This is a genomic window from Rhizobium sp. BK316, from assembly GCF_014193695.1.
GTDB lineage: Bacteria > Pseudomonadota > Alphaproteobacteria > Rhizobiales > Rhizobiaceae > Rhizobium.
This window is the reverse complement of sequence record NZ_JACHZR010000002.1, coordinates 339,376-394,369: the sequence shown is the minus strand read 5'-3', so window position 1 is coordinate 394,369 and position 54,994 is coordinate 339,376. Positions and strand designations below refer to the sequence as shown.

General features: G+C 60.0%; 56 protein-coding genes, 1 tRNA gene and 3 pseudogenes (2 of these 60 running past the window's edge). 31 read left to right on the top strand and 29 right to left on the bottom strand.

What is annotated here, in order from left to right:
• Both FHT87_RS10490 and FHT87_RS10485 read right to left on the bottom strand, forming a co-directional pair.
• Window positions 1-246 carry the 5' portion of a cell surface protein gene (locus tag FHT87_RS10490; RefSeq protein WP_183801602.1) on the bottom strand. 126 nt of this gene lie to the left of the window's left edge, so 246 of the gene's 372 nt are visible here — the first part of the coding sequence; it begins with the start codon at window positions 244-246; its stop codon lies beyond the left edge, outside the window.
• Between the two features lie 200 nt (window positions 247-446).
• Window positions 447-761, bottom strand: coding sequence for a hypothetical protein (locus FHT87_RS10485; RefSeq protein WP_246698099.1), 315 nt, complete (start codon window positions 759-761; stop codon window positions 447-449).
• A gap of 91 nt (window positions 762-852) precedes the next feature.
• Here FHT87_RS10485 and FHT87_RS10480 point away from each other — a divergent pair, with 91 nt between their 5' ends.
• The gene (locus FHT87_RS10480) at window positions 853-1,290 is read left to right on the top strand and encodes a hypothetical protein (protein ID WP_183728068.1); all 438 of its coding nucleotides are present in this window, start codon (window positions 853-855) and stop codon (window positions 1,288-1,290) included.
• On the opposite strand, the gene FHT87_RS10475 is transcribed toward FHT87_RS10480, so the two are convergent.
• Both FHT87_RS10475 and FHT87_RS10470 read right to left on the bottom strand, forming a co-directional pair.
• Complete coding sequence (locus FHT87_RS10475; RefSeq protein WP_183801599.1) at window positions 1,248-3,284, bottom strand: acyltransferase family protein; 2,037 nt, start codon at window positions 3,282-3,284, stop codon at window positions 1,248-1,250. The two genes, FHT87_RS10480 and FHT87_RS10475, sit on opposite strands and share 43 nt — an antisense overlap.
• 54 nt (window positions 3,285-3,338) lie before the next feature.
• Window positions 3,339-3,734 (bottom strand): YkvA family protein, encoded by a 396-nt coding sequence (locus tag FHT87_RS10470; RefSeq protein ID WP_183801596.1) that lies wholly within the window; start codon window positions 3,732-3,734, stop codon window positions 3,339-3,341.
• Between the two features lie 445 nt (window positions 3,735-4,179).
• On the opposite strand from FHT87_RS10470, the pseudogene FHT87_RS31400 reads away from it, so the two are divergent.
• The 3 genes and pseudogenes from FHT87_RS31400 to FHT87_RS31180 form a co-directional block, all read left to right on the top strand.
• A pseudogene (locus FHT87_RS31400) lies at window positions 4,180-4,341 on the top strand (LysR family transcriptional regulator); the annotation flags it as partial.
• Window positions 4,342-4,405: 64 nt separating this feature from the next.
• Window positions 4,406-4,513 (top strand): annotated as a pseudogene (locus FHT87_RS31185) (LysR family transcriptional regulator); the annotation flags it as partial.
• Between the two features lie 50 nt (window positions 4,514-4,563).
• The gene (locus FHT87_RS31180; protein WP_246699599.1) at window positions 4,564-4,851 is read left to right on the top strand and encodes a LysR substrate-binding domain-containing protein; all 288 of its coding nucleotides are present in this window, start codon (window positions 4,564-4,566) and stop codon (window positions 4,849-4,851) included.
• Between the two features lie 239 nt (window positions 4,852-5,090).
• On the opposite strand, the gene FHT87_RS10460 is transcribed toward FHT87_RS31180, so the two are convergent.
• A complete protein-coding gene (locus FHT87_RS10460) occupies window positions 5,091-6,023 on the bottom strand; it encodes a LysR family transcriptional regulator (protein ID WP_183801593.1) in 933 nt (310 codons plus the stop codon).
• Between the two features lie 127 nt (window positions 6,024-6,150).
• Between FHT87_RS10460 and FHT87_RS10455 the strand changes: the two genes are divergently transcribed.
• The 5 genes from FHT87_RS10455 (at window position 6,151) to FHT87_RS10435 (ending at window position 10,102) form a co-directional block, all read left to right on the top strand.
• Window positions 6,151-6,630 (top strand): carboxymuconolactone decarboxylase family protein, encoded by a 480-nt coding sequence (locus FHT87_RS10455; RefSeq protein ID WP_183728060.1) that lies wholly within the window; start codon window positions 6,151-6,153, stop codon window positions 6,628-6,630.
• Between the two features lie 56 nt (window positions 6,631-6,686).
• Window positions 6,687-7,631 carry an MBL fold metallo-hydrolase gene (locus FHT87_RS10450; protein WP_183801591.1) on the top strand — a complete coding sequence of 315 codons (945 nt, stop codon included), beginning with the start codon at window positions 6,687-6,689 and terminating at the stop codon, window positions 7,629-7,631.
• A gap of 134 nt (window positions 7,632-7,765) precedes the next feature.
• Window positions 7,766-8,518, top strand: a complete 753-nt coding sequence (locus FHT87_RS10445; RefSeq protein WP_183801588.1) for an SDR family oxidoreductase — start codon at window positions 7,766-7,768, stop codon at window positions 8,516-8,518.
• A 63-nt stretch (window positions 8,519-8,581) separates the two neighbouring features.
• A complete protein-coding gene (locus FHT87_RS10440; protein ID WP_183801585.1) occupies window positions 8,582-8,998 on the top strand; it encodes a cupin domain-containing protein in 417 nt (138 codons plus the stop codon).
• Window positions 8,999-9,073: 75 nt separating this feature from the next.
• Window positions 9,074-10,102 carry a mechanosensitive ion channel family protein gene (locus tag FHT87_RS10435; RefSeq protein WP_183801582.1) on the top strand — a complete coding sequence of 343 codons (1,029 nt, stop codon included), beginning with the start codon at window positions 9,074-9,076 and terminating at the stop codon, window positions 10,100-10,102.
• Here FHT87_RS10435 and FHT87_RS10430 read toward each other — a convergent pair.
• The 4 genes from FHT87_RS10430 to FHT87_RS10415 all read right to left on the bottom strand — a co-directional run bounded on the left by FHT87_RS10430 (window position 10,085) and on the right by FHT87_RS10415 (window position 14,832).
• A complete protein-coding gene (locus tag FHT87_RS10430) occupies window positions 10,085-10,573 on the bottom strand; it encodes an Rrf2 family transcriptional regulator (protein ID WP_183728051.1) in 489 nt (162 codons plus the stop codon). The genes FHT87_RS10435 and FHT87_RS10430 overlap by 18 nt on opposite strands.
• A 387-nt stretch (window positions 10,574-10,960) precedes the next feature.
• Window positions 10,961-11,037: transfer RNA gene (locus FHT87_RS10425), tRNA-Arg, on the bottom strand.
• 123 nt (window positions 11,038-11,160) lie between these two features.
• Window positions 11,161-12,681: a HAMP domain-containing sensor histidine kinase gene (locus tag FHT87_RS10420; protein ID WP_183801579.1), complete on the bottom strand. Its 1,521-nt coding sequence runs from the start codon at window positions 12,679-12,681 to the stop codon at window positions 11,161-11,163.
• Between the two features lie 153 nt (window positions 12,682-12,834).
• Entirely contained in the window at window positions 12,835-14,832 is a 1,998-nt protein-coding gene (locus FHT87_RS10415) for a methyl-accepting chemotaxis protein (RefSeq protein WP_183801576.1), read from the bottom strand.
• A 453-nt stretch (window positions 14,833-15,285) separates the two neighbouring features.
• Between FHT87_RS10415 and rpmH the strand changes: the two genes are divergently transcribed.
• From rpmH to yihA, 4 genes are all read left to right on the top strand, one after another.
• A complete protein-coding gene (gene rpmH / locus FHT87_RS10410) occupies window positions 15,286-15,420 on the top strand; it encodes a 50S ribosomal protein L34 (protein WP_016552555.1) in 135 nt (44 codons plus the stop codon).
• 22 nt (window positions 15,421-15,442) lie between these two features.
• Window positions 15,443-15,841 carry a ribonuclease P protein component gene (gene rnpA / locus FHT87_RS10405; RefSeq protein ID WP_183728044.1) on the top strand — a complete coding sequence of 133 codons (399 nt, stop codon included), beginning with the start codon at window positions 15,443-15,445 and terminating at the stop codon, window positions 15,839-15,841.
• Window positions 15,841-17,631: a membrane protein insertase YidC gene (gene yidC, locus FHT87_RS10400; RefSeq protein WP_183802659.1), complete on the top strand. Its 1,791-nt coding sequence runs from the start codon at window positions 15,841-15,843 to the stop codon at window positions 17,629-17,631. The genes rnpA and yidC overlap by 1 nt, the downstream gene beginning before the upstream one ends.
• A gap of 233 nt (window positions 17,632-17,864) precedes the next feature.
• Window positions 17,865-18,518, top strand: coding sequence for a ribosome biogenesis GTP-binding protein YihA/YsxC (gene yihA / locus FHT87_RS10395; protein ID WP_183728041.1), 654 nt, complete (start codon window positions 17,865-17,867; stop codon window positions 18,516-18,518).
• 45 nt (window positions 18,519-18,563) lie between these two features.
• Here yihA and FHT87_RS10390 read toward each other — a convergent pair whose 3' ends face one another.
• The 3 genes from FHT87_RS10390 to FHT87_RS10380 all read right to left on the bottom strand — a co-directional run bounded on the left by FHT87_RS10390 (window position 18,564) and on the right by FHT87_RS10380 (window position 20,485).
• Complete coding sequence (locus FHT87_RS10390) at window positions 18,564-19,121, bottom strand: fasciclin domain-containing protein (RefSeq protein ID WP_183801573.1); 558 nt, start codon at window positions 19,119-19,121, stop codon at window positions 18,564-18,566.
• A 111-nt stretch (window positions 19,122-19,232) separates the two neighbouring features.
• On the bottom strand, window positions 19,233-19,952 hold the full coding sequence (locus FHT87_RS10385; RefSeq protein WP_183728036.1) for an anti-sigma factor: 720 nt from the start codon (window positions 19,950-19,952) through the stop codon (window positions 19,233-19,235).
• Window positions 19,949-20,485, bottom strand: a complete 537-nt coding sequence (locus FHT87_RS10380; protein WP_183728033.1) for a sigma-70 family RNA polymerase sigma factor — start codon at window positions 20,483-20,485, stop codon at window positions 19,949-19,951. Before FHT87_RS10380 ends, FHT87_RS10385 begins: the two co-directional genes overlap by 4 nt.
• Window positions 20,486-20,641: 156 nt before the next feature.
• On the opposite strand from FHT87_RS10380, the gene argB reads away from it, so the two are divergent.
• Entirely contained in the window at window positions 20,642-21,529 is an 888-nt protein-coding gene (gene argB / locus FHT87_RS10375) for an acetylglutamate kinase (protein WP_183728030.1), read from the top strand.
• A gap of 1 nt (window position 21,530) precedes the next feature.
• Here argB and FHT87_RS10370 read toward each other — a convergent pair whose 3' ends face one another.
• The gene (locus FHT87_RS10370; protein ID WP_183801571.1) at window positions 21,531-22,304 is read right to left on the bottom strand and encodes an isocitrate lyase/phosphoenolpyruvate mutase family protein; all 774 of its coding nucleotides are present in this window, start codon (window positions 22,302-22,304) and stop codon (window positions 21,531-21,533) included.
• Window positions 22,301-23,371 (bottom strand): trifunctional transcriptional activator/DNA repair protein Ada/methylated-DNA--[protein]-cysteine S-methyltransferase, encoded by a 1,071-nt coding sequence (locus tag FHT87_RS10365; RefSeq protein ID WP_183801568.1) that lies wholly within the window; start codon window positions 23,369-23,371, stop codon window positions 22,301-22,303. Before FHT87_RS10365 ends, FHT87_RS10370 begins: the two co-directional genes overlap by 4 nt.
• 103 nt (window positions 23,372-23,474) lie before the next feature.
• Between FHT87_RS10365 and FHT87_RS10360 the strand changes: the two genes are divergently transcribed.
• Together FHT87_RS10360 and FHT87_RS10355 are read left to right on the top strand one after the other, a co-directional pair.
• Window positions 23,475-24,182 (top strand): pyrimidine 5'-nucleotidase, encoded by a 708-nt coding sequence (locus FHT87_RS10360; protein ID WP_183728021.1) that lies wholly within the window; start codon window positions 23,475-23,477, stop codon window positions 24,180-24,182.
• Between the two features lie 104 nt (window positions 24,183-24,286).
• Window positions 24,287-24,910 carry an EF-hand domain-containing protein gene (locus FHT87_RS10355; protein ID WP_183728018.1) on the top strand — a complete coding sequence of 208 codons (624 nt, stop codon included), beginning with the start codon at window positions 24,287-24,289 and terminating at the stop codon, window positions 24,908-24,910.
• A gap of 109 nt (window positions 24,911-25,019) precedes the next feature.
• On the opposite strand, the gene FHT87_RS10350 is transcribed toward FHT87_RS10355, so the two are convergent.
• Entirely contained in the window at window positions 25,020-25,886 is an 867-nt protein-coding gene (locus FHT87_RS10350; protein ID WP_183728015.1) for an LOG family protein, read from the bottom strand.
• A 195-nt stretch (window positions 25,887-26,081) separates the two neighbouring features.
• On the opposite strand from FHT87_RS10350, the gene dapD reads away from it, so the two are divergent.
• The 3 genes from dapD (at window position 26,082) to FHT87_RS10335 (ending at window position 28,834) form a co-directional block, all read left to right on the top strand.
• Window positions 26,082-26,939, top strand: coding sequence for a 2,3,4,5-tetrahydropyridine-2,6-dicarboxylate N-succinyltransferase (gene dapD / locus FHT87_RS10345; RefSeq protein ID WP_183728012.1), 858 nt, complete (start codon window positions 26,082-26,084; stop codon window positions 26,937-26,939).
• A 102-nt stretch (window positions 26,940-27,041) separates the two neighbouring features.
• On the top strand, window positions 27,042-28,235 hold the full coding sequence (gene dapE, locus FHT87_RS10340) for a succinyl-diaminopimelate desuccinylase (RefSeq protein ID WP_183801564.1): 1,194 nt from the start codon (window positions 27,042-27,044) through the stop codon (window positions 28,233-28,235).
• Window positions 28,236-28,237: 2 nt separating this feature from the next.
• Entirely contained in the window at window positions 28,238-28,834 is a 597-nt protein-coding gene (locus tag FHT87_RS10335; protein ID WP_183801561.1) for a hypothetical protein, read from the top strand.
• Between the two features lie 25 nt (window positions 28,835-28,859).
• Here the strand turns inward: FHT87_RS10335 and FHT87_RS10330 are convergent.
• The 5 genes and pseudogenes from FHT87_RS10330 to FHT87_RS10310 form a co-directional block, all read right to left on the bottom strand.
• Window positions 28,860-28,981 (bottom strand): annotated as a pseudogene (locus FHT87_RS10330) (arsenate reductase (glutaredoxin)); the annotation flags it as partial.
• Window positions 28,959-29,765 carry a tRNA pseudouridine(38-40) synthase TruA gene (gene truA, locus FHT87_RS10325; protein WP_183728004.1) on the bottom strand — a complete coding sequence of 269 codons (807 nt, stop codon included), beginning with the start codon at window positions 29,763-29,765 and terminating at the stop codon, window positions 28,959-28,961. The pseudogene FHT87_RS10330 and the gene truA, both read right to left, overlap by 23 nt.
• Window positions 29,765-30,700: a methionyl-tRNA formyltransferase gene (fmt, locus tag FHT87_RS10320; protein ID WP_183801558.1), complete on the bottom strand. Its 936-nt coding sequence runs from the start codon at window positions 30,698-30,700 to the stop codon at window positions 29,765-29,767. The genes truA and fmt overlap by 1 nt, the downstream gene beginning before the upstream one ends.
• 97 nt (window positions 30,701-30,797) lie before the next feature.
• Window positions 30,798-31,313, bottom strand: coding sequence for a peptide deformylase (gene def / locus FHT87_RS10315; RefSeq protein WP_183727998.1), 516 nt, complete (start codon window positions 31,311-31,313; stop codon window positions 30,798-30,800).
• A 95-nt stretch (window positions 31,314-31,408) separates the two neighbouring features.
• Entirely contained in the window at window positions 31,409-32,908 is a 1,500-nt protein-coding gene (locus FHT87_RS10310) for a globin-coupled sensor protein (protein WP_183801555.1), read from the bottom strand.
• 192 nt (window positions 32,909-33,100) lie between these two features.
• Here FHT87_RS10310 and FHT87_RS10305 point away from each other — a divergent pair, with 192 nt between their 5' ends.
• The 3 genes from FHT87_RS10305 (at window position 33,101) to FHT87_RS10295 (ending at window position 37,849) form a co-directional block, all read left to right on the top strand.
• Window positions 33,101-34,324 (top strand): DNA recombination protein RmuC, encoded by a 1,224-nt coding sequence (locus FHT87_RS10305; RefSeq protein ID WP_183801552.1) that lies wholly within the window; start codon window positions 33,101-33,103, stop codon window positions 34,322-34,324.
• Between the two features lie 44 nt (window positions 34,325-34,368).
• Entirely contained in the window at window positions 34,369-35,268 is a 900-nt protein-coding gene (locus FHT87_RS10300) for a ribokinase (RefSeq protein ID WP_183801550.1), read from the top strand.
• A gap of 241 nt (window positions 35,269-35,509) precedes the next feature.
• A complete protein-coding gene (locus FHT87_RS10295) occupies window positions 35,510-37,849 on the top strand; it encodes a methyl-accepting chemotaxis protein (protein ID WP_183727990.1) in 2,340 nt (779 codons plus the stop codon).
• A 73-nt stretch (window positions 37,850-37,922) separates the two neighbouring features.
• Here the strand turns inward: FHT87_RS10295 and ptsN are convergent, their stop codons facing one another.
• From ptsN to lptC, 6 genes are all read right to left on the bottom strand, one after another.
• Window positions 37,923-38,387 (bottom strand): PTS IIA-like nitrogen regulatory protein PtsN, encoded by a 465-nt coding sequence (ptsN, locus tag FHT87_RS10290; RefSeq protein ID WP_029868958.1) that lies wholly within the window; start codon window positions 38,385-38,387, stop codon window positions 37,923-37,925.
• A 72-nt stretch (window positions 38,388-38,459) separates the two neighbouring features.
• Window positions 38,460-39,041, bottom strand: a complete 582-nt coding sequence (gene raiA / locus FHT87_RS10285; protein WP_183729185.1) for a ribosome-associated translation inhibitor RaiA — start codon at window positions 39,039-39,041, stop codon at window positions 38,460-38,462.
• A gap of 323 nt (window positions 39,042-39,364) precedes the next feature.
• Window positions 39,365-40,912, bottom strand: coding sequence for an RNA polymerase factor sigma-54 (rpoN, locus tag FHT87_RS10280; RefSeq protein ID WP_183801547.1), 1,548 nt, complete (start codon window positions 40,910-40,912; stop codon window positions 39,365-39,367).
• A 156-nt stretch (window positions 40,913-41,068) separates the two neighbouring features.
• Window positions 41,069-41,872, bottom strand: a complete 804-nt coding sequence (lptB, locus tag FHT87_RS10275; protein WP_183801544.1) for an LPS export ABC transporter ATP-binding protein — start codon at window positions 41,870-41,872, stop codon at window positions 41,069-41,071.
• Window positions 41,873-41,888: 16 nt separating this feature from the next.
• Window positions 41,889-42,539: an LptA/OstA family protein gene (locus FHT87_RS10270; RefSeq protein WP_183801541.1), complete on the bottom strand. Its 651-nt coding sequence runs from the start codon at window positions 42,537-42,539 to the stop codon at window positions 41,889-41,891.
• Between the two features lie 13 nt (window positions 42,540-42,552).
• The gene (gene lptC, locus FHT87_RS10265) at window positions 42,553-43,218 is read right to left on the bottom strand and encodes an LPS export ABC transporter periplasmic protein LptC (protein WP_183801537.1); all 666 of its coding nucleotides are present in this window, start codon (window positions 43,216-43,218) and stop codon (window positions 42,553-42,555) included.
• Between the two features lie 219 nt (window positions 43,219-43,437).
• On the opposite strand from lptC, the gene sppA reads away from it, so the two are divergent.
• The 3 genes from sppA (at window position 43,438) to FHT87_RS10250 (ending at window position 45,151) form a co-directional block, all read left to right on the top strand.
• Window positions 43,438-44,388, top strand: coding sequence for a signal peptide peptidase SppA (gene sppA / locus FHT87_RS10260; protein ID WP_183727979.1), 951 nt, complete (start codon window positions 43,438-43,440; stop codon window positions 44,386-44,388).
• A 30-nt stretch (window positions 44,389-44,418) separates the two neighbouring features.
• The gene (locus FHT87_RS10255; protein ID WP_003544934.1) at window positions 44,419-44,718 is read left to right on the top strand and encodes an integration host factor subunit beta; all 300 of its coding nucleotides are present in this window, start codon (window positions 44,419-44,421) and stop codon (window positions 44,716-44,718) included.
• A gap of 100 nt (window positions 44,719-44,818) precedes the next feature.
• Entirely contained in the window at window positions 44,819-45,151 is a 333-nt protein-coding gene (locus FHT87_RS10250; RefSeq protein ID WP_183801534.1) for a LapA family protein, read from the top strand.
• Window positions 45,152-45,157: 6 nt separating this feature from the next.
• Here FHT87_RS10250 and FHT87_RS10245 read toward each other — a convergent pair whose 3' ends face one another.
• Window positions 45,158-45,601: a GNAT family N-acetyltransferase gene (locus tag FHT87_RS10245; RefSeq protein ID WP_183801531.1), complete on the bottom strand. Its 444-nt coding sequence runs from the start codon at window positions 45,599-45,601 to the stop codon at window positions 45,158-45,160.
• A 147-nt stretch (window positions 45,602-45,748) separates the two neighbouring features.
• Window positions 45,749-46,201 carry a carbon monoxide dehydrogenase subunit G gene (locus FHT87_RS10240; RefSeq protein WP_183727973.1) on the bottom strand — a complete coding sequence of 151 codons (453 nt, stop codon included), beginning with the start codon at window positions 46,199-46,201 and terminating at the stop codon, window positions 45,749-45,751.
• Between the two features lie 115 nt (window positions 46,202-46,316).
• Here FHT87_RS10240 and FHT87_RS10235 point away from each other — a divergent pair, with 115 nt between their 5' ends.
• From FHT87_RS10235 to FHT87_RS10210, 6 genes are all read left to right on the top strand, one after another.
• Window positions 46,317-47,414 carry a class I SAM-dependent methyltransferase gene (locus FHT87_RS10235; RefSeq protein WP_183801528.1) on the top strand — a complete coding sequence of 366 codons (1,098 nt, stop codon included), beginning with the start codon at window positions 46,317-46,319 and terminating at the stop codon, window positions 47,412-47,414.
• Window positions 47,411-48,268, top strand: a complete 858-nt coding sequence (locus tag FHT87_RS10230; protein ID WP_183801525.1) for an RNA methyltransferase — start codon at window positions 47,411-47,413, stop codon at window positions 48,266-48,268. Before FHT87_RS10235 ends, FHT87_RS10230 begins: the two co-directional genes overlap by 4 nt.
• Complete coding sequence (gene lspA, locus FHT87_RS10225; RefSeq protein WP_183727967.1) at window positions 48,265-48,771, top strand: signal peptidase II; 507 nt, start codon at window positions 48,265-48,267, stop codon at window positions 48,769-48,771. The genes FHT87_RS10230 and lspA overlap by 4 nt, the downstream gene beginning before the upstream one ends.
• Before the next feature lie 55 nt (window positions 48,772-48,826).
• Window positions 48,827-51,058, top strand: coding sequence for an ATP-binding protein (locus FHT87_RS10220; RefSeq protein ID WP_183801522.1), 2,232 nt, complete (start codon window positions 48,827-48,829; stop codon window positions 51,056-51,058).
• Between the two features lie 109 nt (window positions 51,059-51,167).
• Window positions 51,168-52,043, top strand: a complete 876-nt coding sequence (locus FHT87_RS10215; protein ID WP_183727963.1) for a GNAT family N-acetyltransferase — start codon at window positions 51,168-51,170, stop codon at window positions 52,041-52,043.
• 126 nt (window positions 52,044-52,169) lie between these two features.
• Entirely contained in the window at window positions 52,170-52,805 is a 636-nt protein-coding gene (locus FHT87_RS10210; RefSeq protein WP_183727961.1) for a VOC family protein, read from the top strand.
• Window positions 52,806-52,850: 45 nt separating this feature from the next.
• Here the strand turns inward: FHT87_RS10210 and FHT87_RS10205 are convergent, their stop codons facing one another.
• Window positions 52,851-54,994, bottom strand: partial view of an NADP-dependent malic enzyme gene (locus FHT87_RS10205; RefSeq protein WP_183727959.1) — the 3' portion only. 142 nt of this gene lie beyond the right edge of the window; only the last 2,144 of its 2,286 coding nucleotides appear in the window; its start codon lies beyond the right edge, outside the window; its stop codon occupies window positions 52,851-52,853.

Sequence of the window (54,994 nt, the reverse complement as noted above, 5' to 3'; positions counted from 1 at the left end):
AACGCCGAACGCGGCAAGCGGATACCAGTAGCCGTCGGAGTGACGGCGGGTACCGGGGCGTTCCGTGCGGAATCCATGAAAGCCATGCCAATAGCCGGCATGTGCTTTATATTGCACCATTTCTGCATTCGACGGGACCGGAATCCGGGCCTGTTGAACGGGCGCCGCCAGCGCGGGAGCGGTAAACGAGAGGGCGAGAAGAGCGCTGAGCGCAAAGGCGGACGGGGCTAGATTAAGCATTTTCATGATAAACCCTCCTTACTGGATTTACCTAAGAAAAATGCGTTCTATGCGCGCGAAGTTCCATCATCACACGCGGCTTCCTGCACTTGTGATTGCAGGCGATTTGCCGCGACTGAAAGACACAAAAAATCAAAATTGCGATTTTGCAAAAGCCGCGAGAGTGGCGCCTGCGACAATTCACTAGCTGTGTGAATTCACTGTTCTCAGTTGGCGTACAAAGGACGGTAGCCCTGGCTTGCGACGCAGGAGAGGTATTGCCGATGGGCGGCGCCACTTGCATTGGTTTCCCGCTCCACGGCATCGCGGTGGCCGGTCATCTGCGCACGCAGGTCGTACTGCTTATTCGCCTCGTCATACATTGCGTTGGCATCGGACACACAGAGGCTGTGAGTGACACCAGGCGGATTGACGGGGGAAGCGACCGGTATGAGCACCGGCGCATTGGCACGGTCAACACAGCCGGCAAGGGCGCCCATCATGACAACGAGACCGACCACACCCATAATTCTCGTCTTCATCCGACCTCCGGTCGCTCGCCTACACAATCTATCGCTTCCGCAGATAGACGCCGAAGGTTGCGCGAAACTAGGCATGAGGAGGTCGGATCTCGTGCGCTCCGCGCTCGTTTGGATGGGCTCGCCTGATCCATTGGGTAATTCGGCTAAGATCAGGGAGAACGACCCGGAAAAGGAACGCACCTCGGCCATTGTCTCGGCGCTGCCGACGGGCAAGCCCTGGGCTGCATCTGAAATTGCTAAAATAATAGAGGAAGGGGCCTTCGATCCCGTCGGCAACCGTCGCCATGAAGCTCTGATAGACGCGCTCTCGGAGTTTATCGAACGCGGCCGGCTCAACACCACGCGTTTCAGCGGGTTCCTGCGGAAGAACTGCGGGCGAATCGTCAACGGACAGACCATCGTCAACGCAGGAAAAAACCGCGTCAACGCGGTTCTCTGGCAAATCGACGGCAGTGCGTGCCAGAGCGAAGCAGCCCCGTTCAACGCTCAGATGTTTGCCGCCCCATTGAACGCGGACACGAAAAGATAGCCGAGGCTCTTGGCCGCGGAGGCGGTGATGTGGTCGGCGTCCATGTAAAGCGGCACACCGTTTCGCGATGCGAGGCAATGGTCGTTGTCACAGAAGGCGGCCAGCGGATCGACGATCGCCGCATCGTATTTGGCGGCATATTTCTTCAGCATGGAGCGGGCGAGTGCCTGCCTCTCGGCGATATAGGGCCAGGGCGGCGCAATATCTGTCGAAGTGCCCGCAAGCTTGGCCTTGGCCAGAGCCTCGGGCACGAAGTGACCCATTTCCGGCACGTCCATGACGAGGACAACCTTGACGCCCTCCTGTTTCAATTGAGCCAGGGTGTTATCAAGCGCTGTTGCAACGGGCGTCGAGTAATCCGCCACGCTGGGGGGAATGGAGGCATCGAAATAATCCCCCTGGTTCGGCAATTCGGACTGGTGAACATATTTCGGCCAATAGGCCAGCATGAACACGAGCGGAATATGCTTTTCCCTAATCAGGTCGCGCACCGAGTTGTTGAAAGCCGTGCATCGTCTTGTGTCGCCCTTGGTCGTAAGCGGCACATCATTGAGCGGTGGGCAGGTGGCATGGGCGGCGAACATGCCGCCGAACCCTCTGGCAGCTGCGGCCGTATCGATCGCCGGCGCCATTGCTGCGGCGTGTGAGTCACCCCAGACAAGGAAGTCCGGACCGGTGTCGTCCAGATCGCCCAGAGCGCAGACCTTGCCGCTTTCGATATCGGCATTCGACGGCCCCTTGTGGTCGGACTCGCTGAAGCAGCCATCCTGATAGAAATGGCTCCGGTCGTAGGTTGCCGCATAGATGGCGCGAACATCGGCAGGCAAGCGGCCTGGTGCGCCGCCACTCATGACCACCAGTGTCCCAGCGCCGGACGTGACCCCGACGAGCAGAACCGCTATCGCCGGCAGAAGCCTGCCCTTGAACAAAGCCAGGCTGCCGCGGAACGGCTTTTCGATGAAGCGCCACGAGGCGATCGCAACAAGGATCGATGCCAAAATGACAGTCAGACGCAGCGCGGGAGTCAGCTCGTGGCCCGTGAAATAGCGCGTGAAAACGATGATGGGCCAATGCCAGAGATAGAGCGAATAGGAAATCAGCCCGACGAAGACGAGCGGCCGCAGCGTCAAAAGCCGGCCGACGACGCCATTGCCGGCGCGCGCATGGATGATGCAGGCTGCACCGAGGCAGGGCAGCAATGCGGCAAAGCCCGGAAAGGTCGTTTTTTCGGTGAAGGTGAAGACCGCGATCCCGATTAGGAGGAGGCCGGTTGCCGCCAGAACCTGCCGGCCCATTTTGCTGCGCAGTTCCGGAATGGCCCCCAAACCTAGCACGACGCCGATCAGAAGCTCCCAGACGCGATATTGCGACAGATAAAAGGCTGCCGTCGCATCGCGGTTCAACGCGCCGATGCCGGCGGCGAAGGATGCCGCCAGGATGACAAGTACCAAAGCGATGACCTGTCGCGGCGCGATCCTCTGCAGCAGGATCATGACGAGGGGAAAGCCGATGTAAAACTGCTCTTCGACGGCAAGCGACCAAGTATGCAGCAGCGGCTTCATCTGTGCGCCGATGTCGAAGTAACCTGCCTCCTTGGCAAACTGGATGTTCGACGTGAAGAGGGACGCGGCGCTCATGCTGCGGGCGAAATAGAGAAGTTCCTGTGGCATGAAGGCGAACCATGCAACGACAGCGCAAGTCAGCATCATCGCAAAGAGGGCGGGGAAGATCCGGCGGACGCGTCGCTGATAGAAGCCGAGAAGACCGAACTCGCCTTGTGCCATCTCGCCCGCAATCAGGCTGCACATCAGATAGCCGGAAATGACGAAGAACACATCGACGCCGACAAAACCGCCACCGACGCCAGCCACGCCGGCATGAAAAAGGATGACCGGCAGGATGGCGATCGCCCGTAGCCCATCAATATCGGCCCGGTAGGGGAAATGCTTCGCACCATGTTGAGGAGCAACGAAAACGGGACTTTCTCCCCTCATAAGTAACATTTCAAACCTTTATGGTTGAATGTCGGCAAAGAGCGCGGATGAGAGCTATCCGACGCGATTAAGGTATTTGAACGCGTAGGCACCCAAAAGCAGCGCAACCCCCAGCCATATTGCCATGATCGCTATCAATCCCGCCCGGGTGACGGGCCGCTGTTGCCGGCTGGCAGCCAGCGTCCTGAACTCCGACATCAACGGTGGCGGAATAAGCCGGACTGCCCACAGCACCCCGAGCGGCACGATAATCAGATCGTCGAAGTATCCGAGAATTGGGATAAAATCGGGGATGAGATCGATCGGTGAGAGCGCGTAAGCGGCGACCATGCCGGCGACAAGCTTTGCCGCCAGAGGCGTTTGCTCGTCACGTCCAGCCAACCAAAGTGCAACAACGTCGCGCTTGATGGTCCGCGCCCATTGTTTTGCAATGTCCAGCCATTTTTTCATTGCGTGCCGCCGATGCTCCGTAACCGTATTCAGTCAACTACCCACCTCCGGCACATGAGCTTCGGCGTTGTGCAGTCATCCGGCTCATAGGTTGCTAGGATGCTTAGGATTGTCTCTACCGACGCACGGAAATGTCAGTCACATGTATAACAGTGCAAAAATGACATTTTCTAGAAACCTTGGGCAAGTGCCCCTGCACCCCCTTCAACCTAAGCAGTTCGTCCGGAAAACCAGTGAGACTTTCTAAGACCTCATTTTCTCCCGTCGTCTGTCTCGGACTTAACCCTTCTCGCCGATGGTCGCTGTGATCCTTCACACAGGCGAAAGGCTGCAGGACGTGGTGATCAAGGGTTTCCAACTCTTTGACGCGGGCACGGACACAGCATTCGGGCCGGCGCGTCACCCATAGATAGAGAGGATCCTGCGATGCGACAATTGGCGGCAAATGCGATATACTCTTCCGGAAAACGAGAGAATGCATATGGAGCGACTCGATGACCTCGAGGCCTTCTTGGCCATCGCCGAGAAAGGCAGCCAGACCGCAGCGGCGCGCCACCTGCGCCGGTCGCTGCAGTCCATCAACCGCTCGCTTGCGGCACTGGAGCAGAACGTCGGCGTCGGGCCGGTCGGTTCGCTGCGTGCATCGGCAGTTGGCGGTGCGGATCAGGGATATGGCCGATTCCAGCCTCAAGGCACGGCGTCTCGGCGATCTTCGCGCCGTGGTCTTCGGATCTCCTGCCTACTTTGCCACATATGGCCGTCCCGAACATCCTGACGACCTGATACGACATCAATGCGTTCTGCGCCATGCCGAAGGGTCCGGCGAGACATGGACGTTCCGGATCGGTGGAAAGCCGTGCGGGTGCATGGTCGCTTCGGCAGCGACAGTGCGGCTGCAACACATGCCGCCGTGGCAAGCGGGCTCGGCATCGGGCTCACGCCGCTATGGCAGATCCGCAGCCTCGTTGATGAGGGTACGGTGGAAGTGGTTCTCGAAGACTTCGAGGACAGCAAGATTCCAATTTACGCAGTGTGGCCATCCGGCAAGATACCGCTCGCCAAAACGCGCCTGTTCGTGAATGAGCTGGCCGCCCGGCTGAAGCGCGAGCGGCTGTAAGCCGGCGCTGACTTTCCGGTAAGCTCCAAAGGAAGCCGTTTGAGAAGCTCATAATGCCTGAGGCGCGACTCTGCATAGCTGAGCCTGCCATAAACTACTCCACCCTCGTGCGATACCGTTGCGTGCCAAGCGGCTCTCGCCAAGGTTCCGAAGCCTAGACCCTTTTCGGATACAATTCATTGGGAGAATAATGGCTCATTGGGAGAATAATGGCGCACCGTCTCAGGTGAAGATGAGAACTATGTCTCCTCCATGGCTCTCCAAGGCCCTCCGGATGATGAAGCCATAAACGGATCTTCCTGCATCGCCGCAACGAGATATTCGATAATGGTTCTTACGCGAAGCGGCATGTTGCGCCGCGAGGAGTAGACCAGGTTGATCGGCAGGCGGGCCGGCGGGAAGTCGGGCACTAGATTGACCAATCGCCCGGCGCCGATATCGGGTGTCGCCAGGATGTGGGTGAGGATCGCGATGCCGGCTCCGGCAAGCACGGCGCGGTGCACGGCAACGGCATTATCCAAGACGAGACGCGGCGCGATCCGCACCGCGACTTCATCGGCCCCGTTGGAAAACTGCCAGGAACGACCGCTGCCGCCGCGGCTATAGCAGATACAGTCATGGCGGTTCAGATCCTCGAAGTTTCTCGGCATGCTTCGTTTTTCCAGATAGCTTGGGGATGCGACGAGAAAGGCCGTCGTCCAGCCGATCCTGCGGCATATCAGGCTGGAATCGGCAACAGCGCCGAGGCGCACTTCGAGGTCGATGCCTTCTTCAATCAGATCGGATGGCTCTTCGCGAAACAACAGTTCAACGAAAAGTTCCGGGTGGCGGTCGAGAAGAGTTGCGAACCGGTCGCTCATGTAAAGCCCCAACGGTGCAGGCAGGGAGAGGCGTACCTTGCCAGATGCGGTTCCCTCCGGACCGGCAGACTCGCCGAGTGCTTCCACCGCTTCGATAACCCTGAGCGCCATCGGGATCATCCGTTCGCCTTCGGACGTGAGTGCCAATGCTGTGGTCGAGCGATGCAGAAGACGTGTGTCGAGCTGGGCCTCCAGCGCCGAAACCTGCCGGGAAACCGCAGGCTGCGTCAGCTTGAGATCGATGGCGGCAGCTGAAAACGAGCCCGCCTCGGCAACCCGCAGGAATGTCCGTAACGCGCAAACGATGTCCATAACCGTCCCCTTCGTTCTCGACATAAGCCTTATGTCCGCCACTTGGGTCGAAAGGTCTTTACGCCCGATGCATTACAGATATTATTTATCCTTAAGGATGTCAAATATCCTTAATTGGAGAGAAACCATGACCCTGCGCCTGAACTACGCCCAGAAATCGCCTGAGCTGCTGAAGAAACTTTCGGACCTCAGCATGGCCCTGAAGGACAGCGCCATTGAGCAGAAGATCGAAGATCTCGTGCAAATCCGCGCGTCGCAGATGAACGGCTGCGCCTTCTGCCTAGACATGCATGTCAAGGAAGCCAAAATCCATGGCGAGACCGAACTCAGGCTCTATCACGTTGCCATCTGGCGTGAATCGAACCTTTTCATCCCACGTGAACGCGCGGCCCTCGCCTGGACCGAAGCTGTGACGAAACTGCCGGAAGGCGGCATTCCGGATGAGCTCTACGAGCGTGTACGCGGCCAGTTTTCCGAGAAGGAAATCTCAGACCTGACCTTTTCGATCATGGTCATCAACGCCTGGAACCGCGCCAGCATCGCCTTCAAGACCGTGCCTGGCTCGGCCGACAAGCTCTACGGCCTCGACAAGGCCGGTCTCAACTAGGCTCTTCCCCTGACGGACCATTGAACGACGCACGCCGCAAAGGCGGACGCGAATGAATGCATCTTTTGAAACAGGAGACAGATATGAACCTGAACAACACCCTGGCCCCCGGCGGGTCACGCTCCGAAGAGTTGGTTCCCTCGCGCTATGCGGTGCGGGTGGGCGAGATCGATGTGCTGGTGATCAGCGATGGCGTGCTACCGCTCCCAACCAAGATGTTGGGGCACAATGCCGACCCGACTGAGCGCGCGGCATGGCTGAACGACATGTTCCTGCCGCCGGACGCTTTCGACTGGGCGCTGAACGTGGTCGTGGTGCGTAGCGGCGAGCAGACCATCCTCATCGACGCCGGCCTTGGATTGGACCCGGAGTTGAACTTGCCGCGGGCCGGGCAATTGATCAAGCGACTGGAGGCGGCCGGCATCGATCTTGGATCCGTAACCGACGTAGTACTTACCCACATGCATATGGACCACGTTGGCGGGCTGCTCGTCGACGGGGTGAAGGAGCGGTTGCGTCCAGACCTGCGGATCCATGTGGCCTCAGCCGAGGTCAAATTCTGGGAGACGCCCGATTTCTCTCACGTGTCCATGCCGCCCGGCTTCCCGGACGCGCTTCGAACGGCCGCCAAGCAGTTCACAAAAGTATACGAGAGTCAGCTGGAACTGTTCGATGAAGAGTACGAGGTGGCACCGGGGGTGGTCGTCTCCCGAACCGGCGGCCACACTCCCGGGCACAGCGTGGTCCGCGTGGCATCAGGCAAAGACCGGCTGATGTTCGCTGGCGATGCGGTGTTCGCGGTCGGCTTCGATCACCCCGACTGGTTCAATGGCTTCGAGCACGACCCGGAAGAGGCTGCCCGCGTCCGCGTTCGTCTTTTGCGGGAGCTGGCGGAGACCGGCGAACTTCTGGTGGCCACTCATATGCCGTTCCCCTCGGTTGGCCACGTCGCAGCCGACGGCGACCATTTCCGTTGGGTGCCGGTCTTCTGGGACTACTAACCGCCTGATGGCCAGAGGCGAGCGGGTCACAGCCTTCGGGGCCACGCGCCGGCTCGGCCGGCCCGACACTCGACCAACCATTCAGCAACGAATGAACAACGCGGTGCGCGAAGCAGCCGCAAATGGAGAAATTCATGAAAATTGTCATCATCGGCGGAACCGGCCTTATCGGTTCAAAGACGGCCGAGCGCCTTCGCAGGCAAGGCCATGAAGTCATTGCCGCCGCCCCGAACACCGGCGTCAACACGATCACCGGCGAGGGTCTCGCCGAGGCGCTTACCGGTGCCTCCGTCGTCATCGACCTCGCAAACTCACCCTCCTTCGAGGACAAGGCCGTGCTCGATTTTTTCGAGATATCGGGTCGTAATCTGATGGCGGCGGAAAAGGCGGCCGCCGTGAAACATCATATCGCCCTTTCCATCATCGGCGTCGATCGCCTGCCCGAGAGCGGCTACATGCGCGCCAAGGTCGCCCAGGAAAAGATCATTCGGGGGGCCGGTATTCCCTATACGATCGTCCACTCGACGCAGTTCATGGAATTCCTCGGTGGTATCGCCCAGTCGGGCACGATCGGAAACACCGTGCGTCTATCGCCGGCCTATGTGCAGCCGATCGCCTCTGACGATGTCGCCGACAACGTGGCCGCCGCTGCGACTGCGGCGCCGATCAACGGCGTCATCGAGATCTCCGGTCCGGAACGTGTCCGGCTCAACGAACTCGTTGCCCGTTATCTGAAGGCTATGGGTGATGGGCGCGAAGTCGAGGCGGATACGGAGGCGCGATATTTCGGCGCCCGGCTGGAGGATGGCTCACTCGTTTCCGACAACAATCCGCGCCTCGGCCACATCACTTTCGAGCAGTGGTTCGCAACCTCTGCCCGCAGATGATCGGATATCGGTGCGCCGCCACATGCTCCGCACTGTCCCACCCTCAAGAAAAGGAATTTCGAAATGATCAAGCCAATTCTCGCCCTTGCCATGACTGCTCTCTTGTCCGCAACGGCAGCTGCCAATGATGCCGGCGAAAAAGATGCCAAGGTCACTCTTGTCTACGAGCACGAGTTGCCGAACGTTCCCGGCAAAAGCATGAAAGGTGTTTTGGTCGAATACGGTCCGGGCGGTTTCTCCGACGGCCACACACACCCATCATCCGCCTTCATCTACGCGACAGTCCTCGAAGGAGCGATACGCAGTCAGGTCAACGATGGTCCTGTGAAGGTCTACAAGGCCGGCGAGAGCTTTTCGGAACTGCCGGGCGATCGCCACGGCGTCAGTGAGAATGCAAGTAAGACCGAGCCCGCGAAGCTGCTCGCGGTCTTCGTGGTCGATACTGCCCAGCAGGAACTGACGTTTCCGATCAAGAAATAGATGAACAGGCCGGGCGCCCGATCCGGTGCACGGCCGTTCTTCGACGCGATCAACCGTTATCGGTGATTCCTAACCATGTTTGGCGATGACCACTTCTTGCCGTTCCTGCTGATCAACATCCTGGGGATTGCCGGTATCGTCGTATGGCACGTTCAAGGCAGGAACCGTCCGACGGGACGCCTGATCGCCCAGATCCTGTTCTTCACCGGCATGAGCCTTGAGCTCTACATGGGGGGCATCGCTCCGCATCAGCCCGATGACGTCTACACGCAGGGTTTTGTCGCGCTGCTCTCCAAGTCGGCCAGAATTCTCTGGTGGACCCATCTCGCTTGGACGATCATCGGCTTCCTCCATATCTATGTCCGACTCAACCGTAAGCCGCGGGAAGCCCACCTCATCCTGGATATGGCTGTAGCCGTCGTCTATGTCGGCATGGCGCTGTCGGTCACGGGCTTCGTTTTCGGTATGCCGATCGCCACATTGGTGACGACCTCCGGCATCGTTGCCGTCATCCTGGGTCTGGCTTTACAGAACACACTCGGCGACGTCTTTTCCGGCATCGCACTGACGCTCGGCAAGGCCTATGCCATTGGCGACTGGGTCCAATTGAACGACGGCACCGCGGGTCGTGTCACCGAGACCAACTGGCGCTCAACCAACCTGCTGACCGGCGCCAACAACATCGTCGTGCTGCCAAACAGTATGCTGGCGAGGCAAGGCCTGACCAGCCTCAGCCGCCCCGACGAGACGCATCAGATCGTGTTAACCGTGCGCTTTGCCGCTGGGCAAAGGCCAAGCTTTGTCGAGGAAGCCATGCGGTCCGTGCTGCAAGGCAGCAGCCGTATTGTCAAGGATCCGCCACCGGCCGTCGCCCTGAAGACCATCGACGCGATTGCGATCGAAGTGGAGTTGCAGTTCCGAGTCCCCAGTCTCGCCATAGGAATCTCAGCCAGGAACGAGATCATCGACCTCATCCATGATCAATGCGGAGCAAGCGGTCTTTCGCTGGCTGTGCCTGCCGAAAGCCTCGTGTATGTGCGGGCAACAACCAGCGGCGGGTCTTTCGCTCCGAGTACTGGAGGGCGCTCATCCAGCGCGCTTTAGAACCCACTCGAAAGTATCGTTCCAGATGGCTGGAGGCGTTTCTTGCGACAGTATCTCTCCAAGATCCGCCAGCGTGACGCTGCGCAGTTTCTGGCGCCATGCTTCGTCGGCTTCCCACATGATGCGAGCCACGGCGCAGGGGCTGCTGTCGCAATAGCCCTTCGGGCGGCAGGGGTTGTTAGCGCGGATGTTGGCGCAGACAAAGGTCCGCGCTTTGCCTTCCACCGCCTCCGCGATATCGAGAAAGGTCAATTCCGCCGGCGGTCTTGCGAGGCGATAGCCACCGGATGGGCCGAGGGTCGAATGAACGAGCCCTGCCTGAGACAGGCTCTGCAGTGCCTTGGATAGGTATTCCTTCGGAAGCCCGTGCAATTCTGCCAGCGCCTTGGTCGACAGATAGCGCCCATCGGGCAGGCCAGCGAGAATGGCGCAGCAATGCAGCACCCACTCGACTTGGCTCTTTAAAATCATTGATGCGTTCCGGCGTGGAGAAAATCAGCACATATTATGGATATAAAATATCCCTAAATTTGTCGCATGTAAACATGGGAGGTGGAGCCCTCCGGCTCAGGACATTGATCTGAATGATCTGATCTGACCCCTTCAAACTGGACCAGTTTTGGTTAGAGTTTTCCGCTGCATTTTCCTGGCTGGGAAAGGAACGGAAGACGATGAAGGCATCGCAGTTTTCGGACGCACAGAAGGCGTTCATTCGGAAGCAGGGTGATGAAGGTGGCCGGTTGCTGAGCCCTGCCATCGAGTATCCCACCCTTGTGCGATACCGTTGTGTACTAGGCGGCTCTCGCTAAGACTCTGAAACCCTAGATGTTTTTCAGATTCAATTCATTAGGAGGATAATGGCGCACCCGAAGAGATTCGAACTCCTGACCCCCAGATTCGTAGTCTGGTGCTCTATCCAGCTGAGCTACGGGTGCGCTTGCAGAGGCGGCCGAGCCGCTTGCGTGGGCGGTTCTCTAAAGGGTCTTTTCGGGCAATGCAATAGCAATTCGAAAAAAATCGCGACTTTGATTCCGCAAAGCTCACTTGCGGAAATTGCATCACTTTTCGGCGTGGGACCGGCTGCGGTAATCTTCCAGCGAAACCGGGCGATCCGGAATTTCGATGCGGAACTGCGTGCCGACCGAGGGCTTTTCCACAAGGGCGATGGTGCCGCCATGCGCCAGCACCAGTTCCCGGGCGATAGTGAGGCCAAGACCCGTGCCGCCCGAACGCGCCGAGCCGCGGAAGGCGGCAAAGAGGTTCTGCCGCGCCTTCAGCGGCATACCCGGGCCTGTATCGTCCACCGTAATGCTGACGACGCTGCCGACGCGCTGGGCGGCGACCGTGATGCGCCTGACGATCCCGGCCCTCTCCTCGCCCGGCGAGGTAAGCGCCTGCAGGGCGTTTCGGCAGAGATTGTGAATGATGCGGAACAATTGCTCGCTGTCGGCATCCACTTCCAGATCCGGCCCCATCTGCTCGATGAACTCGACGCCGCTCTGCGGATCGATCGCCAGGATATCCTTCACTTCCTGCACAAGCCCATAAAGGCGGATGCGGCGGCGGCGCGGCGCCGATTCGGTTGCCTTGCCATAAGAGAGGACTTCGGTCGTGTAGCCGACGGCCCGATCGATGGTGCGCAGCAGCTTCGGCGCGAAACTTTTCACCATGGGATCGTCGACATCGACAAGGCGGTCCGACATGAGCTGCGCGGATGCCAGGATGTTGCGCATGTCGTGATTGATCTTCGAGACAGCGAGGCCGAGGGCTGCGAGATTTTTCTGCTGCTTCAGAGTCTTCTGCAGTTCGAGCTGCATCGAGGTCAGGTTGCGCCCCGCAACGGCCAGCTCGTCGCGACCGCCGTCGCCGACGTAGACATGCTGCGGATTTTCGGGATCGGAGGCAAATTGCTGCATGCTGCCCGTCAGCCTGCGGATCGGGCGAATGAGGATGCGGTTGATCGCAAAGAAGATCAGCGTCGCGGTAAAGAACGAAATCAGGATCGACAGAAGCAGCACGTTGCGGGCATAGCCGAACATGGCCTTGCGCAGCGGCCTGTCTTTCATGACGACCTCAACGCCGGTATCGGTCTCGCCGACCGCGCCATAGACGCGGATCATCCGGTTGCCGCCGAAGATCATCGTGTCCAGCGCGTCGCGCATCGCGGTCAATGGCGGGATGTCCGTGAGATCATAGGATTCATCGACCGAGGTCGGCATCCCGCTCATGGCAAGTAGCCGGGAGGTGCCGTCCTTGCGCAGCACGATCGCTTTGGTACCCGTCGCTTCCAGCGTTTCCTTCTGCAACGCGCGCGGCAGTTCCACCGGCTGCAGGCCATCGATGACGATTGCGGCCGCAGCAGCCGTATTCAGCCGATCCTCGAGCCAGCGAATGCGCATGCTTGCAATCGAAGGAAAGAAGATCAGGATTTCCGCCAGCATGATGAAGAAGACGGTGAGCCAGAGCAGCTTGCCCGAAAGGCCGCCGAACTTGCCGGCACGCGGATACGAGCCCCTGGCAGCCTCACCGGCCGCGGTGTTTTCCGTCTGGGAGGTCTCGCCCTGGTCCTGAACCGGCATCTCGTCTTGTCCGTGCGGCGAAAGGCCGCCATCAGCGTGAGCTTTTATATTAGACGAGAATGGTCCGCTTTCAAATCTTTGCGAGCAGCGGCAAGTCGTCACAAACGAAAGCGCCGCCCGCAGGCGGCGCTCCGGTACCGTTTGTGAACACTGTCAGAACTCTTCCCAGCTCTGCTCTGCCGCGGCGGCATTGCCGCCGAAGGCGCGGGCAACGCGGCCGATCGCGCGGCGCGCTGGAGAGGCGACCGGCTGGTGATGCTGTTGGCGGGCAACGACCACCGCCGCCTGTGCGTCGTTCGAGACCTTGAAACGGGAGATGAGGCGCACGAGGCCATCGGCTTCGGCTGACAGTTTGTGGGTCGCAGCCGAGGTTTCTTCGACCATCGCGGCGTTCTGCTGGGTAACCTGGTCCATCTGGTTGACGGCGGTGTTGACTTCCTTGAGGCCAGTCGACTGTTCCTTGGCCGCCGTTGCGATCGAATGAATATGGTCGTTGATGGCGATGACCCGTGTCTCGATCTCGGACAGCGCCTCGCCCGTCGCCTGAACCAGCTTGACGCCGACCTGCACTTCGTCGCCCGACTTGGTGATGAGTGCCTTGATATCCTTGGCGGCAGTCGCCGAGCGCTGGGCCAGTTCACGCACTTCCTGTGCGACGACCGCAAAGCCCTTGCCGGCCTCACCGGCACGTGCCGCCTCGACGCCGGCATTCAGCGCCAGCAGGTTGGTCTGGAAGGCGATCTCGTCGATGACATTGATGATCTGGCTGATCTCGCGGGAGGCCTGCTCGATGCGGCCCATGGCGTCGACTGCATTGCGGACCACGACGCCGGAGCGGCCGGCATTGTCTTTTGCCTCAGAGACCATGACGGTGGCCTCCTGGGCGCGTTCGGTGGAGTTCTGCACGACGGCCGTGATCTCATCGAGAGCCGCGGAGGTTTCCTCAAGTGCTGCAGCCTGCTGTTCAGTGCGCTTGGACAGATCGTCACTGGCGTTGCGCAACTCGTTGGTATTGCCGTTGATTGCTTCAGTCGTCTCGAGCACCTCGCGCATCGTCGTCTGCAGCGTCACAAACGTATTGTTGACGTTTTTCTGCAGCTCGGCAAAGACGCCCTGGAATTGACCGCGCATGGTCTGCGTCAGGTCGCCTTCAGCAAGGCTTGCAATGACCCGGCGGGTTTCGTTGACGCCGGTATCGACGCTCGACAGCAGCGTGTTGATATTGCCGGCGAACTGGTTGAGGCTCTCGTCTTCATAATCCTTGTTGATGCGGTGGCTGAAATCGCCGGCGGCAGCGGCCGCCACGACGACGGACATGCTGGACTGCAGGTCGTCGCTTTTTGCCCGCATCGCCGCCTCCTGGGCGTTCATGCGCTGGATGGCGAGGCCGTTTTCCTTGAAGACGGCAACGGCGGCGGCCATTTCGCCGATTTCATCCTTGCGGCCGGCAAAGGGCACCTCGGCCTGGAAGTTGCCGTCGGCAACTTCCTTGATCGCATCCGTCACCTTCTTGATCGGCCGGCTCAGGTGGCTGGTGCCGATATAGAAACCCATGCCGACGCCGACTGCGATGCCGATGCCGGTGATGCTGAGCACCAGCGTCAGGATCCAGCTGCGGAAATCTTCGATCTGATCGCGCACGGCCGTCAGTTCGGCCTTGTCGGTGTTGACGATCGCGTCGATCTCGGCCTGGAAGGCCTTGCGGTTGGCGCGGTTGGCGTCGTTGTTACCCTGCTCATTGGCCGCCTGCGGGCTGACCTCCGTGCCGAGGCGCGCCGTCTCAGTACGGAAGGTGCGAAATTCCTTGGCGCGGTCGACAAGCTTGGTGAAGGAAGCCTTCTGGCTGTCCGGCACGAGCGGCGCCCAGCCGGCAATGACCTTGTCGATTTCGTCCAGATCGGCCATCAGGCCCTTACCGAAGGCCGGCGTCTGTTCGAGGCTCTTTGCGGCATAGATGCCGCGCGATTCCATGACGACGGCGGTGACGAAACGGTTGAGGCGTTCTCCGGCATAAGCGCGGGCTGCGGCATGCTCGTAAGCCGTCAGGTTTTCGTTGTATTCGCGCATCGCCGAGAGCGCAGTGGCACCGATCAAAAGCGCTACGCCGCCCATGACGGAGACAAGAAGGTTGATTTTGCCGCGGATTTTCAACGAACACTCCTCACTTCACACAATGCCTGGAAAACAAATTCCCAGCCGATGCACTTGAAGATCGGGTAAATTCGTTAATGTTGTATTTCGAATATTAACAATATCAGCTACAAGAAATTACCCATACTTACTGCAGCCCGCAGTATGCTTCGCCTAAAGCCGAGCACCATCAAGGAATAAAAGCTGCGATTGAAAGCCAGCGAAAGCTTTATGTTGAAATATACAACCGAATGGTGATAAGTTGCATTCGTTAACACCTGAGTGCGAAATCTTGCCGTTTGCCTGGCGCATCCGGGGAAACTGCCTGTCATAATTGACTTTGGCAGGCTTCATCCGTATAAGCCGCCGCACGTCCGGTCATTCAAGGTCTTTCGCGACCTCGTCCGTTCGAAAAATAACGCTCCTTGCATCGTGCAAATTCAAGAAGGGCCGCACTCCGCGGTGTTTAAATAAATGAAGCGTACATATCAGCCCTCGAAGCTTGTTCGCAAGCGCCGCCACGGTTTCCGTGCGCGTATGGCCACTAAGGGCGGCCGCAAGGTCATCGTTGCTCGCCGCGCTCGCGGCCGCAAGCGTCTTTCGGCCTAAGGCCGGAAGTGCCCGATAGAAAATGACGGGCGGTTCGAAGACCAAAGAAGACAAAATGATTGCCGGGCGGCTCAAAAGCCGCCCGCAGTTTCTTGCAGTCCGCGAAGGCGAAAAGCGCCGCGGCAGTCTCTTCCTTCTCGAGGTTCTGGACCGTAAGGAAGAGGGCGAAGCCCGCGTCGGCTTCACAGTCACAAAAAAACATGGCAACGCGGTTGAAAGAAACCGCATGCGGCGACGCCTGAAAGAGGCGGTGCGGCTTCATGCAGGGTTTGCAATGCAGCCCGGACACGACTATGTGGTTGTCGCCCGCAGGGACGTGTTGACGGCGTCCTTTCATGAACTGGCCGCGGAACTGAAAGTCCGCGTGGAAACCAGGCCGAAACACCGGCGCTCGAAAGACGAGCGCCCCAGGAACGTATGATGCAAAACAACCGCAATTACTTCATTGCGATCGCTCTCTCGGTGCTGATCGTCCTTGGCTGGCAGTTCCTCTATATGAACCCGCGCATCGAAGCTCAGCGCAAGGCTCAGGAGGCCCAGAAGGCACAGCAGCAGACCGAGCAGACGCAGCAGCCGGCAGCCAACAGCCAGGCCGCCCAGCCGAATGGCGCCGCCCCGACGGGTCAGGCCGCCGCGACTGCGACCCGCGAAGAAGCACTTGCAAAGGCTCCGCGCGTTACCATCGACACCGCAGCCCTTTCCGGCTCCATCAACCTCGTCGGCGCTCGCCTCGATGACCTGAGGCTCAAGGCCTATCACGAGACCGTCGACGACTCGAGCCCGATCATCACGCTCTTCTCGCCGGCCGAAACCAAGGACGGCTATTTCACCGAACTCGGTTACATCGGCGGCGATGCGATTGGCAGCGTTCCCGGCCCATCTACCGTCTGGACCGCGCCCGATGGCGCAAAGCTCACCGAAAAAACACCGGTGACGCTAACTTATACAAATGACAGAGGCATCACCTTCGCTCGCACGATCTCCGTCGACGAACGCTATATGTTCACGGTGACGGACAAGATCCAGAATACCGGCGAGACGCCTATTTCCCTCTCCTCCTATGGCCGCGTAACACGCTACAACAAGCCGACAACGCCATCTGTATATGTTCTTCATGAGGGCTTCATTGGTGTCATCGGCGACGACGGCTTGATCGAGAGCAAGTATACGGAGGTCGAGAAGGAAGCCGTCGCCCCGGCAAAATCTACCGGCGGCTGGTTCGGCATCACCGACAAATACTGGGCGGCCACGATCATCCCGCCGCAGCAGACAGCCTATGACGCCCGCTTCTCGCATTTCACGGACGGTCAGCCACGTTATCAGGCAGACTACAAGGGTGATGCTTTCACGATCGCGCCGGGTCAGTCGATCGAAATCAAGAACCTGGTATTTGCCGGTGCCAAGGAAGTTCCCGTCATCGACGGTTACGAAGCGAGCTACGACATCCCGCGCTTCGACCGCCTGATCGACTGGGGTTGGTTCTATTTCATCACCAAGCCGATGTTCAAGCTGATGGACTTCTTCTTCCGCTACTTCGGCAATTTCGGCGTGGCGATCCTCTGCACGACCATCGTCGTCAAGGCACTGTTCTTCCCGCTCGCCAGCAAGCAGTATGCTTCGATGGCGAACATGAAGCGCGTGCAGCCGAAGATGGAGGAGCTGAAGGCCAAGTTCGGCGACGACCGGATGGGCCTGCAGCAGGCGATGATGCAGCTTTACAAGGAAGAGAAGATCAACCCGATTGCCGGCTGCTGGCCGGTGGCGCTGCAGATCCCGATCTTTTTCTCGCTCTATAAGGTGATCTACATCACTATCGAGATGCGCCACGCGCCGTTCTTCGGCTGGATCAAGGACCTTTCGGCACCCGATCCGACGACGATCGTCAACCTCTTCGGCCTGCTGCCCTTCGAAGCGCCGGCCTTGCTGCATCTCGGCGTCTGGCCGCTGATCATGGGTGTCACCATGTTCGTGCAGATGCGTATGAATCCGACCCCGCCGGATCCGACGCAGGCGATGATCTTCAACTGGATGCCGCTGGTCTTCACCTTCATGCTGGCAAGCTTCCCGGCAGGCCTCGTGATTTACTGGGCCTGGAATAACACGCTCTCGGTACTGCAGCAGTCGGTGATCATGAAACGTCACGGAGTGAAGATCGAGCTCTTCGACAATCTGAAGGGCCTGTTCAAGCGAAAACCGGCGCCATCGAAATAGTCGAAAAGCCCTGCTTCGGCGGGGCTTTTTGTTTCGAGCCGCCGAAGCACTCAACTACAGCGCCGCGCGTCTTTTCAGACGCGCAAAGGACGCTGTAGCACTTTAAATTGCTGCATAATTTCATCCTTAAATCGATTCCGATTTAAGGAATTATGCAGTAGGCGAACCTTGACAATAGGTCTTAAAAACATGAAGCCGGTTTCATTACCGAACCCGGAGATTGCAGAATTCATATGACTGAAATCGCAAAGCCGCTCTTCGGCCACCCCTGGATCTTCATCCGCGGCGTGCCTTCCATGAAATTCCTACCGCCGGAAGGGCCGCTGGAAGTCGCTTTCGCCGGCCGGTCGAATGTCGGCAAATCGTCGCTGATCAACGCGCTGGTCGGTCAGAAAGGTCTGGCGCGCACCTCCAATACGCCGGGCCGTACGCAGGAGCTCAACTACTTCGTTCCGGACGGCTATTCCGGCGAGGGCAGCGACCTGCCGCCGATGGCGCTGGTCGACATGCCGGGCTATGGCTATGCACAGGCGCCGAAGGAGCAGGTGGATAACTGGACAAGACTCGTCTTCGACTATTTGCGCGGCCGTTCGACGCTGAAGCGCGTCTATGTGCTGATCGACAGCCGCCACGGCATCAAGAAGAACGACGATGACGTCCTGACGTTGCTCGACAAGGCGGCCGTCTCCTACCAGATCGTGTTGACCAAGACGGACAAGATCAAAGCGCCTGCCGTGCCAAAGCTGCTTGCCGAAACATCGGAGAGGATCCGCAAGCGTCCCGCCGCCTATCCGGCTGTGCTTTCCACTTCCTCGGAAAAGAACGAAGGATTGGACGAGCTGCGGCAGGCGATCGCCGAAACGGTCGGCATAGCCAACTGGAAATAAAAGAGGCGCCCCGAAAGACGCCCCTGCCTCTGCCGATACTTGAATTTACATCTTCGGCAGCAGCACCTCGTCGACGACGTGGATGACGCCGTTCGACTGTTTGACGTCGGCGATGGTGACGTGGGCGACACCGCCATTTTCATCCGTCAGCGTGATCTTGCCCATGCTTTCCTTTGCCTTGAGCACGCAACCGCCGACGGTCTTGATGTCGTGCTCGCCGCCATCGTCCTTGATCATCTTGGCGACGGTCTTCGACATGGCATCGGCGGCAACGACGTGGCAGGTCAGGATCTTGACGAGCTTGTTTTTGTTTTCAGGTTTCAGCAGCGTATCGACGGTGCCCGTCGGCAAGGCTGCGAAAGCTTCGTTGGTCGGTGCGAAGACGGTGAAGGGACCTTTGCCCTCCAGCGTGCCGACGAGCCCGGCAGCCTTCACGGCTGCCACGAGGGTCGTGTGATCCTTGGAATTGACGGCGTTCTCGACGATATTCTTGGTCGCATACATCGCGGCACCGCCGACCATCGGGTCCTTTGCCTCAGCGGCAAATGCAATTGCGGAAAAGGCGGCGGCGAGAGCGGTTGCGCGCAAGGCGGACTTGAACATGATTTTCTCCTCTGCACCCGGTAGCAGCAGCAGGCTTTATGCCCTGCGCCGCCCGGATATCAGCAACTACGAAAGGTGCTGCAGAAGAGTTTCAGGAAAATGATCTTGTTTTCACGGCCTGTGGATCGAACCGCTGGCGATGACGGGGCCTGACGGCTGATGTGTGGGCGAGCCGCCGAATGGCTCCAGGCTGACGGCCAGCGTCGCGCCATCGGAAATCTGGCCGCGCATATCCGTCGGGATCAGCAATTCGCCGTTCATACCCCGTTGGAAAACGCCGAGGGAACGGGGCGTCCCACTACCCGGCACGAGCCAGAGTTCGAGAGATTTCTCCTCCGGCTTGCCGGCCGCAACCGGCACGATCTTCAGCCGGCCACTCTGGATATCGTAGGAGGCTGTCAGATTGACCTGGTTGTTCTGTCCCGAGAGCTCGGCCACCAGCGGCGGCGATGCCGGAGGCTGGGGCACGAGGCCCGAGGCAAAGGCGATGACGCCCAAGGTGACTGCAAGCGAGGCAAAAGTCAGCGAGCGCCAGAAACCGGCCGAATTCCAGAGGCCGTGCGAAAAGCGCGGCGTGCTTTCTGCATCGGCAAATAGGCGTGCCTCGATCTGCTTGAAGGTTTCATGGCTTGGCGCGGCCGTGCCGTATTCATCATTGAAACTGGAGAGATTGACCTCCCAGCGGCTGACGATGGCAGCAAACTGCCGGTCGCGGCGCATGCGCTCCTCAACGATCCTGCGATCCTGAAGGGAGAGGACACCCAGCACATATTCGCCGGCGAGAACCTCATCCCGGGAGCGGTCTCCCTTGCTTTTGTCGGGCGATGTCATCGTTCCATGCACTCTCTCAGTTTCAGCAGGCTGCGTCTTAGCCATGTCCGCACCGTGTTCAGCGGGACACCAAACTGATCGGCCAGTTCCTGATAGCTCAGCCCTTCGACATAAGCCCGTTTCACGGCGACCGCACGATCAGCTTCCAACTCTTCCATGCAGGTGTCAATCCGCCTTCCTTCATCCTTAATCACGACTTGTGCTTCCGGATCGAGACCGGCATCGGCGAGATCAGGCACATTGTCGATTTCGTCGGCTACCGGCCTGCGCGCCCTCAACGCGTCGATCGACTGATTGCGTGCAATCGCCGCAATCCACGCGGCTGATGTGGAGGAGCCCGCCGTAAAGGCACCGGCACGCTGCCATATCTTGATGTAGACCTCCTGCAACACCTCTTCGGCCTCGTTCCTGTTCCCAAGGATACGAAGGCAGATCGCCAGAAGTTTCGGGCTGGTCTGATGGTAGAGCGCCGCAAAGGCCTTGCGGTCACCCAGCGCTACGCGGCCGATTAAATCTGCAAAATCCCCAGTCATGTCGCCCTCGAATGAACGATTTCCGGTTCGATAGTTTCAATATGAGCTGGCAGGCTTCCAGGTCGGCCTTAGATACGAAAAACTATTGCGTGCCGGATTATTCCATCTGTCAAAAACTTGAGATAAAAGGCCGCGATCAATTCCGCGGGGTCCCCCATGAACGAGTCCGAAAGCGAAATCCAGGCACGTCTTCTCGCACAGGCGCTGCCCTTCATGCAGCGCTACGAAAACAAGACGATCGTCGTGAAGTACGGCGGCCATGCCATGGGTAATCCCGAACTCGGCAAGGCCTTCGCCAGCGATATCGCACTTTTGAAGCAGTCCGGCGTCAACCCGATCGTCGTGCATGGCGGCGGCCCGCAGATCGGCGCGATGCTGACGAAGATGGGTATCGAATCCAAATTCGAAGGCGGATTGCGCGTTACCGACCAGAAGACGGTCGAGATCGTCGAAATGGTTCTCGCCGGCTCGATCAACAAGGAAATCGTCGCGCTGATCAACCAGACCGGCGAATGGGCGATCGGCCTTTGCGGCAAGGACGGCAACATGGTCTTTGCCGAAAAGGCCCGCAAGACCGTCAAGGACCCCGATTCCAACATCGAGCGCGTGCTCGATCTCGGCTTTGTCGGCGAAGTCGTCGAGGTCGACCGTACGCTGCTCGACCTTCTCGCTCGCTCCGAGATGATTCCGGTTATCGCTCCGGTTGCTCCGGGCCGCGATGGCGCGACCTACAACATCAACGCCGACACTTTCGCTGGCGCGATCGCCGGTGCGCTGAACGCCACCCGCCTCTTGTTCCTGACGGATGTGCCCGGCGTGCTCGACAAGCAGGGCAAGCTCATCAAGGAGCTTTCCGTCGCCGAAGCGCATGCGCTGATCGCCGACGGCACGATTTCCGGCGGCATGATCCCGAAGGTCGAGACCTGCATCGACGCCATCCGGGCGGGCGTGCAGGGCGTCGTCATCCTGAACGGTAAGACGGCCCATTCCGTGCTGCTCGAAATCTTCACCGAGCACGGCGTTGGCACGTTGATCGTTCCCTGATCTATCCAGCGGCAGTGTAGATCGCTGCTGCCGCTTCCTTCAGCTTCGCCATCATGGTCCGGTACGGCCCCGGACCATAACTGATACGCGAAACGCCAAGTCTTGCGAGATCAGCCGGATCAGGCGCGCCTGCCTTCATCATGATATTGACCGGCAGCGTGGAAGCCGCGCAGACCGCCTCAATCAAAGCCGGCTCGATGAGGCCGGGCACGAAGAAGCCGCTGGCTCCCGCAGCCGCATAGACCTTGCCGCGCTCGATCGCTGCGTCGACCAGACCTGCATGTCTGGACCCATCGCCCTCCTGAAGGAAGAGATCGGTGCGGGCATTGATGAAGAAGTCGATGCCCCTTCCCTCAGCCATTTCCCTGATGGTACGGATGCGGGCCGCCTGCGCTTCAACAGGGTGAAGGCCGGTCCCGCCTACCTTTTGATCTTCAAAATTGATACCGACGGCACCGGCGTCGATCAGCTTTGCGACATTGGCCGCGGCACCGGCAGGCTCTGTCGAATAGCCGCCTTCGAAATCGACCGAGAGCGGCAGATCGTTGACGGCCGTGATCGAGCGGGCGGTCTCGATCAGCACCTCCATCGGCAGCTTCTGGCCATCGCCAAAACCATTGGCGGCAGCCACAGACCAGCTTCCGGTCGCAAGCGCCTTCGCACCGGCCTCCGTCACGGCCTTGGCCGTTCCGGCATCCCAGATGTTGTACAGAATGACAGGGTTACCCTTGCGATGCAGCGTGCCGAAAAGCTCGGCCTTCTCAGTCTGGTTCATGCTGTCCTCTCCATCTTATGTACACCGATCTTCTCCTCGTGCCGCAGCAGCCATTGCTTGCGCCAGAGCCCCCCGCCGTAACCCGTCAGCGATCCGTCTGCACCGAGGATCCGATGGCAGGGAACGATAATGGCGAGCTGGTTCGAGCCATTGGCGCGGCCGACGGCGCGCACGACTTCGGGGCGTTCCATCTCCCTTGCCAGATCGCCGTAAGAGCGCGTGTGGCCAATCGGAATGTCAACGAGCTTCGCCCAGACATGTTTTTCGAAAGGCGTGCCGCCAAGCGCCAGCGGCGTCTTGAAGGTGGTCAGCCGCCCTTCGAAATAGTCTCTGATTTCCGCTTCGATCTGGTCGATTGCCGGCGTGCGGCCAATCGCGACCGAGGAACGAACACGCTTCTGCAGGGCTTCGAGTTCGGTCGGCAATGCCTTGCGGTCGTGAAATTCGAGAAGATGCAGATGGGTCTTGTCAGCGACGGCGACCATCGGTCCGAGCGGCGTGTCGAACCAGTCGGCAAACAGCAGTTCCCGGTTCTGCGAGAGCGCCGGCGCCTTGCCGACAAGGCGCTGGAAGGCCGCCCGAAAACCGCTCGGAGATTCATATCCCGCGTCGATCTGCGCATCGATGACACGTGCACCATCGGCCAGTTGCCGGGCCGCCTCGCCGAGCCGGCGATAGCGGACAATATCGTGGAAAGTCATGCCGAGCGCCCGTTTGAAGGCGCGACGCACGGTCGAGGGATCGTGGCCCCGGCGCACAAGCTCATCCTCGGTCCAGCGTACCTCCGGCTCGTTGTCGAGCTGTGCCAGCAGTTCATCAACAATCGGTTCGCGGCCGGGCTTTTCCAGCGGCCTGCAGCGTAGGCACGGGCGGAAGCCTGAATGCATGCAGGCGGCGATCGTATCGAAGAAGATGGTGTTTTCCCGTTTCGGCTTGCGCGCCGGGCAGGTCAGACGACAGAAGATGCCTGTCGTTTTCACACAGACATAGACCTGGCCCTCGTAATCGGCGCTGCGGGCGATCAGGGCATCATAAAGCGTATCGTCATCGGGGCGTTCGAAAAGCATATGCGCTTTCTACCATCCCGCGCCCGCCCCGTCCGCCGAAAATCGGGCGTCTATTTTCTCTTCGTGATTTTCTTGGCGCCGCGGCCGTGCCATAAGGGCGGTTATGACAAAGATCGACCGTACGCCCAGCAGACACGATTTCGAGCATGTGACCGAATGGGTCTTCGACCTCGACAACACGCTCTATCCGCATCACGTCAATCTCTTCGCCCAAATCGACAAGAACATGACGGCCTATGTGTCGGCTCTCCTGCAGATGGAACAGGAAGAGGCCCGCAAGCTGCAGAAACAGTACTATTATGATCACGGTACGACGCTGCAGGGCCTGATGATCCACCACGGCGTCGATCCCAACGACTTTCTCGAAAAGGCGCATGCGATCGACTATTCGGCACTGACCCCGCAGCCGGAGCTCGCCGAAGCCATCAAATCCTTGCCGGGGCGCAAGTTCATCTTCACCAATGGCAGCGTCCAGCATGCGCAGGCGACAGCTGGTGCGCTCGGCATCCTCGACCATTTCGACGACATCTTCGATATCGTGGCGGCCGACTACCTGCCGAAGCCGGCGCAGGCGACCTATGACAAGTTCACGGCGCTGAAGAAGGTCGAGACCGGCAAGGCAGCCATGTTCGAAGATCTGCCGCGCAATCTGACGGTGCCGAAGGCGCTCGGCATGCAGACCGTTCTGCTCGTGCCGCGCAATCTGGAAGAGACCGTTGTCGAATGGTGGGAGAGGACCAGCGGCGAGGACGATCACATCGATTTCGTCACCGACGATCTCGCTGATTTCCTTAAGAAGATCACCACCTAACTTACCAAAATTTCATCTATCTTACAGATGTTTAATTGGGCCGCGGCGCGGTTCGGTCCTACCTTTCGTATCGAGGGACATCCTACGAAAAAGGACGCACTGATATGTACCGCAACAAGCTTATCCTGACGGCGCTTTCTTCTGTTCTTCTGCTCGGCGGTGCCGCCGGGGCCAGCTTCGCAGCGCCGGGCGACCAGTCTAATCGTCCGCCTCACCATGGGAAGATGGAGCATGGCATGATGGGCGGACCGCGCGGCGCCGCCTTCCGCGAAATCGCCTTTGTACGCATGCTGAAGCAGTTCGACGCCAATAAGGACGGAAAGGTTTCGAAGCAGGAGGCAACCGACGGTATGGAGAAGATCTTTGCCGCCATCGACACCAACCATGACGGGTCTCTCACTCCGGGTGAAATCCGCGAATACCGTGAGGCACAGTTCAAGGCCCGCCGTGAAGCCGCCTCGGCCAAGCGAGACGACGCGGATGACAATGCCGCGCCTGACATGGCTGAAAACAATGATCATCGCCGTTCCGACCGCGACGGTCGTCACGGGATGCGCGCCCACATCATGGGCGCCTCACTGATGATGCATCGCATCGACACCGATCAGAACGGCCAGATCAGCAAGCAGGAGGCTGAAACCGCCTTCAACAAGTTCTTCGATCGCATGGACCGCAACAAGGACGGCGTGATCTCGATCGACGACATGCCGGACCGGCCTTTCCTTTAAAGGCCGACCGGTCTTTCCCTGGATATCGCGAGGGGTTTGCCTCTCGCCCAGAGCCCCACCCTCTTCCCGCTTGCGGGGAGAGGGTTTTCGTTGCCGCACTGAAGTTGCCTTATTCGGGATGCTCGTAAAAGTCCTGCACGATCTTCCAGGCCTCATCGGCGGTATCGACGAAGCTGATCAGGTTCACGTCCTCAGGCGCGATCGTCCCGAATTCGGCAAGCGCCTCGAAGTTGATGATGCTCTGCCAGAATTTCGAGCCGAAGAGCAGCAGCGGGATGCGCTCCATGCGGCCGGTCTGGATCAGCGTCAGGCATTCGAAGAATTCGTCCAGCGTGCCGAAGCCGCCGGGGAAGACCGCGACGGCCTTGGCGCGCAGCATGAAATGCATCTTGCGGATCGCGAAATAGTGGAAATTGAAGCTGAGCTCGGGCGTCACATAGGCATTCGGCGCCTGCTCATGCGGCAGCACGATATTGAGGCCGATAGAGGGCGCGCCTTCATCAGCCGCACCGCGGTTACCAGCTTCCATGACGCCGGGGCCGCCGCCGGTGACGACGACATATTCGCGGAAATCGGAGCCGGCCGAGTAACGTGAGCACAGACGGGCGAATTTGCGGGCCTCATCGTAGTAAACCGATGCAGCTTCGAGATTTGCACGCTGGGTCTCGTTGCGGGCTGCCCAGGCGCTCTGGCCGGGGGCCGGAATGCGGGCTCCGCCGAACATGACGACGGTTGACGTGATGCCGCGCTCGGCCATCATCATCTCGACTTTCAGGAGTTCGAGCTGCAGGCGGATCGGGCGCAGCTCCTCGCGGCAGAGGAAATCCTCGTCCACATAGGCAAGGCGGTAAGCCGGTGAGAGCGTCTGCGGCGTCTTCGGAACCGCTTCCGCGCGCTGCCTGTCGCTCGAACTGCTCTTCAACGGATCCCAGACGCCGTCCCTGCGCCGTCCGCCGCCGTTTCTTGCCTTTGCCATATCGAAATGCCTTTCAGTATTACCGGTCACAAGTGATCGGATATGTCGCTATAACGCCTTGAATCCAGATATGATCTTGTCCGAAAAATCATTCCATTTTACGGGCGCATGCTGTAGATCGGGTGACAACCCGCCAACCGCAATTCCGGAGACTCCATCGTCTCCACGATAAAGATCGAAGTTTAAGGAATTCTCATGAGCGCCACCGACCTCGCATCCCTCGAAAAGACCATCGAAACCGCCTTCGACAATCGCGACAATGTGAACACGTCGACGAAGGGTGAAGTGCGCGATGCAGTCGAGGCGGCTCTCAATCTGCTCGATGAAGGCAAGGCACGCGTGGCCGAACGCGGTGCCGATGGTGCCTGGAAAGTCAATCAGTGGCTGAAGAAGGCCGTGCTGCTCTCCTTCCGCCTCAACGACATGGAGGTCGTCAAGGGCGGTCCCGGCCAGTCGACCTGGTGGGACAAGGTTCCCTCGAAGTTCGAAGGCTGGGGCGAGAACCAGTTCCGCGCCGCCGGCTTCCGCGCCGTGCCGAACGCCGTCGTGCGTCGCTCGGCCTATATCGCCCCGAACGCGATCCTGATGCCCTCCTTCGTCAACCTTGGCGCCTATGTCGGCGAAGGCACGATGGTCGATACCTGGGCGACCGTCGGCTCGTGCGCGCAGATCGGCAAGCATGTGCATCTTTCCGGCGGCGTCGGCATCGGCGGCGTTCTGGAGCCGATGCAGGCCGGCCCGACGATTATCGAGGACAATTGCTTCATCGGCGCCCGGTCGGAAGTCGTCGAGGGCTGCATCGTGCGTGAAGGTTCCGTGCTCGGCATGGGCGTCTTCATCGGCAAGTCGACCAAGATCGTCGACCGCGCCACCGGCGAAATCACCTATGGCGAAGTGCCGCCCTATTCCGTTGTCGTCGCCGGCTCACTACCGTCAGACAAGACGATGGCAAACGGTCAGCAGGCGCCGAACCTCTATTGCGCTGTGATCGTCAAGCGCGTCGACGAGCAGACCCGTTCCAAGACGGGCATCAACGAACTGCTCAGGGATTGATGACAGCCCGGAATTGATCCGGTAAACAGTCGGCGTCTTTTTGGGCAAGGTGGTCTGCGCCTTGCCACGCCTTTGCCATTCCCACCGGATAATTCGACCGCCATGACCGCCACGAATCCCGTTGCCAATCTTCAGACGTTGATCCGCTGCCCGTCCGTGACGCCGGCAGAAGGCGGAGCACTTTCGGCGCTGGAAGCGATGCTTTCGCCGCTCGGTTTCAAGATCGACCGAATGGTTGCGCAAGAGGCCGGCACGCCTGACGTCGAAAACCTCTATGCCCGCCTCGGCACCGAGGGACCGCATCTGATGTTTGCAGGGCATACCGATGTCGTGCCTGTCGGCGACGAAGGCGCCTGGACGCATCCGCCATTTGCCGCCGAGATCGCCGGTGGCGAGCTTTTCGGCCGTGGCGCGGTCGATATGAAAGGCGGCATTGCCTGCTTTGCAGCAGCCGTTGCCCGGCATGTCGAGAAGCATGGCGCACCGAAGGGCTCGATCTCTTTCCTGATCACAGGCGACGAGGAAGGCCCGTCGATCAACGGTACGATCAAGGTTCTGCAATGGGCCGCCGAACGCGGCGAGGCATGGGATGCCTGTGTCGTCGGTGAGCCGACCAATCCGAACAAGCTCGGCGACATGATCAAGATCGGCCGGCGCGGCTCGCTCTCCGGGAAGATCGTCGTGCATGGCGTGCAGGGCCATGCCGCCTATCCGCACCTTGCCGACAATCCGGTGCGCGGCATGCTGCAACTCACCCAAGCACTCATGGATCCGCCCTTCGACGCCGGCACGGACAATTTCCAGCCGTCCAATCTCGAAGTGACGACCATCGATGTCGGCAATCCGGCGACCAACGTCATTCCGGCCAAGGCTTCCGCGAGCTTCAATATCCGCTTCAACGACACCTGGACGGCAGATACGCTGCGGGCGGAGATCATCAGGCGCCTCGATGCGGCAGCCGCAGACGGTGTATTGCGGCCGGGTCGCGAGCCGGTGAAATACGAGATCATCTGGGCCGATCGACCGAGCCACGTCTTCCTGACGCGCAACAATGCGCTGATCGCCTCATTGTCCTCGGCTGTGGAAAGCGTCACAGGTGCATCGCCGGCGCTGTCGACGACGGGCGGCACGTCCGATGCGCGCTTCATCAAGGATTATTGCCCGGTCGTGGAATTCGGCCTCGTCGGCCAGACCATGCATATGGTCGACGAGCGGGTCGCCGTTGCGGATCTGGAGACGCTGACGGCAATCTACGAGACCTTCATCGAACTTTGGTTTGAGAATGCCGGGGTTTGAGAATGCCGGGCTTTAGAGAGGTTCAATATTATCTCGCCGGCATCTGGCTGCTGATCAAGCTCGATCCGCGCGGTTTCCGCTTCCTCGACATATCGGATCGCGGCGTCAACCGTTCCTTCTGGGCGATCATCTGGTGCCTGCCGCCAACGGGCATTTCATGGCTCTGGTGGCGCAATGCCTATCTCCGCTCCATGCCGCCGGAAACCGATGTCGGATTTCCCTTCTACTTCCGGCTTGGGCTCGTAGAACTTGCGAACTGGTTCGTGCCGCTGGTCTTTGCCGGCCTGCTGCTGCTTGCCGTGCGTATGGGCGAGCGTTTCGCGCCTGTCGTCGTCGGCGTCAACTGGCTCAACGTGCCGCTCGCCTATATCAACGGGCTGCTGCTGGCGTTCGTGTTCTTCCTGCCGGACTCGGTTGGCATCGTGTCGCTGCTGCTGCTCGTCTTCATGCTGGCGCAGGTCTTCGTGCTGGCGCGTATCCTCAGAATGATCTGCCATGGCCATGCCCTGATGGTCGGAGCGCTCACGCTGGTGCTGCTGGTGCCATCGATGATGCTGTCGGAATATCTGCAGAACTTCCTCGGCATCTATCCGGCTTGATCAGCGAGGATTGACGCCTTTGGCATCGCGTCGGCAGCGTCTTCAGATATTCGATCACTTCGCGGTTTCTTCGCCGGGCAAGCAGATCACGGCCAGCGTGTTGCGCGACGTGCCGCAGGCCGGATTACGACAGATCGTCACCGTCATCGTTTTCATCCATCGGTTTGCGGCGATCGGTGATCACCTCGGGATAATCCACCTGCATGAAATAGAGCCCGTCCGGCGGCGCCACGGGACCGCAGGCTTTGCGATCACGAGCGTCCAGTGCCGCGCGCACATCATCTGACGTCCACTTGCCTTCACCCGCCAGCTTCAGCGTTCCGGCGAAGGAGCGGATCTGATTGTGCAGGAAGCTCTGGGCGGTGGCGCGGATCTCGATCAGTTCGCCATTGCGGGTCACGTCCAGCCGGTCGAGCGTGCGCACCGGACTGTTTGCCTGGCAGTGGGCCGAACGGAACGTCGAGAAATCGTGCTTGCCGACGAGCGTCTGGGCTGCGGCATGCATGACCTCGTGATCCAGCACCTTCGGCACCCACCATGCCTTGCCCGCCTCCAGCGCCAGCGGCGCGCGTCGGCTGATGATGCGATAGAGATAGTGCCGGCGGAGTGCGGAAAAGCGGGCATCGAAGAATTCGCTCGTCACCTCGACACTGAGGATCGCCACCTTCTCGCGAGCAAGCTTCAGATGGGCATTCAGCGCATTCTGAAGCTTGAAAGGCGACCAGTCCTTCGAAAGATCGGCATGGATGACTTGCCCCATGCCATGCACGCCTGAATCGGTGCGCCCCGCACCACGAATAGAAACGGTATCGCCACTTGCCGAAAAGATGGCCTTTTCGATCGCGCCCTGCACCGACGGCCCGTTGTCCTGCCGCTGCCAGCCGACATAAGGGCCGCCGTCATATTCGACGATCATGCGGTATCGCGGCATCAGGCGAGCCTCGTGCCCGCGGCAAGCGGCGTACCATGAAGGAAGTCGCCGGCGGCGAGCGGTTTGCCACCGGCCTTCTGCAGCTTTGTAAGGCGGATAGCGCCCGCTCCGCAGGCAACCACGAGATCGTCGGTCAGAAGTGTACCGGCCGTACCCTCACCCGCCGTAAGTTCGGAACCGAGCACCTTCACGCGCTCAGCTTTACCGTTGATCTCGAGTTCGAACCAGGCGCCCGGGAAGGGCGCGAGGCCTCGGATATGATTGTGAACGTCTTTGGCGTCGCGGCTGAAATCGATGCGTGTTTCTGCCTTGTCGATCTTGGCGGCGTAGAGCACGCCTTCGGCCGGCTGGGGGGTGAGCGGCAGATCGTCCATCTCCAGCTTGACCATGGCCTCGGCCATCGCCTTTGCGCCAACATGCATCAGTCTGTCGTGCAGTTCGCCCGCTGTCATGTTCGGGCCGATCTCAACTTCGCGGGTGAGCGCGACGTCGCCGGTATCGAGACCCTTGTCCATATTCATGACCATCATGCCGGTCTTTTCATCGCCGGCCATGATCGCCCGCTGGATGGGCGCAGCACCGCGCCAGCGCGGCAGCAGCGAAGCGTGACCGTTATAGCAGCCGTAACGCGTGCCGGTCAGGATTGCTTCCGGCAGCAGCAGGCCGTAAGCGACGACGACGCCGACATCGGCGCCGAGCGCGCGGAAACGTTCACGCTCTTCGGGGTCTTTGAAATTGACCGGCGTAAAGACCGGCAGGCCGAACAGCTCAGCCGCCTGGTGTACCGGCGATTTCTGGAGGTCGAGCCCGCGTCGTCCACCGGGCCGCGGCGGCTGGGTATAGACGGCAACGATCTGGTGGCCGGCCTCCACAAGCAGGCGCAGCGTCGGGACGGAAAACTCGGGCGTTCCCATAAAAACGATACGAAGAGACATTCTATCTCACCAATTGAGGATCACCGTCTCCAAACGGGTTTGCCGGCTCATAATAAAGCCCGCTCGAAGTCTTTCGTACATGCCGCTGCCAGCCCGCTTAGAGTGCCTTGGACTTGGAAGCCTTGGTAAACTTCTTGATCACCATTTCGCGCTTCAGCCGCGAGATATGATCGATGAAGAGCACGCCGTTCAGGTGATCGATCTCGTGCTGGAGGCAGGTCGCCAGAAGCCCATCGGCCTCTACACTCTGTTCCTTGCCTTCGCGATCCAGATATTTGACCGTGACTTTCGCGGGGCGTTCGACCTCCGCGTAGTAGTCGGGAATGGAAAGGCAGCCTTCCTCATAGACGGACCGGTCGTCCGAGGAGCTGACAATCTCCGGATTGATGAAGACGAGCGGCTGCTTATCCTCGCCTTCCTTCGACAGATCGATGACGAGCATGCGGCGCGCAATGCCAATCTGGATCGCGGCAAGGCCGATGCCCGGTGCGTCGTACATGGTTTCCAGCATGTCGTCGGAGAGCCGCTGGAGATCGGCGTCGACCCGCTCGATCGGCTTGGAAACCTGACGGAGAACCGGATCGGGAAGAATGATGAGTGGCTTGATGGTCATGGCGTTCCCATAACCCATCTTTTCACACTAGGGAATCATCCGCTGGGCAGGGATTGCGGTTTTTTGCAGCGGCTGCCCGGTTTTTGTCCGGATTGTCAGGCTGCGCGGCGAGCGGCACCCGCAACCTGACGGCCTTCGGCGCGTGCGCGGAAACGCTGCAGCAGCTCAATGAGGTTTTCGACCTCATCCTTCAGCCTGCGGGTTTCGGCGGACGTACGCTCGACCATGCCAGAATTCTGCTGGGTGATGGTGTCCATATTGCGGATCGCCACGCTCACCTCGTTGACGCCGGTCGCCTGATCGCGCGCAGCGGCGGCGATATCTGCAACGAAGCTGTTGATGATGTCGATGCGGCTGATCATGTCGCTCAGCGCCTCACCGGTGCTGCTGACGATGTTGACGCCCTCGTTCACCTGCGTGGAGCTTTCAGAGATCAGGTTCTTGATCTCCTTGGCGGCATCGGCCGTGCGCTGGGCAAGCTGACGAACCTCCTGCGCGACGACGGCGAAGCCCTTGCCTGCATCACCGGCACGGGCGGCTTCGACGCCGGCGTTCAGCGCCAGCAGGTTGGTCTGGAAAGCGATCTCATCGATGACGCCGATGATCTTGGCGATCTCGGTGGAAGACTTCTCGATGCCGGCCATGGCCGAAACGGCGCTGGTGACGAGTTCGCCGGAATTCTTGGCTTTCTCCTGCGTTTCGCGCACGGCGCCAGACGCCTTCTCGGCATTGGCGGCGGTCTGGCTGACGCTGACGGAGAGCTGCTGCAGCGCGGCCGAGCTTTCTTCGACGCCGGCTGCCTGCTGCGCGGTGCGCAAGGCGAGATCGTCCGTCGCCTTGGACATCACATCGGCACCTTCGAGAATGTAGCTGGAGGTCGCGCGGACGGAAGTGAAAGAATCACGAAGGGCGCTGACAGCCCTGTTATAATCCTCTGCCATCTCACGAAAATTACCGGGCAGATCCGAGGGAAGCGTTGCTTCGAGATCGCCGCGCGACAGCGCTTCGAGGCCGCGGCGCAGATGTTCCAGCGCCAGCGCCTGATCGGCTTCGGAGCGGGCACGTTCTTGTTCCAGCGCGTGGCGTTTTTCCTCGAGCGCCTGGAGATAGACGGAGATGGAATAATCCATGTCGAGCATCGCCGCCTTGATGACGGCAGTCAGCTTTTCGGCGAGCGCCTTTCCCTGCTGGCGGGCAAAGAGCGATGGCCACTGCTTTTCCATCAGGCCGCGGACGAGCTCCGACATGACAAGCGCATAACCGCCGATATGCCAGCGCGGCTCCAGGCCGATGCGGGCATGGGTGCGGCCGACGGCCGTGACGCCGCTCACATAGCGCTCGTCGAAATTGCCGCCAGAAAGATTGCCCCAATGCTCCTGCTGACGCTTCTTGGCGTGGCCCATATGAGCCCTGTCGGAGAAAAAGCCTGCGACAGCCGGGGTCTTTGCAAGCTTGCCGTAAAATTTGTCTAGTGCGCCGCCGAGAAGCTCCGAGATCGCCGGCCGCAGCTCCCGCAGGTTCTTGCGCGCCTCATCGTCAAGCTCAATGAAGTCAAGGCGCTGCCTGAGGGCATTGTCGGTCTGCTGGGGAGTCATGGACGATCTCTATCTGGCGCGAATGCGGAGGGGATAACGACGCCAGATTTGGCGAATATGGTTGAGCAATCGTTAAACGCATCGCTAATTTTTCTTCTGTTACAGCGAAGTAGCTGGATAGCACTGAAAAGGCCAGCGTGGACTGTTCACGTTTTGATCTGGATATCGCCGGCCATTTTGTTATGTTGTGGTATGACCATGACACCCGACTCACTCACCATTTCCCTGCCCATACTGAGCCCTGGCGTGCTTGCGCTCGCTGGCGGTGCGCTCGCCGTCATCATTCTCGTGACGATCGTGTTTGCGCTGCGCAGCGCCGGCATTCGTCGCGAAGAGGCAGAAGAGGCCAATCTTCGCGCTGCAGAAAGCGAAGCGCGCATGGCCGAACTTCTGAAAATTCAGGCCGAGATGCAGGGGCGCATCTCGACCATGACGGAAGTCTTTGGTGCACGGCAGGCCGAGCTCAATCAGGCGATCAATCAGCGGCTCGACGGCATGTCGCAACGCATGAACTCGACGCTGACCGAGCAGACCAAATCGACGCATGACAACCTGCAGAAGCTGCAGGAGCGCCTGGCGGTGATCGATGTCGCCCAGAACAATATCCAGACGCTCGCCAAGGATGTCGTCGGGCTGCAGGCCATTCTTTCCAACAAGCAGACGCGCGGAGCCTTCGGCCAGTCCCGCATGGAAACGATCGTCGCCGATGGCCTGCCTATGGGCGCCTATGCCTTCCAGCAGACGCTTTCCAACGGCTCGCGACCGGACTGCACGATCCGAATGCCGAACGGAGCACCGCCGCTCGTCATCGATGCCAAATTTCCGCTCGAAGCGTGGAACGCGATCCGCGATGCAGGCGGACCGGATGCGGGCAAGCTTGCCGCCCAGCAGTTTCGCCGAGACATGGAAGTCCATATCAAGGATATTTCCGAGAAATATCTGATCCAGGGAGAGACGCAGGACACGGCTTTCCTCTTCGTTCCCTCGGAATCGATCTTCGCTGAAATTCACGAGAATTTCGAGGCGATCGTGCAGAAGGCTCACCGCGCACGTGTCGTCATCGTCTCGCCTTCGCTCTTGATGCTGTCAATCCAGGTCATCCAGGCCGTTCTGAAAGACCAGCGCATGCGGGCACAGGCGCACGTCATCCAGGGCGAAGTCGCCCTCCTCATGGACGATCTCGGCCGGCTCGACGAACGCGTGCGCAAGCTGCAAGGACATTTTTCCCAGACGCAGCGCGACGTGGACCAGATCATTACCTCGGCGGACAAGCTCACCAAGCGCGGCGCGAAGATCGAGGCGCTGGAATTTGAAGCGAGCGGTGACGGCAAACAGGCCCGCGAGGACGAGCCGATGGCGAAATCGGTCGAAAGCCGAACTGGGTTGCTCAAGCTCAGGGTGGTTGACGAGGAGTGATCGCTTCGGCAGTGTCGCGGCCCGAAGCAAGGGACGGACATGCCATGATCACAGTTTTCGGCTCCATCAACATGGACCTCATCGCCACCACCGAGCGCCTGCCGAAGCCCGGCGAAACGGTTGCCGGCAACAGCTTCGCAACGGCCGCCGGCGGCAAGGGCGCCAATCAGGCGCTCGCTGCCCGACGCGCGGGCCGCTATGTCCATATGGCGGGCGCTGTCGGCAAGGATGCCTTTGCCGAGGGCGCCCTTGAACTGCTCGATGGCGCCGGCACTGATCTTTCCCTCGTCAGCCATGTCGAGGGACCGACCGGCATAGCCCTCATTCTCGTCGGCGGCGACGGCGAGAACATGATCGCCGTCATTCCCGGTGCGAACGGCAAAGTCAACGGCGACAGCGCCGAGGCCGCCGTCAGCGCCATGGACGAGGGCGACATACTGATGCTGCAGCTCGAAGTCCCGGTCGAGGCGGTCGAGCGTGCGCTTGCCGCCTCTCGCGCCAAGGGCGTCACCAGCATTCTCAATCTTGCGCCGCTCATTCCGGATGCCCCGCGTCTCGGCCGGCTTGCCGATATCGTCATTGCCAATGAGACCGAGTTCGAGCGGCTGGCGGGACAGGAAAACATGACTGCCGACGATCGCGAGGCGGCATTGGAGCGCCTGCATGCGGAAACCGGCCAGACCTTGATCGTCACGCTCGGCGGCGATGGGGTCATCGCGATCCGGGGTGGCAAGATTTCTCGCGCGCAAGGCCTGATCATCGAACCTGTCGACACTGTCGGAGCAGGCGATACGTTCTGCGGCTACTTCGCCGCAAGCCTCGATGAGGGGCTGGATTTCGACTCGGCGCTGCGCCGCGCAGCGGTCGCCGGTTCGCTCGCTTGCCTGAAGCCGGGCGCTCAGCCCTCCATTCCGCTCGCAGCCGAGGTCGCAGACAGAATATAGTCCAGTCCAGCTGCGAACTGGCCATGAAACACGACCCCTAATTTTGGGGCAGCGTGCAGGATTTGCTGCCGAGACATATAGAATTTCATTCAAATTTAAGAGGTTTCTGGCGATCCTTCGGGCGATCACCGCCTCGCTCATCGTCGAGGCGGTCACCCCCAATGGCAGCTCCATGATAGAGCGTGCCTTACCCGCTGCGCCGGAGAATGGCCCTTCGGTGCGTCCTTGCCCCGAGGAACCTATGTTCATTTTCAGAATGAAATCGCTTGCGGCGAAGCTCATCGTCATTACCGGCGCCGCCATTGCACTGGTGCTTGTCGTTTCGAACCTCTTCCTCATCGACCAGACCCGTAACCGCGTCCAGACCCTGACGCTGGATCAGGCTAACTCGGAAGCCAAATCGATCGCCAATGAGATTGCAGCCAATGTCGGGGAGCTCGCGAGCGCTGCCCGCACCATGTCGGGCGTCGTCGGACGCGGGCATGAAGGCAAGATCCTCGACCGCAAGGGCATCATCAGCATTTTGAAGGCCAATCTCGAACAGAACGCTTTCGCCTTCGGCAGCTGGTTCTGCGAGCAGCTTGGCGCCTTCGACGGCAAGACCACGGAAATCGCCAACAACAACGACGAAGGCACCAACAAGGTCGGCGCCTTTACGCCCTACTGGTCGAAGACCAGGACCGGCGACATCCAGTTCTCGACCTTCGACAACGATTACACCGCCGAATGGTGGAAGCTTGCTGCCGATAGCGGCAAGGGCGCGATCACCGCGCCCTACCTCGCCGAAGGCACCGACGTTCCCACGCTGCTGACCTCGATTGCCTATCCGGTCATGTCCGGCGGCAAGATGATCGGCGTGGAAGGCGTCGATATTTCGCTGAAGTCGCTCACCGATAAGGTGCAGGCGCTGCGCCCCTTCGGCTCCGGCCGTGTGACGCTGATCGCCCAGAACGGCAATTGGATCGTCGCTCCGACCCCCGACCTGATGTCGAAGCCTTATGGCGACAATCCTGGCTCGGCTGACGTGAAGGCTGCGCTTTCCTCCATGAAGGTCGGCCTCGTCAAGAACCTCAGCTTCGATGGCCTCGATCCCTTCGACCGTGTCGTCTATCCCTTCGCCGTTCCCGGCCTGAACGCCAACTGGGTCGTGCTGGTCGACGTCCCGCACACGGCGATGAATGCGCCGGTTCAGGACCAGACCTTCATGATGGTCATCAACGGCATCATCGTGCTCGGCGCCGTGCTGCTCGCCCTTTACTTCGCCGTCCGCTCGCTGGTTCAGCGTCCGCTCGCTGGCCTCGTTTCCAGCGTCAAGGCGCTGAGCGACGGAAAATACGACGAAACGGTTGCCGGCCAGAACCGTGCCGATGAAATCGGCTCGGTCGCCAAGGCTCTCGAAGGCTTCCGCTTCGCGCTTGCCGATACGCGGCGTCTCGAAGCCGAGGCCGACAATCAGCGCCTCGCGGCCGAAACCGAACGCGGTCGCTCGGAATCGGAACGCCAACAATCGGTCAACCTGCAGCGTCACATCGTCTCGATCGTCGGTGCAGGCCTTTCCGAACTGTCACAGGGTAATCTCGGCCACCGCATTACAGAGGAATTCCCCGGCGAATACGGCAAGCTGAAGCAAGACTTCAATGCCGCTCTGGCAAGCCTCGAGGAAACCATCAATACGATGAGCCTCAGCGTCGTCAATATCGGCTCCGGTACGGGCGAAATCAGCAATAGCGCCTCCGACCTTGCCAAGCGCACCGAGCAGCAGGCGGCAAGCCTGGAAGAGACGGCGGCAGCGCTCAACGAGCTGACCGCCCAGGTCAATTCCAGCGCCGAGAACGCCCGGACGGCCGCTGACAACGTCAATCTCGCCTGCGAAGACGCCGAGAAATCAGGTGAAGTGGTGCAGAAGGCGATTGCCTCCATGCACGGTATCGAACAGTCGTCGACGGAAGTTTCGCGCATCATCGGCGTCATCGACGAAATCGCCTTCCAGACGAACCTCTTGGCTCTGAACGCTGGTGTCGAGGCTGCGCGCGCCGGTGAAGCCGGCAAGGGCTTTGCAGTCGTCGCGCAGGAAGTCCGGGAACTCGCCCAGCGTTCGGCGAATGCCGCCAAGGAGATCAAGACGCTGATCAACACCTCAGCCGTCCAGGTCAAGGAAGGCGTCGATCTCGTCGGGCGCGCCGGCGAGACGCTACACAAGATTGCCGAGCAGGTGATGGGCATCAACGGTCTCATCCGCCAGATCTCAGCTTCGGCCAGCGAACAGGCCGTCGGCCTGAAGGAGATCAACCAAGCCGTGAACCAGATGGATCAGGTCACGCAGCAGAACGCCGCGATGGTGGAAGAAACCACCGCAGCCAGCGTGACACTGAACGACGAGGCTCAGACGCTGAAAACACTGGTCACCCGTTTCCGTGTCTCCAGCCAGGGCAATGCCGCGGCAGCACTGCGCTCCACCGCACAGCAGATGCGCGCACCGGCTGCGCCGACACCACGCGCCGCTGCTCCGGCACCGCGCCGGGCCGTTGCCCAGTCCCGCGGCTCGGCCGCTGTGGCCCAGGACAATTGGGAAGAGTTCTGATTGCTGGTCGCATAACAAGAAAAAGGCGCCTGATCACTCGGGCGCCTTTTGCATTCCGGATAGATCGCCAGCTTCAGGCAGCGTTCGACGTCTGCTCTTCGTTGAGGAAGGCATAAATCGCCGAGGCGGAGTCGGTCGCGCGCAGCTTGGCGACCAGATCATGATCGCGCAGCACGCGCGCGATGCGCGAAAGCGCCTTCAGGTGATCGGCGCCGGCGCCTTCCGGCGCCAGCAGCAGGAACACCAGATCGACCGGCTGGTCGTCCAGCGCTTCGAAATCGACCGGCTGTTCAAGCCGGGCGAAAATACCGACGATAGAGTGAATATTGACGAGCTTGCCGTGGGGAATGGCGATGCCGTTGCCGACGCCGGTCGAGCCCAGGCGTTCACGCTGCAGGATCACATCGAAGATTTCCCGTTCGGAAAGCCCCGTAGTCCTGGAGGCTTTTGCTGCCAATTCCTGAAGCAACTGTTTCTTGGAATTTACCCTGAGGGCGGGAATGATCGCATCCTGGTGCAGCAAATCTGCCAATGCCATTTCTTTTTCCTTCTGTCGCCAAGACCAAGCTTCCGAGGGAGCCGCGCCCTGCGCCACTCCCTCGCCCTGATCTCAGCCTTTGATATTGGCCGAATCGATCCAGCCAATATTTCCGTCGTGACGACGGTAAACGATGTTGAGCTGTTCTTTGCCGGGGCTGCGGAACAGGAGAAGCGGCTCGTCGGTCATGTCGAGCGCCATGACGGCGGTTGCGACGGACATCGTCTTCAGCTGCTTCGTACTTTCGGCGACGATAGCCGGAGCGAAATCGTCCGGGACCTCGTCTTCATGATCGGGAACCGCGTCCATGACCGTGTAGGCGACTTCTGCAAAGCCGCTGCCGTTCAGATGATTTCCGGAGTGGTGATCCTTGAGCTTCCGCTTGTAGCGGCGCAGGCGCTTCTCGATACGCTCGGATGCCGCATCAAAGGCAATCTGCGGATCCATGGCCTCGCCTGCTGCATGCAGCACGACGCCGCTATCGAGATGAAGCTTGCAATCAGCGGAAAAACGAGAATTCGACTTTTCCACGATCACCTGACCGGAATATCCCCCGTCGAAGTATTTCGTGACGGCCAAACCAATTTGGTCCTCGATCTTTTGACGGAAGGAGTCACCAATTTCCATATGTTTACCGGATACACGCACACTCATGGAGTTTCCCTTCTTATGGTCGTTTGCGAGTATCAGTTTACGCCAAGCCTCAACCTCATCCAAGCACTTCGCGCAATCTCAAGCAAGATGAGCTCAAGTCTGCGTGTCCCTGGTGCCTTGAGGATGATGGGGATAATGCCCGGATGCCCTTCGCTGCTCCGATTGCGGCGGGCTTCTAGCGACGGCCTCCCGGAAAGTCAATAGCCCACCAAAGCGATGTCTAGTATACGCGGAAAACGTGCAGTGAAAATCCCATAAAATGGGGACGCCTCCGCCATCAGCGGCTCCAGGCGGCGATCAATGACTCGCCCAAGCATTGCAAATCAGAAACCAGCGACCTTGGCCAGCGCTCGCTTTTCCCTACGGCGTTGGACAGAAGAGGCGATGTTCATCGCCTCGCGGTATTTGGCGACCGTACGGCGGGCAAGATCGATCCCACCCTTCTTGAGCATATCGACGATGTCGTCGTCGGAAAGCACCGCATCGGGGTTTTCCTGCAGGATCAGCGTGCGAATCTTGTGGCGGACTGCTTCAGCCGAATGGCTGTCACCGCCCTCGACGGCGCTGATCGAAACCGTGAAGAAATATTTGAGCTCGAAGAGCCCGCGCGGCGTCAGCATGTACTTATTCGAGGTGACGCGGCTGACCGTCGATTCATGCATCTTGATCGCCTCGGCCACTGTCTTCAGGTTCAGCGGCCGCAGATGATCGACGCCGTGCAACAGGAAGGCATCCTGCTGGCGCACGATCTCGCTCGCCACCTTCATGATGGTCTTGGCGCGCTGGTCGAGGCTGCGCGTCAGCCAGTTGGCGCTCTGCAGGCATTCGGAGAGGAAGGCATGATCCTCGCCGTTCTTCGCTACGTGCGAAAAATAGGACTGGTTGACGAGGACCCGTGGCAGCGTATCCGGATTGAGCTCGACCAGCCAGCCACCATCCGAGGAGGGGCGGACCACAACATCGGGCATGATCGCCTCTGAAACGCCGGCCTCGAAACCGCCGCCGGGCTTCGGATTGAGCTGGCGGATTTCTGCGAGCATGTCGAGCAGGTCTTCCTCATCGACGCCACAGAGGCGCTTCAGCGTGGCGAAGTCACGCCGTGCCAGCAATTCGAGATTTTCGACCAGCGCCTGCATGGCGGGATCGTAACGATCCTTCTGGCGGAGCTGAATCGCCAGGCATTCGGCGAGATTGCGGGCAAAGACGCCTGGCGGATCGAGCGTCTGCAGTGCCGAGAGCACACGCTCGATATCTTCTGCATCAGTACCGAGACGCTCGCCGGCTTCGGCGACATCTGCCTGCAGATAGCCCGCATCGTCAAGCTGATCGACCAAATTCTGGGCGACGAGGCGATCAGCCATATCGGGCAACACAAAGGGTATCTGCTGGGCAAGATGATCGCGCAGGGACACTTGGCCGGCGACAAAATCATCAAGATCGTAATTGTCAGCACCTTCGGCGCTGCCTGGCATCGACTTCCACTGGCTGACGAGTTCCGGGGCATCAAGCCGCTGCGGCGCCCCGTCATCCGGGAAGACATTGGTGTAATTGGCGTCCAGCTCATCGCTCAGCCGGCTCGGGCTGCCATTGTCGTACCAGTCGGCGGAAAGCGTTTCGTCGCGGCCTTCATAATCGCCGTCGCCCGCATCCTCCGATTGCGGGGGGTGGGGTTCGTCGGCAGCTTCGCCACGTTCGCCGGACTCACCTTCGCCCGACGGGAATTCAAGGAGCGGATTCTTCTCCACTTCCTGGGCGATAAATTGCGTGAGTTCGACATGCGTCATCTGCAGCAACTGGATGGACTGCATCAGTTGCGGTGTCATCACCAGGGACTGGTTCTGTCGCAGAAAAAGATTGGCAGACAGGGCCATGGCGGACGCGAAACTCCCTCGACTCCTCCAGGAAACCGCGCCCGATCAAGTTTTCAGGCCACGGAAATCCAAGTTGGCCCAAAAATTGCCTTTTTATCCTATTTGGTCAAGCGGAACCTATACCGCAGCCGTAATTTTCTGTCGCCCCGGATTGGTTCAGAGACTGAAATTGTCGCCCAGATAAAGCCGCCGCACTTCCGGATTGTTGACGATGTCGTTCGCACGCCCATGCGTCAGCACTTCGCCGGCATGAATGATATAGGCCCGGTCGATCAGTCCCAGCGTCTCACGCACATTGTGGTCGGTGATCAAAACACCGATACCGCGTGCCGTCAAATGATGCACGAGGTTCTGAATATCGGCAACCGAGATCGGGTCGACACCGGCAAAGGGTTCGTCGAGCAGCATGAAAGTCGGGTCGGTCGCAAGCGCACGAGCAATTTCCAGGCGTCGGCGCTCACCGCCCGAGAGAGCCACGGCCGCACTCTTGCGGAGCTTGGCGATGTGAAACTCCTCAAGCAATTCGTCGAGCTTGCGCTCGCGCGCCGCCTTGTCCTTTTCATGGACCTCGAGGACGGCGCGGATATTCTCCTCCACTGTGAGCCCACGGAAGATCGAGGCTTCCTGCGGCAGGTAGCCGACGCCGAGGCGTGAGCGGCGATACATCGGCATCGTCGTCACATCGTTGCCGTCGATTTCGATCGTTCCCTCATCGACCGGCACGAGGCCGGTGATCATGTAGAAACAGGTCGTCTTGCCGGCGCCGTTCGGCCCCAAGAGACCGACCGCCTCACCACGTCGCACGACGAGTGAAACGCCATTGACGACGCGCCTCGTCGCGTAGGTCTTGGTCAGACCGCGCGCGATCAGCGTGCCCTGATAACGGGCCTTATCGACAGGAGCGGCCGCGGCTTCCGACGCGGCGCTACCGGACTTGGTGGATAACGAGAATAACTTCACGTGAAAGGCCGACTTCTCAATTCTGCTTTGGCTGCTGACTCGGCTGCGATTTTGGATCGAGCTGAATCTGAACGCGACCACCGCAGCTTTCAAGCTCCGCCTGACCGGTCGCCATGTGAACGGTGAGCTGGCAGCCGGTAAAGACGTTCGGGCCATCGGTCAGAACGACTTTCTTACCCGTAAGGATGAAGACCTGCGAGGTCATATCGAAATTGCCGTCATCGGCGGTTGCCGTCTGCGTGCCCGAGGTCAGGTAAACCTTATCGGTCACCAGGATCTTGTCGATATCGGCACTACCAGAGGCAAGCGAGTTCGATTGTCCCGCCGCGGCCGGAGCCGTCTCCGCAGCAAGTGCCGGCGTGGTGGCAGCATCACCCGCCGCCGGCTGCTTCGACTTGTCCTTGTAGTAGACCGTCATCTTGCCGGCCTGCAGGGTCGTCGTCCCCTGAACGACCTTGACGTCGCCGGTGAAGAGCGCCGTGTGTTCCTGATCATGGATTTCCAGCTTGTTGCTTTCAATCTGGATCGGCTGGTCGCTGGAAAGTTTCATCCCAGGCATCGTCGTCGACTGAGCGGCCGCCCCCGCGACCGAAAGGACGAAGGCAAGTGCGCCGGTGATGAAAGCTACGCCAGTCTTACGAGTTGAAATGCGACAATCTTTTGTCATTTGACCCGGCTCTTTAGGTGCCCTGTTTGTGGATGGTGGATGATTCAACATTCATGCGAACATTCCCCTCGAATGTGATCACGCGCCCCTTATCGGTTATATTCATCGACCGCGCAACAATCGAAGCATTGTCCTTGGTAATTCTGACGGGTTCGTCCGTCGACATGTTTCCGCCCTTGATATCAAGGTGTGCGGATTGGAAATTCGCAACGAGACCGCTGCTCAAAACGAGCGTGAACGGCGCCGTCATGTGCAGGTTGTCGGTGGCGCGGTTGAAATCCGCAGTCGTCGCCGTGACACGGGCCATCAGGCCGTCATTCATCGGCACCGCAGCCTTGATCGTCTCCAGCGTGATGAGGTCTGGATTGCGGATATCCTGCAGCGCGCGTTCGGCGAGCATCGAATAATTAATGCCATCGGAGTTGCGGCCGGCAATGGCCGGCTTTTCCATCACGACCTTGCCATTCTCGATCTTGGCACCCTCGATCTTGATGGTTTCCGGCAGGTAAGTGCGGATCACCGAGACGGCGACGAAGATGAGGGAAATGATGAGGGCTGCGACGGGCAGCAAAAACTTGAGGCGGCGGACACGCGCGGAATGGAACCGGGCAAGGCCATAGGCGCTGTCCTTTGGCCCTGCGTATGCGGGCTTCCCGTTGTTCCTGAGGGTATCGAGCATATGCCTGGTCCGTTTGTGATGATCGTGCCGCTTATATAGCAATGCCGGGCGCCAATCACAGTTCGTTTCGCATTATTACATTGGCTTGCCAATATGGATTTTTTTCTGCAACAAGCAACTAAACCGAAAATAGCAGGTTTCCAGGCATTTTCCCGGGGAAGCTTGCGCCTTATCTCCCCAGCGGAATACCGCCGTTGGGTTTCGTCTCTGGAGGTTGGAATGGACAGCTCGATCATCGCAGACCGCCGGCTGCTGCGCCGCAGGCTTGGCTTCTGGCGCCTTGTCGCGGTCGTGCTGCTCGTTGCGCTCGGCTTTGCGCTTTACAGTTTTGCCTTCGGCGAAAGCAGCACCGCGCGGCCCCATATCGCCCATGTGACAATCTCCGGCCTGATCACCGATGACGACGAGCTGCTCGAGCGGCTGGAAAAGATCAAGGACAACGATCAGGCCAAAGCAGTCGTGATCTCGATCTCTTCGCCCGGCGGAACGACCTATGGCGGTGAGAAGATATTCAAGGCGATCCGGGCGATTGCGGAGAAAAAGCCCGTCGTCTCCGACGTCAGGACGCTTGCAGCCTCTGCGGGGTACATGATCGCGACGGCTGGCGATACGATCATTGCCGGCGAAAGCTCGATCACCGGCTCGATCGGCGTCATTTTCCAGTATCCGCAGGTTCGACCGCTGCTCGACAAGCTCGGCGTCTCGCTGCAGGAGATCAAATCCTCCCCGCTCAAGGCCGAGCCCTCGCCGTTCCACGACACCAGCGAGGAAGCCAAGACCATGATCCGCAACATGGTTCTCGACAGCTACGACTGGTTCGTCAATCTCGTTGCCAACAGGCGCAAATTGCCGCACGAGGAAGTGCTGAAGCTTGCAGACGGCACGATCTATACGGGCCGGCAGGCGCTGAAGGTGAAACTCATCGATGCGGTCGGTGGGGAGCCCGAAATCCGCGCCTATCTGACCTCCCGGAACGTCAGCGACAAACTGCCGGTCGTTGACTGGGACAAGAAGAGCAGCACGCCCTTCCTGCTCGCAGGGGCTGTTTCGCGGTTGATTACGATCCTTGGTTATGGTGATCTTGTCAAAGGCCAGGATCTCAACGGCATCCTGCCCCCAAAGTTGCTCCTTGACGGGCTGCTTTCAGTTTGGCAGGTTGGCCAGGATTGAATAAGAAATCAATAATTTAAGGGGGCGACCGTGATCAAGTCCGAATTGGTGCAGATTGTTGCGGCACGCAATCCGCACCTCTACCATCGTGATGTGGAAAATATCGTCAATGCGGTCCTCGACGAGATCACTGATGCGCTTGCTGCCGGCAACCGCGTCGAACTGCGCGGCTTCGGCGCGTTTTCGGTCAAGAACCGCCCTTCCCGCTCCGGCCGTAACCCGCGCACCGGCGATACTGTCTTCGTCGAGGAGAAGTGGGTTCCCTTCTTCAAGACCGGCAAGGAACTGCGCGAGCGCCTGAACCCTGGCCAGGCCGACGAAGAGGATTGATCCTCGGAGACGGGCATCAAGCCGCACTTGAACTTCGTCGCCGCACGTCTATTCTGGCGCCCATGAAGCTTGCCTTCGCCAAACCGGCGCGGAGAACGACATGACCAAGAAGATTGTCAACCTTTTGATTTTACTGCCGCTTGGCGTCATCCTGATCATCTTCTGCGTTGCCAACCGGCAGAGTGTGACGCTCGCCTTCAATCCGTTCCGGCCGGAAGATCAGGTTCTTTCCCTCGCCGCGCCCTTCTTCGTTTTCCTGCTGATTGCCTTCATCCTCGGCATGCTGGTGGGCTCGGCCGCGACCTGGTTCAACCAGAGCAAACACCGCAAGCGCGCCCGCCTCGAAGCCAGGGAAGCGATCCGCTGGCAAGGCGAAGCAGACCGCCACAAGACGCGTGCGGAACAGATCGCCGGGCAGTTGCCCTCGCGGTGATTGCTTCTATTCCCCTGACGACGGAACGAAACTCAGCTCTTCATAATCGCCTTCGGTCGAGGCGCCCCTGCCGGTGACCTGAAAGCCATGTGCCAGATAGAAGGCCTTGGCGTGGCGGTTATTGACGAGGCATTTCAGCCGATACGGGTGCTTTGGCCAGGCGGGAAGCGATTGCAGCAAGGCGGTTCCCGCGCCTTTGCCCTGAAACTCGGGCAGAATGTAGAGCATGTGGATGAAATCATCCGCCGCCCAGATCGAGATGAAACCGGCTATTCTCCCATCTTCTCCCTCGCAGACGGAAACGATCTCGCCATTCGTATGGGCGGCAAAATCTTCCTGATAAAAATTGCCGGGATCGACCCAGGTAAAGGTCTGGCGCCGGACGGACAGGTAGATGTCAGCAAGCTGCATCACATCTTCGGGGCGGTTTGGTCGGATTTTCCAGCTCATCGGTCTTGCGTAAAAGGGATTATCAGGGATGCCAAGTCTTCGAGCTACAGCATCGGCCCGAAAATCGGAATCGATTTTCGGAAAGCCTGATGCGTAGATTCAAAGAGGTAGAGCGTCCTTTGTGCGTCCGAATGGACGCACGGCGCTCTAGCCTGCAGCCTTTTCGACAACGGCAGCATTGAAATTTCCCCAGAAGCGACGAGCGAGCTTTTCCAGCGTGGCACGGATCAACCGGCTGCCGATCTCAGCAATTCGGCCTCCGGTATCGCCGTCGGCTTCATAGCGCAGAAGAGTATGCAGCCCCTCATCGACCAAGGTAACATCGGCCTCTCCTTTGGCGAAGCCGGCAATGCCGCCCCGCCCTTCCGCGGCGATGGTGTAACTGCGCGGCGCGTCGACATTCGACAGTCTGATCTCGCCGTTGAAGGTCACTGAAAACAGGCCGAAGCCGACTTTGACAGTTGCCAGGAATTGCGTCGGCGACAGTTTTTCCACACTCTGGCAGCCGGGGATGCATTGCCTGATGATATCGGGATCGTTCATGGCCGCCCACACGACATCCCGCGACGCGGCGATGCGTTCCTCCCCGATCAGGTCCATCAGCAATTCCCCATTTCCATAGCTGGACCATATCATGATGGGAAAGCGCTTTGCCAAGGTCGGACAGGATGCTATTTGCACTGGCTCAATCGAATTTAAGACGCGGAAGACCACGTTGAAACAAAGAGAACGCCGGCCCGGCGCGAAGACGGCGGCAGGCCCTTCCGGCGGACGCCGCGCCGATGCGCGGCCGGCAAGATCGGAAAAGCCGACGGCAAAGGCCGCCCCTGCGCGGAATCAGCGTCCACCGGCAGCGGTTCCGGCCGCAATCGAACGTCCGTTGACGGTCCGTACTGGCGACCGGCCGGCCGAGCGCGTGCCTGTCATCTTGGAGACGATGGGTGCGGGCGATTTCCATCTGATCGACAGCGGCAACGGCCAGAAGCTCGAGCAATACGGCCCCTACCGGATCGTCCGGCCCGAAGGTCAGGCGCTGTGGCAGCCGTCGCTGCCCGATCATGTCTGGGAAAAGGTCGATGCCGTCTTCACCGGAGATACGGATGAAGAGGGCACGGGACGCTGGCGTTTTCCGAAGGAAGCGCTTGGCGAAACCTGGCCGCTCAATCTGCTCGGTGTCGATTTCTTCGGCCGCTTCACCTCTTTCCGTCACGTCGGCGTCTTTCCCGAGCAGATCGTTCACTGGAGCTGGATGAAGAACCAAGTGGAGAGCGCCGGCCGTCCGCTGAAGGTATTGAACCTCTTCGGTTATACGGGCGTCGCCTCGCTGGTTGCCGCAGCGGCCGGTGCAGAGGTCACCCATGTCGATGCCTCGAAGAAGGCGATCGGCTGGGCGCGCGAAAACCAGGCGCTGGGGCGCATGGAGAAGCTGCCGATCCGCTGGATCTGCGAGGATGCGATGAAGTTCATCCTGCGCGAGGAGCGCCGCGGCAGCCAGTACGACATCATCCTCACCGACCCGCCGAAATTCGGCCGCGGGCCGAACGGCGAGGTCTGGCATCTGTTCGAACATCTGCCGCTGATGCTGGATATCTGCCGTGAAATCCTGTCGCCGAAAGCGCTCGGGCTGGTGCTGACGGCCTACTCGATCCGAGCGAGCTTCTATTCCATCCACGAGTTGATGCGCGAGACGATGCGCGGCGCCGGCGGGGTGGTCGAATCCGGCGAACTCGTCATCCGCGAGGCGGGCCTCGACGGCAAGACGCCGGGTCGCGCGCTTTCCACCTCTCTCTTTTCCCGCTGGGTGCCGAAATGAACGAATTCCACGATCGCGGCCCCCGCAAGGTCGGGCAAGTGAAGGAAGTCACCTCGCTTGCCAATCCTGTTATCAAGGATATCAAGGCGCTGACCAACAAGAAGTCGCGCGAGGAGAGCGGCACCTTCATGGCCGAAGGCCTGAAGCTTGTCATCGATGCGATCGAACTTGGCTGGACCATCCGCACCCTCGTCTATGCGAAGGCGGCAAAAGGCAAGCCGCTGGTCGAGCAGATGGCAGCAAAGACGGTGGCTTCCGGCGGCCTCGTGCTCGAAGTCAGCGAAAAGGTGCTCTCCTCGATCACCCGGCGCGACAATCCGCAGATGGTGGTCGGTATCTTCGAAAACCGCTGGAGGGCGCTGAAGCATATCCGGCCGAAGGAAGGCGAGACCTGGGTGGCTCTCGACCGCGTGCGCGATCCCGGCAATCTCGGAACGATCATCCGCACCGCCGATGCGGCCGGTGCGTCCGGCGTCATCCTTGTCGGCGAGACGACCGATCCTTTCTCTCTGGAAACGGTGCGCGCCACGATGGGCTCGGTTTTCGCCGTTCCGGTCGCTCACGCGACCGCAGAGGAATTCATCGCCTGGAAGAGACAGGCCGGCGTCTCGGTCGTTGCGACCCACCTTGCCGGCTCGGTCGACTACCGCACGATTGATTACACGAAGAAGCCGGTCGTACTGCTGATGGGCAACGAACAATCCGGCCTGCCGGATCAGCTCGCCAGGGAGGCGGATGCGCTTGCCCGCATTCCGCAGCAGGGCCGCGCCGATTCCCTCAATCTGGCCGTTGCCACCGCCGTCATGCTTTTCGAGGCACGCCGCCATCTCCTCTCACTGTCCGAGGGCAAATGACCGACCAGACGACCGTGCGCCCGGCGCTCTTCTCGCGACCCCTGCCAATCCTGATCTTCATCTTGGTCGCCGTTCTCCTCGACCAGATCATCAAGATTGCCGTCGACCTCTACCTGCCGCTGCAGGAAGCCGTGCCCGTCATTCCGATGCTGGCGCTCTACCGCACCTATAATCTCGGCGTCGCCTTCTCGATGCTGTCGGGCATGGATGGCTGGTTCATCGTCGGCATGCGCCTGATCATCGTCGCCTTCGTGCTTTATCTCTGGCATCGCACGTCCAAGGATCGCTGGCTGGCGCATCTTGGCTATGCGCTCATCATCGCGGGGGCGATCGGCAATCTCATCGACCGTTTCGCCTATGGGCATGTGATCGACTACATTCTCTTCCATACGGAAACCTGGTCCTTCGCCGTCTTCAATCTGGCCGACAGCTTCATCACCGTCGGCGCCGGCTGCGTCATCCTCGACGAGATGCTGCAAAAGCCGAAAAAGGCGGATCGCTAAATTTTTAGCGGATTCCTGAAAACATTCGGAACGGGCGATATGTTAGCTGTATTGCATGCAGAGTATGGCGCAGCTACAGGAACGATTGTCCGCCGCATTCGGCGGAGCCGCCGATAGGGCCTATCAGGGCCGCACGGCGGGTGAATTGTCGCCGGCTCTTCTTCGCTCCCGGCATCCATTGATCTTCCACTGGCTCGGCGGATCGGGTCTTCTTTCGGCGATCCTGCTGCTGCTGCTTTCCCACTGGGGCGGTCCGCTCATGGCTGGCCTCGGCCTCATCCTGATTGCTGCCATTGCAGGTTATCTTGCTCTTCTTTTCAGGACCGGAAACAGGTCCGGCGGCCGCGGCCCGGAGACGCCGGAACACGTCGATGCGACCGGCCTGCTCGGCATGGTCCATGACGTGCTCGACGATATCGTCGTCACCCGCATGATGGACCGGCGCATCATTGGCGCCAACGAGACGTTCCGCCGCCTCACGGGGCGCGCAAAACCCGAAGGCCAGACCTGCGAAGAGATCGGCCTTGCCTTCCGCCCCGGCCCGCTGCCGCATCGTTACGACGTGGAGATTTCCACTCCGGCCGGCCAGCGCATCTTTCTCTGGCGCGATGTCGTGACCCGCGACCCGGCAAACGGGCGCCTGCTTCTGCAGAGCATCGCGCGCGATGTGACCGAAGAGCGGCTTGCCGCCGAAGGCCGCGAGGAAGCCCGGCAGAAGGCCGAATATAACAGCGCCGCCAAATCGCGGCTGCTCGCCACCGTCAGCCATGAAATCCGCACGCCTCTATCAGGCATTCTCGGCATGGCACATCTGATTTCCGAAACGAAGCTGACGCAGGAACAGCAGAATTATCTCGCCAGTATCCGTCAGTCCGGCCATGCGTTGACCCAGCTCGTCGAGGATCTGCTCGACTTCTCGACCATTGAGGTCGGCCGTTTCCAACTCCGCCCACGATCGGAATCCTTGCGTAAACTCGTCGAGAGCGTTGTGGAGATGCTGGCTCATCGCGCTCATGAGAAAGGCATCGAAATCGGTGCGACCGTCTCTTCCGACGTGCCGGAGCTGATGAGCTTCGATCCGGCGCGCCTGCGGCAGGTGCTTTTCAACGTCATCGGCAATGCGGTGAAGTTCACGCAGGCCGGCGGCGTCTTCATCCGTGTCTCAAGAGCGGCCAACGAATTGCTGATATCGGTGACCGATACCGGACCCGGTATGACCGCGGAGGAGCAGGCGCGCATATTCGGTGAATTCGAGCAGGGCGGCAGCCTTGTCCAGAAGAGCAATGGCACGGGCCTCGGCCTTGCGATCTCCGCCCGCATCCTGCGCGAGTTCGGCGGTTCGCTGGCAGTTGCAAGCGAAAGGGGCAAGGGCAGCCAGTTCACCATCCGCTTCCCGGCCGAGCTCTCCGAGGAAGATACCACGAGCCGGAATACATTGCTGGCAGGAAATAGTATCGTGCTGCTTGCCCCGGCGGGTGCGGCTCGCACGGCGATCGCCGAGACGATCACGACGCTCGGGGGGCGCTGCCATCTGGTCGCCGGCGGCGAGGCGGCGCGCGAAAGCCTGCTGTCGCTTGCCCGTAGCGGCGACCGGCCGACCGATATCATCGTCGACCACCGCATGTCCGAGGAGTTTTCGCTGCATATCGCCGATCGCACGGAGATTGCAGCGCTCGGCCTGCGCAAGGTGCTGCTCGTCAATCCGGAAGAGCGCAACTCGCATTCGCTCGACCTCTTCGATGCGTGGCTGATCCGACCGCTGCGCGAACAGTCGCTGATCGACGTCCTGCGCGGGCGCATGCGCGGCATGGAAAAGCGCGACGCGCTGAACGACAACCAACCGGGCATCGGCCTCTCGGTCGCAGAGCGCACGGCGACCGGCGACGGACTCTCCATCCTGCTCGGCGAGGACGACCCGATCAACGCCATGCTGGTGCGTGTCATGCTGGAAAAGGGCGGCCATTCGGTCCGGCATGTCGAGGATTTCGAATCTCTGCTGGACAGCGCGCTCGGTGACGATCGACCCGACATCATCATCAGCGATCTTTCCATGCCCGGCGGCAACGGTATCGACATGCTCGGACGCCTTCGCGGACACGAACGGCGGCTCGATCTTCAGCCGGTTCCGGTCATCGTTCTGACTGCGGATAAGAGCGACGAATCGCGGCGACAGGTCTTGCTCAACGGCGCCAATCGCGTCATGGTAAAACCGGTAGATCCGGTCAGGCTGCTCACCGAGGTACAGGCGGTCGTTGCTCTTTCAGCCCGCCGCGCTGAGGCGCGCTGAAGCTGGAGAAACCGGCACGTTTCTTGCGTGCACAAAATTCGGTATGTCACTTTCCTGTCGCATATAAGTGTTTTATGGCGTGTGATAAGCCGGCAACGGGAGAATCGCCATGTCTGTTGACATCCTCAATTGTGACGCTACCGCCGAGGCCTCCCGGCCGTCGACGGCTGCCGCCCCGAAGGAACACGATGTTCTCGGCCGCATCGGCAACCTCGAGACCCGCCTTGCCCGCAGTGCACGCGAAATCGATGCCGCACAGGCCGTGCGCTACCGCGTTTTCGTCGAGGAGATGAAAGCTCAGTTGCCGGCGGACGCCATGCGCCGCGAGCGCGACTTCGATGCCTATGACGCTTTCTGCGACCATCTTCTGGTTCTCGACCGCTCGATCGATGGCGATGCCGAAGACCAGATCGTCGGTACCTACCGCCTGCTCAGGCAGGAAATCGCCATGGCCAATGGCGGTTTTTACTCGGCTTCCGAATTTGCGATCGACGAACTGATTGCCCGTCATCCCGACAAGCGCTTCATGGAACTCGGGCGCTCCTGCGTGCTGCCGGAATACCGCACCAAACGCACGGTCGAACTGCTCTGGCAGGGCAACTGGGCTTATGCGCTGAAGCATGGCATGAGCGCCATGTTCGGCTGCGCCTCCTTCCCGGGGGTTCACCCGGAAAGCCACGCGCTGGCTCTTTCGTTCCTTTATCACAATGTGCTTGCCAAGGATGAATGGGCCGTTGGCGCACTGCCGCATCTGGCACGCGATATGGACCTGATGCCGGCTGAAGGCGTCAATCCGAAAAGGGCATTGATGGCGCTGCCGCCGCTGATCAAGGGTTACCTGCGCCTCGGCGCCATGGTTGGTTCCAGCGCAGTGGTCGACCAGGCCTTCAACACGACCGACGTGCTGATCGTGCTGCCGATATCCAGCATTTCCGATCGCTATTTGAACTATTACGGCGCAGACGCGGGCCGTTTCGCCAGCTAATCGCAGCATAGCCGTCGCTTGACGGCCAACAGCGATCCATTCATTCTCTTATGGCGTTTTCAGTAGGGCGCATCGGCAATGGTGCCGGCTGGGCTATGCCCGCCTACAAGATCAAAACCTTGCGCCATGCCGAATCTGGAAAACCTCAAGAAGAAAGCCAAGCAGTTCAAGCGGTGGCATCAGGATCGCTACTATCCTGTCGCCGCCGAGATCCGCTATTGGCTTACCCGCTACAGTCATCTCAGTGACCAGCAAATCCTCGCGCTTGAGTTCAAGCTTGCGGATGCACAGGAACTCGTGGCGGCGCAAGAGGGATTTGAAAGCTGGCCGGCGCTGAAAAAAGGACTCACCGATATGAGTACAACAGCGGAACAGAAACTCGCCTCCGAACCGACGCTCATCGACGCGCAGCCGCAGCTTTTCGTGAGCAATATCCAGGCCGCCTGCGATTTCTACTCACAAAAGCTCGGCTTCGACATCGCCTTCATCTACGGCGAACCGCCCTTCTATGCGCAAGTCGCTCGCGGCGCAGCGAGGCTGAACCTTCGCCGCGTCGAACTGCCGGCTTTCCATCCGGAGCTTCGTCAACGGGAGAAGGATATCCTTTCAGCGACGATAACGCTTGATGATGTAAAGACGTTGTTTCTCGAATACACAGCAAAGAATGTTCCGTTTCATCAGCCATTGAGACTAGAGCCCTGGGGTGCCAGAACCTTCATCGTCCGCGATCCGGATGAGAACCTGATTGCCTTTGCGGGCTAGAGCATTCGAGGGCGAACCGGATGCGCGCTCCGCCCTCTCCGTCAATCAGGAACCGGCGCCATAGGCCGCGATCGCAGCCATGTTGACGATATCGCTGTCCTTGGCACCCATCGAGGTGATCTGCACTGCCTTGTCGAGGCCGACGAGGATGGGGCCGATGACCGTCGAGCCGCCGAGTTCCTGCAGCATCTTCGTCGAAATCGATGCCGAGTGGAATGCCGGCATGACGAGGACGTTGGCCGGGCCGGAAAGACGGCAGAAGGGATATTGCTCCATCGCCTTACGGTTCAGAGCCACGTCAGCAGACATTTCACCATCATATTCGAAATCGACGCGGCGCTTGTCTAGGATCTTCACGGCCTCGCGGACACGCTCGGAACGTTCGCCCGAGGGATGGCCGAAGGTGGAATAGGCAAGCATTGCGATGCGCGGCTGGTAGCCCATGCGGCGCGCGAGGCCGGCGGCCTCCTCGGCAATATCGGCCAGTTCCTCAGCCGTCGGCATATCGTGAACCGCGGTGTCGGCAACGAAGACCGTACGGCCGCGGCAAAGCGCGATCGACACGCCGATCACACGATGGCCGGGCTTCTGGTCGATGCAGCGGCGCACGTCCTCAAGCGCGGTCGAATAATTGCGGGTAATACCCGTCACCATGCCGTCGGCATCGCCAAGCGCCACCATGGTCGCCGCAAAATGGTTGCGGTCATTATGGATGAGGCGCTGCACGTCGCGGTGCAGATAGCCTTTGCGCTGCAGGCGGGCATAGAGATAGTCGATATAGGCGTCGACCCGTGTCGAGATACGGGCGTTGACGATCTCAAGGCCCGGACGATTGAGATCGATGCCGGCACGCTCGGCAGTCGCCCGGATCAAATCCTCACGGCCGAGCAGAATGGCGGTGCCGAGCTGCTGGTTGGCGTAGGACAGGGCGGCGCGCAGCACCTGTTCCTCTTCGGCCTCGGCGAAGACCACACGTTTCGGATGACGGCGGACGCGCTCATAGAGGCTGGCGAGCGTGGAGGCGATCGGATCACGGCGGGCCGACAGCTCTCGCTTGTAGCCGGCCATATCGCTGATGATCTTGCGGGCGACGCCACTTTCGATCGCCGCTTCGGCAACGGCCGCCGGAATGGCGGAGATCAAGCGCGGATCGAAGGGAACCGGGATGATATATTGAGCGCCGAAGCGCGGACGGTTGCCCTGATAGGCGGCCGCGACATCATCGGGCACGTCCTCACGGGCGAGGCTTGCGAGCGCCTTCACGGCAGCGATCTTCATCGCGTCATTGATGGTCGTGGCGCGGACGTCGAGGGCGCCGCGGAAGATATACGGAAAGCCCAGCACGTTGTTGACCTGGTTCGGGTAGTCCGAACGACCGGTCGCCATAATGGCATCGTCACGAATGCGGGAAACTTCCTCTGGCGTGATTTCCGGATCGGGATTGGCCATGGCGAAGATGATCGGCCGGTCGGCCATGGAGCGGATCATTTCCTCGGAGAAGGCCCCCTTCTGTGACAGGCCAAGAACGACGTCCGCACCCTTCATGGCCTCTTCAAGCGTGCGGGTATCGGTCTTTGCCGCATGGGCCGATTTCCACTGGTTCATGCCTTCGGTGCGGCCCTGATAGATGACACCCTTGGTATCGCAAAGGATGATGTTCTCAGGCGCAAAACCCATCGACTTGATGAGCTCGACGCAGGCGATGGCGGCAGCACCGGCGCCGTTGCAGACGAGCTTGGTGGTCTTGAGATCGCGGCCTGTCAGCTCCAGCGCATTGATGAGGCCGGCAGCGGCAATGATTGCCGTGCCGTGCTGGTCGTCATGGAATACGGGAATATCCATCAGCTCGCGCAGGCGGCTTTCGATGACGAAACAGTCCGGCGCCTTGATGTCCTCCAGATTGATGCCGCCGAAGGACGGGCCGAGGAAGCGCACGCAGTTGATGAACTCGTCGACATTTTCCGTGTCGACTTCAAGGTCGATCGAATCGACATCGGCGAAACGCTTGAAGAGGACGGACTTGCCTTCCATGACCGGCTTGGAGGCAAGCGCCCCCAGATTGCCGAGGCCGAGAATGGCCGTGCCGTTGGAAATGACGGCAACCATATTGCCGCGGGTCGTGTAGTCATAGGCAGTGGCCGGATCGGTGGCGATCGCCTTGACCGGCACTGCGACACCAGGTGAATAGG

Bases quoted from the DNA above. Each gene is read 5' to 3' on its own strand.
- FHT87_RS10485 (WP_246698099.1), bottom strand. From the start codon at position 761: ATGAAGACGAGAATTATGGGTGTGGTCGGTCTCGTTGTCATGATGGGC.
- FHT87_RS10475 (WP_183801599.1), bottom strand. From the start codon at position 3,284: ATGAGGGGAGAAAGTCCCGTTTTCGTTGCTCCTCAACATGGTGCGAAG.
- FHT87_RS10470 (WP_183801596.1), bottom strand. From the start codon at position 3,734: ATGAAAAAATGGCTGGACATTGCAAAACAATGGGCGCGGACCATCAAG.
- FHT87_RS31180 (WP_246699599.1), top strand. From the start codon at position 4,564: ATGGACGTTCCGGATCGGTGGAAAGCCGTGCGGGTGCATGGTCGCTTC.
- FHT87_RS10460 (WP_183801593.1), bottom strand. From the start codon at position 6,023: ATGGACATCGTTTGCGCGTTACGGACATTCCTGCGGGTTGCCGAGGCG.
- FHT87_RS10455 (WP_183728060.1), top strand. From the start codon at position 6,151: ATGACCCTGCGCCTGAACTACGCCCAGAAATCGCCTGAGCTGCTGAAG.
- FHT87_RS10450 (WP_183801591.1), top strand. From the start codon at position 6,687: ATGCATCTTTTGAAACAGGAGACAGATATGAACCTGAACAACACCCTG.
- FHT87_RS10445 (WP_183801588.1), top strand. From the start codon at position 7,766: ATGAAAATTGTCATCATCGGCGGAACCGGCCTTATCGGTTCAAAGACG.
- FHT87_RS10440 (WP_183801585.1), top strand. From the start codon at position 8,582: ATGATCAAGCCAATTCTCGCCCTTGCCATGACTGCTCTCTTGTCCGCA.
- FHT87_RS10435 (WP_183801582.1), top strand. From the start codon at position 9,074: ATGTTTGGCGATGACCACTTCTTGCCGTTCCTGCTGATCAACATCCTG.
- FHT87_RS10430 (WP_183728051.1), bottom strand. From the start codon at position 10,573: ATGATTTTAAAGAGCCAAGTCGAGTGGGTGCTGCATTGCTGCGCCATT.
- FHT87_RS10420 (WP_183801579.1), bottom strand. From the start codon at position 12,681: ATGCCGGTTCAGGACCAGGGCGAGACCTCCCAGACGGAAAACACCGCG.
- rpmH (WP_016552555.1), top strand. From the start codon at position 15,286: ATGAAGCGTACATATCAGCCCTCGAAGCTTGTTCGCAAGCGCCGCCAC.
- rnpA (WP_183728044.1), top strand. From the start codon at position 15,443: ATGACGGGCGGTTCGAAGACCAAAGAAGACAAAATGATTGCCGGGCGG.
- yidC (WP_183802659.1), top strand. From the start codon at position 15,841: ATGCAAAACAACCGCAATTACTTCATTGCGATCGCTCTCTCGGTGCTG.
- yihA (WP_183728041.1), top strand. From the start codon at position 17,865: ATGACTGAAATCGCAAAGCCGCTCTTCGGCCACCCCTGGATCTTCATC.
- FHT87_RS10390 (WP_183801573.1), bottom strand. From the start codon at position 19,121: ATGTTCAAGTCCGCCTTGCGCGCAACCGCTCTCGCCGCCGCCTTTTCC.
- FHT87_RS10385 (WP_183728036.1), bottom strand. From the start codon at position 19,952: ATGACATCGCCCGACAAAAGCAAGGGAGACCGCTCCCGGGATGAGGTT.
- FHT87_RS10380 (WP_183728033.1), bottom strand. From the start codon at position 20,485: ATGACTGGGGATTTTGCAGATTTAATCGGCCGCGTAGCGCTGGGTGAC.
- argB (WP_183728030.1), top strand. From the start codon at position 20,642: ATGAACGAGTCCGAAAGCGAAATCCAGGCACGTCTTCTCGCACAGGCG.
- FHT87_RS10370 (WP_183801571.1), bottom strand. From the start codon at position 22,304: ATGAACCAGACTGAGAAGGCCGAGCTTTTCGGCACGCTGCATCGCAAG.
- FHT87_RS10365 (WP_183801568.1), bottom strand. From the start codon at position 23,371: ATGCTTTTCGAACGCCCCGATGACGATACGCTTTATGATGCCCTGATC.
- FHT87_RS10360 (WP_183728021.1), top strand. From the start codon at position 23,475: ATGACAAAGATCGACCGTACGCCCAGCAGACACGATTTCGAGCATGTG.
- FHT87_RS10355 (WP_183728018.1), top strand. From the start codon at position 24,287: ATGTACCGCAACAAGCTTATCCTGACGGCGCTTTCTTCTGTTCTTCTG.
- FHT87_RS10350 (WP_183728015.1), bottom strand. From the start codon at position 25,886: ATGGCAAAGGCAAGAAACGGCGGCGGACGGCGCAGGGACGGCGTCTGG.
- dapD (WP_183728012.1), top strand. From the start codon at position 26,082: ATGAGCGCCACCGACCTCGCATCCCTCGAAAAGACCATCGAAACCGCC.
- dapE (WP_183801564.1), top strand. From the start codon at position 27,042: ATGACCGCCACGAATCCCGTTGCCAATCTTCAGACGTTGATCCGCTGC.
- FHT87_RS10335 (WP_183801561.1), top strand. From the start codon at position 28,238: ATGCCGGGCTTTAGAGAGGTTCAATATTATCTCGCCGGCATCTGGCTG.
- truA (WP_183728004.1), bottom strand. From the start codon at position 29,765: ATGCCGCGATACCGCATGATCGTCGAATATGACGGCGGCCCTTATGTC.
- fmt (WP_183801558.1), bottom strand. From the start codon at position 30,700: ATGTCTCTTCGTATCGTTTTTATGGGAACGCCCGAGTTTTCCGTCCCG.
- def (WP_183727998.1), bottom strand. From the start codon at position 31,313: ATGACCATCAAGCCACTCATCATTCTTCCCGATCCGGTTCTCCGTCAG.
- FHT87_RS10310 (WP_183801555.1), bottom strand. From the start codon at position 32,908: ATGACTCCCCAGCAGACCGACAATGCCCTCAGGCAGCGCCTTGACTTC.
- FHT87_RS10305 (WP_183801552.1), top strand. From the start codon at position 33,101: ATGACCATGACACCCGACTCACTCACCATTTCCCTGCCCATACTGAGC.
- FHT87_RS10300 (WP_183801550.1), top strand. From the start codon at position 34,369: ATGATCACAGTTTTCGGCTCCATCAACATGGACCTCATCGCCACCACC.
- FHT87_RS10295 (WP_183727990.1), top strand. From the start codon at position 35,510: ATGTTCATTTTCAGAATGAAATCGCTTGCGGCGAAGCTCATCGTCATT.
- ptsN (WP_029868958.1), bottom strand. From the start codon at position 38,387: ATGGCATTGGCAGATTTGCTGCACCAGGATGCGATCATTCCCGCCCTC.
- raiA (WP_183729185.1), bottom strand. From the start codon at position 39,041: ATGAGTGTGCGTGTATCCGGTAAACATATGGAAATTGGTGACTCCTTC.
- rpoN (WP_183801547.1), bottom strand. From the start codon at position 40,912: ATGGCCCTGTCTGCCAATCTTTTTCTGCGACAGAACCAGTCCCTGGTG.
- FHT87_RS10270 (WP_183801541.1), bottom strand. From the start codon at position 42,539: ATGACAAAAGATTGTCGCATTTCAACTCGTAAGACTGGCGTAGCTTTC.
- lptC (WP_183801537.1), bottom strand. From the start codon at position 43,218: ATGCTCGATACCCTCAGGAACAACGGGAAGCCCGCATACGCAGGGCCA.
- sppA (WP_183727979.1), top strand. From the start codon at position 43,438: ATGGACAGCTCGATCATCGCAGACCGCCGGCTGCTGCGCCGCAGGCTT.
- FHT87_RS10250 (WP_183801534.1), top strand. From the start codon at position 44,819: ATGACCAAGAAGATTGTCAACCTTTTGATTTTACTGCCGCTTGGCGTC.
- FHT87_RS10245 (WP_183801531.1), bottom strand. From the start codon at position 45,601: ATGAGCTGGAAAATCCGACCAAACCGCCCCGAAGATGTGATGCAGCTT.
- FHT87_RS10240 (WP_183727973.1), bottom strand. From the start codon at position 46,201: ATGGACCTGATCGGGGAGGAACGCATCGCCGCGTCGCGGGATGTCGTG.
- FHT87_RS10230 (WP_183801525.1), top strand. From the start codon at position 47,411: ATGAACGAATTCCACGATCGCGGCCCCCGCAAGGTCGGGCAAGTGAAG.
- lspA (WP_183727967.1), top strand. From the start codon at position 48,265: ATGACCGACCAGACGACCGTGCGCCCGGCGCTCTTCTCGCGACCCCTG.
- FHT87_RS10220 (WP_183801522.1), top strand. From the start codon at position 48,827: ATGCAGAGTATGGCGCAGCTACAGGAACGATTGTCCGCCGCATTCGGC.
- FHT87_RS10215 (WP_183727963.1), top strand. From the start codon at position 51,168: ATGTCTGTTGACATCCTCAATTGTGACGCTACCGCCGAGGCCTCCCGG.
- FHT87_RS10210 (WP_183727961.1), top strand. From the start codon at position 52,170: ATGCCGAATCTGGAAAACCTCAAGAAGAAAGCCAAGCAGTTCAAGCGG.